Raw genomic sequence first — 56501 nt, 5'->3', positions numbered from 1 at the left:
GTACGCATGGCAGTGCAGACCGGACTGGGCGAACCGCGCGGTCCCTGGTTCATCTCGCCGGAACTCGACCCGGACGGGCGCGGGTGGTGGGACGCGCCCGGTTCGGGCCGGGAACCCGGTGGCCGGCGGCCGGGACGACTGCTCGCCGCGCTCGCCGTGGTGGCGCTCTCCGCCGTCTCGGGGGCCGTGGCCGGTGGCGTGGTGGCCAGCCGGGACGGCGTCCCGGGGGAGGCCGCCGCGTCGGCCGCCCCGGTGCCGGCCGAGCTGGTGACCGCCGCCCAGCGGACCGTGCCCGGGGTGGTGTCGGTGCTGGCCGGCGGGACGAACGGCGGCTCCGCGACCGGCTCCGGGTTCGCCGTGGACGACGAGCAGCACCTGATCACCAACGACCACATCCTGGCCAAGGGTGGCGGCGGACCGGTGACGGTGGAACTCCCCGACGGCCGCCGGTTCGCCGCCGAGGTGGTCGGCCGGGAACCGCGCAGCGACCTGGCGGTGCTGAAGGTGCCGCCGTCGGCCGGGCTGGCCCCGTTGCCGCTGGCGAAGCCGGGCGCGACGCGGGTCGGTGAGCCGGTGCTCGCGGTGGGCTCGCCGCTCGGTCTATCGGGAACGGTCACCGCGGGCATCGTCAGCGCCCTGGACCGGCAGGTGCGGTTGGGCAACAACCGGCACAGCGCCGTGCAGACCGACGCCTCCATCAACCCCGGCAACTCGGGCGGACCGCTGGTCAACGCTCGTGGAGAGGTGGTCGGGGTGAACACCGCGATCGCCACCATCGACGGCAACGGATCCATCGGCATCGGCTTCGCCATTCCGATCGACCAGGTGCAGCAGACCGCCGACACGATCATCGGCAAGGGCGGCTGAGCTGCCCGGACGGCCGGGAGGAGGGCGCTGGGATCACCAGCGGTGTCGGATATCCGGCCCGAGAGCATCGGGCCATGGAAATATCACTCTGTATATGGATACTGGCGGAGGTGGAGCGTCCTCTTCTCACGGTCCTCCTGCTGGTGGGCCTGGTCATCGGATGTGCAGTGGGGTCGGCGTACGCCCGCGCGCGGCGTGGGTGGAGTGACTACCAGACCGTCAAGAAATCGGTGCCGGGTGCCCGCCGTGGCGCCTGGCTCCTGATCCGGGGGGTCGCGACCAAGGCCGGCGTGATCGCGCTGCTTCTGGTCGGTGCGGTGGCGTACGCCGCGGTCGGCTCCGACGACGAGACCGCCGGCCCGGCGCCCAGTCCGTCGGCGACGCAGAGTGAACCGCCGCACCGCTGACCCCCGGAGCGCCGGTGCGGGTTAGCCTCGGGGCGTGGACGACGGACTGCGGGTGACCGACCGGTGGGTCGTCCCTGCCGGAGAGCTGCGGGAGCGTTTCTCCCGCTCGTCCGGGCCGGGTGGGCAGGGCGTCAACACCGCCGACTCCCGGGTGGAACTGAGCTACGACCTCGCCAACTCGCCGGCCGTGCCCGAGTCGGTCCGGTCGCGGGCGCTGGCCCGGCTGGCCAACCGCCTGGTGGACGGGGTGCTGACGATCGCGGCCAGCGAGCATCGGGCGCAGCTGGCCAACCGCGAGGCCGCGCGCGAGCGGATGCTCGCCCTGCTGCGGGAGGCCGCGTCGCCCCCGCCGCCGCCGCGGCGGCCGACCCGCCCCTCGCGGGGCGCCAAGGAGCGCCGGCTGGCCGAGAAGAAGCGTCAGTCGCAGCGCAAGCGCGACCGCCGGGCCGACGGCGAATAAAGAACAGCACCCCTCTTCCGGCGGGCCCTCCGACTATCGACTGACAGAATCTGGCATCTGTCAGCCCAAGGATGTACGCTCAACGGGTCACCCCAGGAGAGGAAGACTCATGGACACCCGCAACCTCGGCACCACCGGCCCCACCGTCTCCGCGCTCGGGCTCGGCCTGATGGGCATGTCCGACCTCTACGGCGCCGCCGACGAGGCCGAGAGCATCGCCACCATCCACGCCGCGCTGGACGCCGGCATCACCTTGCTGGACACCGGCGACTTCTACGGGATGGGCCACAACGAGATGCTGCTGCGCGACGCGCTGCGCGGCCGCAACCGGGACGACGCCGTCATCAGCGTCAAGTTCGGCGCGCTGCGCGACGTCGAGGGCGGTTGGAACGGCATCGACCTCCGACCCGCCGCCATCAAGAACTTCCTGGCGTACACCCTGCGCCGGCTCGGCACCGACCACGTCGACATCTACCGCCCCGCCCGGCTCTCGCCGGACGTGCCGGTGGAGGACGTGGTGGGCACCATCGCCGAGCTGGTCAAGGCCGGCCACGTCCGGCACATCGGCCTGTCCGAGGTGAGCGCCGAGACGCTGCGCCGGGCGCACGCCGTGCACCCGATCACCGACCTCCAGATCGAGTACTCGCTGATCTCCCGCGACCCGGAGGCCGAGATCCTGCCCACGGCCCGTGAGCTGGGCGTCGGGGTCACCGCCTACGGCGTGCTGTCCCGGGGCCTGATCAGCGGCCACTGGACGGCGCAGCGGGAGACCGCCGGCACCGACTTCCGCAGCCACCTGCCCCGGTTCGCCGGCGCCAACCTGGACCGCAACCTGGCCCTGGTGGACGCCCTGCGCGTCATCGCCGAGACGCGGGGCGTCACCGTGGCCCAGATCGCCATCGCCTGGGTGCTCACCCGGGGCGACAACATCGTGCCCCTGATCGGCGCCCGTCGCCGGGAGCGGCTCACCGAGGCGCTCGGCGCCGCGGCGGTCACCCTGACCGAGGCGGACCTGGCCGCGATCGAGGCCGCAGTCCCGGCGGGCGCGGCCGCTGGCGCCCGCTACGACGAGGCGCAGATGGCACACCTGGACAGCGAGCGGGCATGACCGCCCGGCCGTGGCGCGACCGCCGGCCGGGGGCCGCGCCACGGCCGTCCGCGCCGTCAGGGAGGCTGGAGGAATGAGCGACGCCACCGCCCTGACGGCCGACCGCATCCTCGACACCGCCGAGGAGGTGCTGCGCCGGTACGGGCCGGCCAAGGCCACCGTGCTGGACGTCGCCCGCGCGCTGGGCGTCAGCCACGGCAGCGTCTACCGGCACTTCGCCAGCAAGGCGGCGCTGCGCGAGGCGGTCGCCGAACGCTGGCTGGCCCGGGTCTCCACCCCGCTGATCGAGGTGGCCACCGGCCCCGGCCCGGCACCGCAGCGGCTGCGCCGGTGGCTGGCCGAGCTGAGCGGCACCAAGCGCCGGATGGCCCGGGAGGACCCGGAGCTGTTCGACAACTTCCACCAGCTCGCCACGCTCTCCGAGGGCGCGGTCGCCAACCACCTGGAGGTCCTCGCCGGGCAGCTCAGCCTGATCGTCGCCGACGGGGTGGCGGCCGGCGAATTCACCGTGCCCGACCCGGCGGTGGCCGGCCGGGCGCTGTTGCAGGCAACCGCCCGGTTCCACCACCCGGCGCACCGCGCCGAGTGGAGCGAGCCGGGCCTCGACGACGACATGGCGGCGGTCGTCGCGCTGCTCATCGACGGCCTGCGTACCCGCCCCGGGAGCTGACCCGGGCGCCGCCGGTCAGGCCGGGACGGCCGCGAGCAGCCGGTCGCGCAGCACCGCGGCCCGGTCGGCGAACCCGCGCTGCGCGGCGGCGTACTCCGCCCGACCCTCCGGCGTCTCCACCCGCACCGGCGGATGACCGAGCGCCGCCAGGTCGTACGGGCTGGCCCGCATGTCCAGCGTGCGGATCTCCCGGGCCAGCGCGAAAGCGTCGGCCACCAGCTCCGAGCTGACCAGCGGGGAGAGCTTGTACGCCCACTTGTACAGATCCATGTTGGCGTGCAGGCAGCCCGGCTGCTCGTTCGCGTGCTGGGTCTCCCGCGTCGGGGTGAGCAGATTCAACGGCCGGGCCGGTGCCGTGAAGAACCGGAACGCGTCGAAGTGGCTGCACCGTACGCCCCGCTCCTCGACGACCGCCGCGGTCCGCTCCGGGTCCAGCCGCAGCGGCCAGGCGTTGTGGCGCAGCTCCTCGCGGGTCTGCCGGTAGACCATGGCCCACTCGTGCATCCCGAAGCAGCCGAAGTGCGGCGCCCGCCCGGCGGTGGCCGCCAGCAGCGAACGGATCCAGCCGATCGACTCGCCGCGCCGCGCGCGTACCGCCTCGGTGTCGAGGGTGACCCCGGCGTCGGTGGCGCGGTAGTCCCGCCCGAACTCGGCGGGATCCGCACCGCGCAGCTCGACCCCGGCACCCGGGTGCCAGCGACGCAGCTGGGCCGGACGGTGCGAGTAGTAGGTGAACAGGAAATCGGCCACCGGGTGCCGCTCGCCGCGGTGCCGGCGGGCCAGGTGCGGGGCCAGCCAGACGTCCACCCGCTCCTCGTGGGCCTGGCGGCGGGCCTGCCAGTCCGCCACGTCGAGCACGGCGGGGGCGAGGGCGGCGGTCACGCACCCCAGGGTACGACCGCCGCCCGCCCCTCGGTCAGGGCATGTCCACCCGGACGCCGGCGGAGAACACTCCGCTGCGCAATTCCAACTGCTTGGGCGGATCCCGCCCGTCGACGGTGAAGACCAGCGGGAGCACCACCCGACTGCCGGCGGCCACCGGATCGGCGAAGACGTCCCGACCCAGGTTCGCGGCCCTGGTGGCCGACTCGTCGGCGCTGACCCAGCGCCCACCGGGCAGGTAGGCCCGCTGCAGCTGGCCGTGCCACGGCTGGTGGTCGCCCGTGAGATTGCGCACGCCCACCGTGGCCTGGCAGCGTCGGCCTGCGGCCGGAGCCGCACCACCGTCGGCCGGCCGGGCGGCGCCGGCCGCACCGCACGACATCCCGTACACGGTGAACTCGAACGCCGTCTCCCGCAGCGGCACACCCAGCGGACCGGAGACCCCGGTGCCCATCCACGCGCCGCTGGTCGGCTGCTTCTGGGTGTCGATCGCCGCGACCCGCCGGGTCGCCGTCCAGCCCGCCGCGCCGAGCACTCCGGCCAGCACGACCACGGCCGCTCCCACCAGCAACCAGACCGGCGGGGTACGCCGCCGCCCCGCCGGGGTCGGCGCGGCCGGGCGCGGGTAGATCGTTCCGCGTCCACCGTCGGGTCCACGGTCGGCGGCCAGGGCGGCGGCCGTCACCCGACGCCCGCGCCGCCGTCGCCACACCAGGGCCAGACCGGCGACGATCAGCAGCAGGACGGCCACGCCGGCCAGCAGCACCGGGATCCGCCGCCAGGGCGGCGCCTCGGTGACCTCGGCGGCGGGTGTCGCCGCCCCCTGCCAGGTGGCCGTGGCGCAGTCGTACGGCCGGCTGCCGTCACTGGTGAAGGCGCAGGCCGGCGCGGTCAGCGCCTGACCGGGCGCGGTCGCGGTGAGCGCCGTGCCCAGCGTGGTGGTGCTGTGCGCGGGCAGCCTCAACCGCCAGGTCACCTCGGCGGTGGATCCGCCGGCACGGGTGGAACGGCCGCCCGCGGTGATCGAGGTGGCCGACGAGCCGGGTGGCAGCTCCTGGCGCACGGTGGTGTCGACCGGCGAGTTGCCCACGTTGCGCACGTGGATCCGGTATCGCGGCGCGGGGCTGCTCTCCGGGGCGACCGCCACCGTGACCGGCGGCGCGGGCGTCGACGCCGGTGTCCTGGGGGGCGGCGCCACCGCCGGTGGCGCCGAGGGTGGGGTGGGCGGCGTGGTCGCCGAGGGCGCCCGTGCTGCCACCGCCACCGGTTGCGGCGTGGTGACCGCCGGTGGCGGCACGGCCGCCGTCGGTGGCGGCGTGGCCGCTGCCGGTCGGGCCGTGGCCGCTGATGGTTGTGGCGTTACGGCCGGTGGTCGTGGCGCGGCCGCCGCCTCCGGGGCCGCCGCCGGCAGGGCCGGTACGGCGGCGAGGATGCCGAGGCAGTGCACGAACACTGCGAGGGCTCTGTGGTGTCGTGTCGATGCAGGCATACGAACGAACCTCCGGAGCCGACGCTAGGGGTGCCCTCCCTCCGTGCGGGTACGAAGTCGGGAAGCCCGCCCCGGCCGTCGTCGCCTCGGGTAGGGTGGCCCGCCCTGACGGGTTGAGCACACCTGGCAGCCCGTCCTGGCCGGCAGGCCCGCCGACGGGGCTAGATTGACCAGGTGCGTATCGCTCGTTTCGCTCATGCCAAGGGAATGTCGTTCGGGGTCGTCGAGGGCGAGCCGGAGGCCGGGCCGCAGGGCCTGACCATCGCCGAGATCGAGGGCCACCCGTTCGGCCAACTGTCCTTCAGTGGGGCCCGCTGGGCCCTCTCCGACGTCCGACTGCTCTCGCCGATCCTGCCCAGCAAGGTGGTCTGCGTCGGTCGCAACTACGCCGACCACGCCGCCGAGCACGGCAACGAGGTGCCCAAGGAGCCGTTGCTCTTCCTCAAGCCGTCCACCTCGGTGATCGGCCCCCGGGACGCCATCCGGCTGCCGATCTTCTCCAAGCAGGTCGAGCACGAGGCGGAACTCGCGGTGGTGATCGGAGCGCCGGGAGCGCGCCGGGCCGACCGCGCCGCCGCCGAGCGGGCCATCTTCGGCTACACCTGCGCCAACGACGTCACCGCGCGGGACCTCCAGCGCTCGGACGGGCAGTGGACCCGGGCCAAGGGCTTCGACTCGTTCTGCCCGATCGGTCCGTGGATCACCACGGGGCTGGACGTCTCCGACCTGGAGATCCGGTGTGAGGTGGGCCGCAACCCGGAGGAGATGGAGGTACGCCAGCTCGGCCGGACAAAGGACATGGTCTTCGACGTCCCGGGTCTGGTGTCGTACATCTCGCACGTGATGACTCTGCTGCCCGGTGACGTGGTGCTGACCGGCACGCCGGCGGGGGTTAGCCCGCTCGTCGAGGGGGATACCGTCACCGTGCGGATCGAGGGGATCGGCGAGCTCAGCAACACGGTGGTCCCCGTCGCCTGATCCGTTCGATGCCCCTGTTTCCGCAGCTCACAGGCGGTTCGGGGGGATCGGATTTGGCCTGCCGGCACCGGGAGGGTAAAGTTCACTCCCGGCGCCGCAAGGGGCCAATGGGGTATGGGGTAATTGGCAGCCCGACTGATTCTGGTTCAGTTAGTCTAGGTTCGAGTCCTGGTACCCCAGCGCAGCTGGGATTCGCGAGAATCCCGGACGCTGGATTCTGACGGAGTTCGACTCCGCCCCTCCGGGGGCGGAGAGTGGTCTTCGGTAGAGTGCAGCTCCTCCGCCCGCGAGGGTGGGGGAGCAGAACTAGTTCTGGCCCCGTCGTCTAGTGGCCCAGGACGCCGCCCTCTCAAGGCGGTAGCGCCGGTTCGAATCCGGTCGGGGCTACATCTGTGCACAGCCCGTCTCACCTGGTGAGGCGGGCTGTTTCGTGTCCCGCCCCGCCCTCCGGCCCCGCCCCCGGCCACGCACCCCATGCCGACCGCTCAAGACGGTGCCGCTAGACTACAAGCCGCACCGCTCGCGAGAGCGGTGAAGCAGGAAAGTTCTGGCCCCGTCGTCTAGTGGCCCAGGACGCCGCCCTCTCAAGGCGGTAGCGCCGGTTCGAATCCGGTCGGGGCTACAACGAAAGGCTCGTCTCGCTTCGCGAGACGAGCCTTTCCCGTCCCACCCCGGTCCCCGGTCCCCGCCCCCGGCCCCCGCCCCCCTCTCCGTCGATCATGAAGTTATTGCCACCGGCATCGGCGCGTCTTGGCAATAACTTCATGATCAACGGGGGGAAGTTGGCGGGCGGGGGGTCGGGGTGGGGGTGGGGTTAGAGGCCGGAGAGGCGTTGGCCGGCTCGTACGACTGCCATGGCGTGGCGTTCGCCGGGGCGGCGGCCCAGGCGCTCGATCGGGCCGGAGATGCTGACCGAGGCGATCACCCGGCCGGTGCGGTCGCGGATCGGGGCGGAGACGCTCGCCACACCGGCCTCGCGCTCGGCGACGCTCTGCGCCCAGCCACGGCGGCGGACCTCCGCCAGGGTGCGACCGGTGAACTTGCTGCGCGGCAGCAGCGGCATCACCGCCTCCGGCGGCTCCCACGCGAGCAGGATCTGGGCCGCCGAACCGGCGGTCATCGGCAGCACGGAGCCGACCGGCACGGTGTCCCGCAGACCGCTGGCGCGCTCCGCCGCCGCCACGCAGATCCGCTCGTCGGCGCGGCGCAGGTAGAGCTGCGCACTCTCGCCGGTGGCGTCGCGCAGTGCGGACAGCAGCGGCTCGGCGGCGGTCAGCAGGACGTCGGGCGCGGCGTTGGCCAGCTCGCCCAGCCGGGGGCCCGGGCGCCATCGGCCCTGGGTGTCCCGGACCAGCATCCGGTGGATCTCCAGTGCCTGTGCCAGCCGGTGCGCAGTGGCCCGGGGCAGCTTCGTACGGTCAACGAGTTCGGCCAGGCTGGCGCCGTCCACGCAGGCGGCCAGGATGACCACCGCCTTGTCGAGAACGCCGACACCGCTCATACTGTGTCCCACAAGCCGAAACTTACCTCCCAGAATTTAGGATGTCCAGATGGTGGGAGTCACTCCTGAGCCGAGGACCCTGGCCGAGAAGGTCTGGGACGCGCACGTCGTACGGTCCGCCGCTGGTGAGCCGGACCTGCTCTTCATCGACCTGCACCTGCTGCACGAGGTGACCAGCCCGCAGGCGTTCGACGGGCTGCGGCTCGCCGGGCGCCGGGTGCGCCGTACCGACCTGACCCTCGCGACCGAGGACCACAACACACCGACCGGGTACGCCGATCCGGCGTTCCGGCTCCGCCGCGGTGACCTGCTCACCATCGCGGACCCGACGTCGCGGACCCAGATCGAGACGCTGCGCCGCAACTGCGCCGAGTTCGGGGTGCGGCTGCACCCGCTCGGCGACGACAACCAGGGCATCGTGCACGTGATCGGCCCGCAGCTCGGGCTCACCCAGCCGGGCATGACGATCGTCTGCGGCGACTCGCACACCGCCACGCACGGCGCGTTCGGGGCGCTCGCCTTCGGCATCGGCACCAGCGAGGTGGAGCACGTGCTGGCCACCCAGACGCTGCCGCAGAGCCGCCCGAAGACCATGGCCGTGAACGTCACCGGTCAGCTCGCCCCCGGAGTCACCGCCAAGGACCTGGTGCTCGCGCTGATCGCCCAGGTCGGCACCGGCGGCGGTCGCGGGCACATCGTCGAGTACCGCGGCGAGGCCATCCGCTCCCTCTCCATGGAGGGTCGGATGACGATCGCCAACATGTCCATCGAGTGGGGTGCCAAGGCCGGCATGATCGCGCCGGACGAGACCACCTTCGCGTACCTCAAGGGTCGCCCGAACGCGCCGCGGGGCGCGGACTGGGACGCGGCCGTGGCGTGGTGGCGGACGCTGCCCACCGACGAGGGCGCGCGCTTCGACGCCGAGGTGACCCTGGACGCCAGCCGGATCACCCCGTTCGTCACCTGGGGCACCAACCCGGGGCAGGGGGCGCCGCTGAGCGCGCCGGTGCCGGACCCGGAGGAGTTCGCCACCGACTCGGAGCGCGCAGCGGCCCGCCGCGCTCTGGAGTACATGGACCTGCGCGCCGGCACCCCGTTGCGCGAGCTGCCCATCGACGTGGTCTTCGTGGGTTCCTGCACCAACGGCCGCCTGGAGGACCTCCGGGCCGCCGCCGACGTGCTGCGCGGCCACAAGGTCGCCGACGGGGTCCGGATGCTCGTGGTGCCCGGCTCCGCCGCAGTTCGGGAGGCGGCCGAGGCCGAAGGGCTGGACAAGGTCTTCGCCGACGCCGGTGCCGAGTGGCGGTTCGCCGGCTGCTCCATGTGCCTGGGGATGAACCCGGACACGCTGAAGCCGGGCGAGCGCTCCGCCTCCACGTCCAACCGCAACTTCGAGGGCCGTCAGGGCCGGGGTGGGCGTACCCACCTGGTTTCCCCGCCGGTCGCCGCCGCCACCGCCGTGGTCGGCCGGTTGGCCGCCCCCGCCGACCTGTAGAAGGGACTGAGGAGATGGAGTCGTTCACCACCCACACCGGGACGGCCGTGCCGCTGCGGCGTTCCAATGTGGACACTGATCAGATCATTCCCGCCGTGTACCTCAAGCGGGTGACCCGGACCGGTTTCGCCGACGGGCTGTTCAGCGCCTGGCGCGAAGATCCGGCATTCGTGCTCAACGATCAATCGTATTCCGGGGCGTCGATCCTCATCGCCGGCCCGGAGTTCGGCACCGGCTCCTCCCGCGAGCACGCCGTCTGGGCCTTGCGGGACTGGGGCTTCCGGGTGGTCGTGGCCCCGCGCTTCGGCGACATCTTCCGCGGCAACGCACTCAAGGAGGGCCTGCTGCCGGTCGAGTTGGAATTGAAAGCCGTCGAAGAATTGTGGGACCTGGTCGAGGCCGATCCGCGCACCCCGATCACCGTCGACCTGACCGCCCGCCAGCTGCGGGCCGGGGACGCCACCTGGTCGTTCCCACTGGACGACTTCAGCAGGTGGCGGTTGCTGGAGGGCCTGGACGACATTGGACTCACCCTTCGGCACGCCGCCGACATCGACGCGTACGAGAAGAGCCGGCTGCCGTTCCTGCCGTCGGTGGCATAGCCGTACGCCCGATCGCACACCGGATTCCACCCCCATCGGTCCAACCGGTGGGGGTGAATCCGTTACGACACAAGGGCTTTTTTCCACCGAATGTTTGTGTCCCGGCAGCACAGGGCATACCGTGCGCGCAGAATGGCTCGCGACGAGTCAGTTGCACAATCGGGAGGAAGTCGTGAACAAGGCCGAGCTCATCGAGGCGCTCGCCGTTCGCCTGGGGGACCGGAAGACGGCGACGAACGCCCTCGAGGCGGTCCTCACCGAGGTCCAGGCGGCGGTCACCAAGGGCGAGAAGGTGGCGATCACCGGATTCGGAGCATTCGAAAAGCGTGTGCGTGGTGCGCGAACAGCGCGCAACCCGCGTACCGGCGAGGCGGTGAAGGTCAAGAAGACGTCCGTGCCGACCTTCCGCGCTGGCGCCGGGTTCAAGGAGATGGTGGCCAGCGGCAAGGTGCCGAAGGCCGCGGCACCGACGAAGAAGACCGCCACCGCGGCGGCCAAGACCACCGGCGCAAAGGCGGCGGGCACCAAGGCTGCCGGGACCAAGGCGGCGGGCGCCAAGGCGGCGGGCACCAAGGCCACCGCCACCAAGGCGGCCAGCAAGAAGACCGCCCCGGCCAAGGCGAGCAAGACCACCACGGCGACCAAGACGGCCGCCAGCAAGAAGACCGCCCCGGCCAAGGCGAGCAAGACCACCACGGCGACCAAGACGGCCGCCAGCAAGAAGACCGCCCCGGCGAAGAAGACCGCCGCGGCGACCAGGTCGACCGCGGCGAAGAAGACCACCGCGACGGCGAGCAAGAGCGCGGCGGCCAAGAAGGCGCCGGCGAAGAAGGCACCGGCCAAGAAGGCGGCCAGCAAGCGCTGATAGACCCGCAGGAAAGGGCGTCCACCCGTAGGGTGGGCGCCCTTTCGGCGCTACCACACCGTTGACCGGGCCGATGGGCACGCGCAGAATCGCCGTGCCGGCCCCCTCCGCCGGTCCGCCGACGGGAAGAGGGCGCCGGTGCGCTACCGCCACCTCACCACCGGATCGCTCGCGCTGGGCGTCATCCTGCTCATCGACGTGCTGCGGGTCTGGCTGCCCGGCATCATCACCATCTTCGGTCAGGCCGCGTCCACTCCGGCCGAGTTGATGGGCGCGTTCGCCCTCGGCTGGTTCCTGCTCGCGCTGGCCGCACCGGCGCTGGTCCGGCGGGTGGGCGCCCGCCCGGTCACCGTCGTCGCGGCCGTCGTGCTGGCTGCCGCCCGGCTCGCGCTCACCGCCACCCCCGGCGGACGTCCGCAGCTCTGGTTGGCCACCGCCGGGCTGCTCGCCGGTCTGGTCTGGCTCGTCGGCGTCGCCGCCCGCACCGATGCGCCGGTGCCGGGGCTGGCGCTGGGGTTGGCGGCCAACGCGGCCGTACACGCGCTGCTGGACACCCATGACCTGGTCTGGCGGGGCGACTGGGTGGGCTGGCTGCTCAGCGTCGTCGCGGTTGCCCTGTTCCTGCTCGGGACGGCGCTGCCCAGCGAGCCGGCCGGTTCCGGCGGTGCGAGGGCCTGGCTGCTGGCCGGGCCGGCGCTGCTGCTCGCCGGGATGGTGGCACTCGCCCCGGCGCTGGCCCGGACCGGAACCTCGTACCTGGTCGCGGGCGACGGCGTGGCCCGCTCTCCGCTGTTCGGGCTGGCCCCGGTGCCGGTGGCGGTCGCCGGATTCCTGCTGGCGGCGCTGACCGGCCCGCGCCGGAGATGGGTCCGGCCGCTGGGACCGGCGGCGTTGCTCACCGGCGCACTGTTGTTCGCTCTCGACCGGGGCGACCTGCTCGTCCCGGCCATCCTGCTGGCCGCTGTGGGCCTGGGAGCCTGCCTGGCCCTCACCGACACGACCACCAGCGCCGACACGGCCACCAGCGCCGACACGGCCGCTGTGAGCGCCGACACCGCCGGCGGTGCCGGGCCGGCCGGCGGCGCGGCGGGGGACGTGCGGTGGCCCGGCCGTCGGGGGTACGCGGTCGCGTCCGGCATGGTCGTCTTCGCGCTGGGAGCCGTCGGGTACTACTCCGCCTACGATCTCGGCTATCCCAACGGCGCCGTGCCGGTGGCGGTCGCCGCGCTGGTCGCCGTCGTGGCCCTCGCCGCGCGTTCCGCCGCGCGCCCGACCCCGGCCCCGTTACCGCCACTGCGGACCACGGCCGCGGTCACCGTGCTGGCCCTGCTGGCGCCGCTGCTCGCCGACGACGTGCCCGTTGCCGGCAACCGGGACGGTCCGCCCGACCGGCTGACCGTGGTGGCGTACAACATCCGGATGGGATTCGGGCTGGACGGCCGTCTCGACGCGGACGGACTTGCCGACGTCGTCGAGCGGCAGCGGCCGGACGTGGTGCTGCTCAGCGAGGTCGACCGGGGTTGGCTACTCAACGGCGGCCACGACACGCTGGACCTGCTGGCCGACCGGCTCGACATGCCGTACGTCTTCGCGCCGGCCGCCGATCCCGTCTGGGGTGACGCCGTGCTCAGCCGCTGGCCGGTGACCGATCCACAAACTCTGCCGCTGCCCGCCGTCGGGGCGCCCACCGGCGCGCAGGCCCTCGCCGTCACCCTGGACCTCGGCGACGGTGTCCGAACCGCCGTGGTCAGCACCCACCTGCAACCACCGCCCGACCGGGGACCGGTGGTCCAGGCCCGCGCCGTCGCCGACTTCGCCACGGGGTACGCGGCCGGCCGGCCGCTGGTGGTGGCCGGTGACCTGAACACGGAGCCGGGCGACGAGGCGTTCGGACAGTTCACCGACGCCGGTCTCGTCGACGCGTTGGCGGCCGCGCGACCGCTGGCGACCAGCCCCGCCGACGATCCGCGCCAGCAGATCGACCACGTCCTCGTCTCGCCCGGCCTGACTGCCACCGGCCCGGTCGCGCCGCGCGGCACGGCCAGCGACCACCTGCCGGTGGCGGTCACCCTCGCGCTCCCGTCCCGCTGAGCCCTGTGGCGATCTCGACTGGATCACGAGGGCGGCGGCCGCACGGAGGCGGTCGCTACAGGCGGTCGGCGGCGAGCAGCCGGTCGGCGGTGAAGGCGAGCAGCCAGCCGCCGCCCTTCGGTGTGGTGAAGTCCTCGTCGTCGCGGCCGGTCAACCGCTCCAACGCGCCCGGCAGCACCTTGCCCTGGCTGCACACCGCCGCCCGCCCGCCGGTGGCGGCCAGTTCCATCAGCCGGGCGGCGGTGGCGAGGATCTGCTCGTCGTGCTGCTGGCCCGGCTGCGGCTCGTCCAGGTCGCCGCAGATCTCGATGGGCAGGTCGAGCAGCGCGGCGGCCGGGTCCAGGGTCTGCACGCAGCGGCGCGGCGATGCCGAGACCAGCCGGGCCGGTCGGACCAGCGCCACCAGCCCGGCCAGCGCGTACGCCTGGGCCCACCCCTCGGCGTCCAGCGGCCGGCCGGTGTCCGGGCCGGTCCAGGTGGCCCGCTTGCCGGCGTGCCCGTGCCGGACCAACGCGATCGTCGACGTCACCGGCGGAAGCGCGGCGAACGCGGCCAGCACCTCGGCGTCGTGCGGGTAGCTGACCAACCGGATCGCGTCGTCCACGGCGAGCCAGCGGGTGTCGTCCACCTCGGTGCCGGGCTGGAAACCACCGGTGGCCACCGCGAGCATCGACCAGTAGTCGACGAGTTTCGGCTGACCCTCGCTGCGGTAGCGCACCGACGGCAGCCGCACCTGCGGCACACCCTGGACGTCGGACTCCTCGGCCACCTCGCGGACCGCCGCGGCCAGCGGATGCTCGCCCGGCTCCAGCTTGCCCTTCGGCAGCGTCCAGTCCCCGTAGCGCGGGCGGTGCACCACACAGACCTGCACGCCGTCGGCGGACGGCCGCCAGGCCACCCCGCCGGCCGCCCGGATGCCGGTCACGGCAGCCAACGGGTTCGCCGTCGCCGCGTGGCCCGGTGCCAGGCGGCCGGGAAACGGCCCCGCATCCGGCGTACGGTGTCGCGTTCCCGTTCGGCCAGCCGACCGGCGGTGACGGCCAGGTCGTGGTCGTCCGGTCGTTCGGCGGCGACGGCCAGCCAGGTGTCCGCGGCCACGGCGGCGTCCTGGTGCTCGCCGAGGACGTCCTGCACCCCGGCGAGCGCGCGGGCCAGTCGGCGCGCCGCCATGTTGAGCGCCGGGGCCACGGCGTTGACGGCGTACCGGGCCTGCTTGCCCTCCTTGCGTACGGCGTGCCAGCGTTCGTCGGGTGCCAGCGGGTCGAGCGCGTCGACGCCGTCCGGCCCGGTCAACCGCCGCCAGGGGCGGGCCACCAGCCCGGGCAGGGCCTGCCGTGCGGGGGTGGCGGCCCGGCGGGTGAGCCGGGGGGCGCTGGCGGCCAGCACCAGGGTGTCCATCAGGGCCAGGTAGCGAGCGGAGCGGAGCGCCTCGTCGACGGCGGTGAGCGCCTGCCGTTGCCGCTCGGCGAGTGCCCCGTCCAGCCGGTCCACCGCTGCCGGGTCGAGCGGGCTGAGTGGATCGGCGGTCGCCGTGCGTCGCAGGCGGTCGCGCAGCACCTCGACGTCGCGGGCCGTGCCGAGCACCCCGGCCAGCCAGCGCAGTTCGGCGCGCAGCGGGCGGGCCCAGGTCTTACGGACCAGTGGCGCGAACGTGCGCAGGTCGCTGCGGAGCCGCCGGGAGGCCACCCGCATCTGGTGGACGGCGCTCCTGCCGCTGCCACTGGGGGCACGCAGCCGGACCAGCGGGTCGTGCGCCAGCAGCCGGCGTACCTCCTTGCGGACCGCCTCGGTCACCACGTCGCCGGCGCTGGGGTCGGTCGTCAGCCCGGCCGGTGCGACCAGGTCCGGCTCAGCGTGTGCCGCCGGGCCCAACGCCCGTACGTGCTTGGGGGTGAACGATCCGCCGCGAGCGCCGGCCTCCCGCAGCACCGCGCCGACGTGGTCCAGCAGCTTCGCCTCGCCGGCCTTCAGCTCCACCTCCACCTCCCGGAAGGCCCCGGTGGTGGCGCCGGAGTCGTCGAGCACCGTCACGTGGTCGTCCACCACCTCGGCGAGCACCGTGCCGCCCCTGTCGCACACCTCCCAGGCGTGCCGGACGGTCCGGACCACCGTCACGGGCACCAGCGGTGCGCCCCGGTGCAGCACGGTGACCAGCTCCACCAGCTCCGGCGGCGGCTGCCCGACCGGCCCCGGCCGGGAGATCTCGTGCCGGACGCCGGGCGTCGACGTGGGCAGCTTCACCGTCCAGGGCAGCTCGTCGCCCCGGCGGTGCCGCAGCGAGGCGCCGGCCCGGGCCAGCCGCAGGTCGACCGTGTCGAGGTAACGGGCGACCAGCGTCACCGGCGGCAGTGCCCGGACCTGGCCGCCGGCGGGAGCTGTGGCGGACAGGTCCGGCAGCACGTAGGCGTCGTCCACCTCGTACTTCTGCTCCTGTTCCACCATCAGCTCAGCCTATGCCGCGACCGGTCAGCCGGCGGTGCCACCGACGCGGCGCAGCAGCAGTTCCTGGAGATGGAGGTGGGCGGCCTCGTCGCCGCCGGTACGCCGGGTCCAGGTGCCGTCGCCGGCCAGCTCGAACGCGTCCACGTCGGGGCTCATCGCCAGGGTCAGCACGTGGTCCAGTTCGGCGCGGGCGACCGGGTCGCTCACCTGCACCAGCGCCTCCACCCGCCGGTCCAGGTTGCGGTGCATCAGGTCCGCCGAGCCCATCCAGAACTCGGCCTCGCCGTTGTTGCCGAACCGGAAGACCCGGGAGTGCTCCAGGAACCTGCCGAGGATCGAACGGACCCGGATGTTCTCCGACAGGCCCGGCACCCCCGGCCGCAACGTGCACATGCCCCGGATGAGCAGGTCGACGTGCACGCCGGCCTGGGAGGCCCGGTACAGCGCGTCGGTCACTCCCTCGTCGACCAGCGAGTTGACCTTGAACTGGACCAGGCCGGGCATGCCCAGCCGGACGTGCGAGATCTCCCGCTCGATCCGCTCGATCAGGCCGCTGCGGATGCCCTGCGGTGCGACCAGCAGCCTCCGGTACCCGGTCTGCCGGCTGTAGCCGGTGAGCACGTTGAACAGGTCGGTGAGGTCGGCGCCGATCTCCGGGTCGGCGGTGAGCATGCCGAAATCCTCGTACAGCCGGGCGGTCTTCGGGTGGTAGTTGCCGGTGCCGATGTGGCAGTACCGGCGGATCTGGTTGCCCTCCTGCCGGACCACCAGCGCGGTCTTGCAGTGCGTCTTCAGGCCGACCAGCCCGTACACCACGTGGCATCCGGCGCGTTCCAGCGTGCGGGCCCAGCCGATGTTGGCGACCTCGTCGAAGCGGGCCTTCACCTCCACCAGCACCACCACCTGCTTGCCGGCGGCGGCAGCGTCGACCAGCGCGTCGACGATGGGGGAGTCGCCGCTGGTCCGGTAGAGGGTCTGCTTGATGGCCAGCACGTTCGGATCGGCGGCGGCCTGCTCGATGAAGCGCTGCACACTCGTGGCGAACGAGTGGTACGGGTGGTGCACCAGGATGTCCCCGTCGCGCAGGGTGGAGAAGACGCTGCGCGGCACCTCGCCCTCGGTGAGCCGGGGATGGGTGGCCGGCACGAACGGCTTGTCCTTGAGATCCGGCCGGTCGGCCTCGCCGTAGACCTGCCACAGCGCCGAGAGGTCGAGCAGCCCGGGCACCCGCAGCACGTCCTGGTCGTCCATGTCCAACTCCCGGACGAGCAGCTCCAACATGTGGTCGGAGATCGACGCGGCCGCCTCCAGCCGGACCGGCGGGCCGAACCGGCGGCGGGCCAGCTCCCGTTCCAGGGCCTGCAACAGGTCCTCGTCGCGGTCCTCGTCGACCTCCACCTCGGCGTTGCGGGTGACCCGGAACAGGTGGCACTCGACGACCTGCATGCCGCTGAACAGCTGCCCCAGGTGCACCGAGATCAGGTCCTCCACCGGCAGCATCCGCACGCCGGGTTGCTCCCGGTCCACGCGTACGAAGCGGGGAACGTTGTTGGGCACCTTCACCCGGGCGAACAGCTCCGAACCGCCGTCCGGGTCGCGGACGGCCACCGCGAGGTTCAGCGACCGCCCGGAGATGTACGGGAACGGGTGCGCCGGGTCCACGGCCAGCGGTGTCAGCACCGGGAAGATGTGCTCGCGGAAGTAGGTGCGCAGCCGCTCCCGCTCGGCGTCGCCCAGCTCGCTCCAGCGCAGGATCCGGATGCCCTCGTCGGCCAGCTTGGGCAGCACGTCGTCGACAAAGCAGGCGGCGTGCCGGGCGACCAGCTCGGCGGTCCGCTCCGAGATCATTTCCAGCTGGGTCCGCAGGGGCAGGCGGTCCCCGCCGCGAACCGGCAGGCCGGCGGAGAGCCGCCGCTTCAGACCGGCGATCCGCACCATGTAGAACTCGTCCAGGTTGCTGGCGAAGATGGCCAGGAACTTGGCCCGCTCCAGCAGCGGCGTGCGCTGGTCCTCGGCCAGCGCGAGCACGCGGGCGTTGAAGTCGAGCCAGGACAGCTCCCGGTTGAGGAACCGGTCGTCCGGCAGTGGCGTGGGTGTCGGGGGCTCGTCGTCCGGATCGGTGCCGCCGGCCTGCGGTGCGGCCGCCCGCACCCCGCCGGCAGAAGGGCCGTCCGATTCGGTGGTCGGGACGGCGGGGTCGAGGACCTCGTCCAGGCCCGAGGACGACACGGCCGGGTCGGTGTCGAGCGCGTCGGCGCGGGCGGCGCCGGCGCCCTCCGCCCGGGTCGGGCGGAAACGGCCGTCGGCACCGCGCGTGCGGGTGCCGTTGAGGGGGTCGGTGGCGGGCGGGCTGGCCGGGTGCTCGCGAGGGGTGCTCACCCGCTCATAATCACCCGATTCCGGTTAACGCAAAATGAACTTGGCCTCGCCGGCTCAGTTCATCGTCGGCAATGTCACCCGCACGACCTCGCCGTCGGGATCGGTGTCGATGCTGACCCGCTGGCCGAGCCGGAGCAGCCGCAGCCCGGAGGCGTCGAAGGCCCGGGCGGGGAAGCGCATCTCGGTGCCGTCGTCGAGCAGCAGGACACCGCTGCGCGTCGCCGCGTCGTAGCTGGCCACCGTGCCTTGCATGCTGGCACCGTACACCGGGGGCGGTTCAGCCCGCGGAGCGCGCCGGGGAGCCCACGGCCGCCAGCGCGGCGGTGCGCGGCCCCAGCCCGAGGAGCGCGGCGGCGGCCAGGTCCGCGGCGGTGTCGACGTCCCGGCGCAGGCTCGGCCAGTCGCCGGTCAGCGGGAGCGCTCCGCTCGCCGCGTGCGCCGCCGCCGAGCCCACCCCGAACCGCGGGTCGAGGGGGACGCCCGGCGGCGCGGTCAGCAGCACCGTGCCGGTGCCCGGGGCGTCGGGCACGAACCGGCGTACCCCGGACCGCCCGGACCGGGCCGCGAGCAGCGCGCCGGTCAGCTCGGCCGGCCGCAGCGCCGGCAGGTCGGCGGTGAGCCCCGCCACCCATCCGGCGGTCGCGCCCGCCGCGCCGTGCCGGAACGCCGCGTTCAGGCCGGCGTCGGGCTCGTCGGCCAGGACGCGCGCGCCGGCGGCCCGTGCCGCCGCCGCCACCCGGGCGTCGTCGGTCACGACGAGGGCCTCGGCGACCGCCGGGCAGGCCAGCACCGCGCGGACCGTGTCGGCCGCCAGGGCCAGCGCCAGCTCCTCGTGCGGTACGCCGGGCAGCGCGCCCCGCAGCCGGCTCTTGGCCGCGGCCAGACGCTTCACCGGCACCACCACGGCCCACCTCGGCTGACTCACACCCGCAATCCTGCCAGCCGGACGCTGGGACCCTCGCTGGCCGTACCGGGGGCGAGCAGGCATGATTTCCGCTGCGGGTCTCGGGGACGGGGTCGGCGGTGGGTCGGGGCGCGACGAGGAGGCACAGTGGCACGGCGGAGGCTGGGGTTCTGGCAACAGTTCGCCGTGGGGCTGGTGAAGCCGGTGATGACCGTCTGGACCCGGCGTACCTGGCGCGGCCAGGAGCACCTCGGCCGCGACGGTGGCGTGATCATCGTGGCGAACCACATCTCGCACGCCGACCCGCTGGTCTCCGCGCACTTCATCTACGACTCCGGACGGTGGCCGCAGTACCTGGGCAAGGCCAGCGTGTTCCGGGTGCCGGTGATCGGATGGATCCTGCATCGGTGCCGGCAGATCCCGGTCGAGCGGGGCAGCGTGGACGCGGTCCGCTCGCTGGACGCCTCGATCGCCGCCCTCGACGAGGGCGGCGCGGTGGTGATCTACCCGGAGGGCACCACCACCCGGCAGCCGGAGCTGTGGCCGATGAAGGCCAAGACCGGCGCCGCCCGGCTGGCGCTGGCCACGGGCGCGCCGGTGGTGCCGCTGGTGATGTGGGGGCCGGAGCGGATCTTCGACCCGCGGACCACCCGGCTCAACCCGCGCCCGCGGATACCGGTGACCGTGGTCGCCGGCGAACCGATCGACCTGAGCCGCTGGGCGGGCGCTCCGCCGACGCGGGCCATCCTCGAGGAGATGACGGACGCCATCATGGTGCGGCTGCGGGACATGCTCGCCGAGATCCGCGGCGGTACCCCGCCGCCGCTGTGGGAACGACCGGCCCGGCCCTCCGCCGAGCATCAGCAGCAGGGTGGTGCCGCGTGAACGAGCGAACCGTCGGGCAGGCCGCCGCGCGGCGAAGCGGAGCGGTGGCGTGAACGGCCACGTCGCGGTGCTCGGCGCCGGCTCCTGGGGCACCGCGTTCGCCAAGATCCTCGGTGATGCGGGGCGCGACGTGACGGTGTGGGCCCGCCGCGCGCCGGTGGCCGACAGCATCCGTGACGAGCGCCGCAACCCCGAGTACCTGCCGGACCTGCTGCTGCCGGCCGGGGTCACCGCCACCGCCGACGCCGCCGAGGCGATCACCGGCGCCGAGGTGGTGGTGCTGGCCGTGCCGTCGCAGACCCTGCGCGGCAACCTCGCCGAGTGGACCCGCTACCTGCACCCCGACGCCACGCTGGTGTCGCTGATGAAGGGCATCGAGCTCGGCACCACCAAGCGGATGAGCGAGGTCATCGTGGAGACCGCCGGGGTGGCCGCGGACCGCGTGGTGGTGGTCTCCGGCCCGAACCTCGCCCCGGAGATCGCCGCCGAGCAGCCGGCCGCCACCGTGGTCGCCGGCACGAACAGCCACCGCACCGCGCTCGTGCAGGCGTCGATACGGACGCCGTACCTGCGCCCGTACACCAACGACGACGTGATCGGCTGCGAGCTGGGCGGCGCGGTCAAGAACGTGATCGCCCTGTCGTACGGCATCGCCACCGCGATGGGTTTCGGTGACAACACCCGGGCCATGCTGATGACGCGTGGGCTGGCCGAGACCGCCCGCCTGGGCGTGGCGCTCGGTGCCGACCCGATCACCTTCGCCGGCCTGGCGGGCATGGGCGACCTGGTGGCGTCCTGCTCGTCGCCGCTGGCCCGCAACCGCACCTTCGGCGAGCACCTGGGCCGGGGCGAGACGTTGGAGCAGGCCCAGACCGCCACGCGGCAGACCGCCGAGGGCGTGAAGAGCTGCCTGGCGATCCGCGACCTGGCCCGGGCACACGGGGTGGAGATGCCCATCACCGAGCAGGTCGAGCGGATCTGCCACGAGGGGATGGACCCCCGGCTCGCCGTGGAGACCCTGATGAGCCGCACCGCCAAACCCGAGTCGTACGAGTGAGGATCCGATGACCGATCTGGGGGACGGCACCCGCTGCGTACGCGCCGGGCTGCCCGAGCCGGCACCGGGGGACCCGTTCCTGCCCGGGCCGGTCTTCGCCGCGCCGTACCACCTCGACCCGTGGGAGGGTCCGGCCGGCTCGCCGAACGGCTACGGCCGGCCCGACAACCCGACGCGGCGGCTGCTGGAGGCGGCCGTGGGTGAGCTGGAGGGCGGTGACTGCCGGGTCTTCGCCACCGGCCAGGCCGCCATCACGGGGATGCTCCTCGCCCTGCTGCGCCCGGGCGACACCGTGGTGCTGCCCGCCGACGGATACTTCCCGGTCCGGGCGTTCGCCACCGGCGTGCTGGAGACGATCGGTGTGCGGGTGGTCTTCGTCCCGACCGTCGGGCCGTACCCGTCGCTGGAGGGCGTCCGGCTGGTGCTGGTGGAGACCCCGGCCAACCCGGGCCTGGACGTGGTCGACGTGGCCACCCTGGCCGAGCGGGCGCACGCCGCCGGCGCGCTGCTCGCGGTGGACAACACCACGGCCACGCCGCTCGGCCAGCGCCCGCTGGACCTCGGCGCCGACCTGGTGGTCGCCTCCGGCACCAAGGCGCTCACCGGCCACTCCGATCTGCTGCTGGGTTACCTGGCCAGCCGGTCAATCGAGCTGATCGAGGCGGTGACGGTCTGGCGCACCACCACCGGCGCGGTGCCCGGCGCCTTCGACGCCTGGTTGGCCCACCGGTCGCTGGCCACCCTCGACCTGCGGCTGGCCCGCCAGAGCGCCAACGCGGCGGCGGTCGCCGACCTGCTCGCCGGCCGGTCGGACGTGACCGGCGTGCGCTGGCCGGGGCGGCCGGAGGACCCGGCGTACCCGGTGGCCTCGGCGCAGATGCGCCGGATGCCCGGGGTGCTCTCGTTCGACCTCGGTGACGCCGACCGGGTGAGTCGCTTCATCGACGCCGCCCGGCTGGTGGCGGCGGCCACCTCCTTCGGTGGCCTGCACACCACGGCGGACCGGCGGGCGCAGTGGGGTGACGACACCGCCCCCGGCTTCGTCCGGCTCTCCTGCGGCGCCGAGGACACGGCCGACCTGGTGGCCGACATCGCCAAGGCCCTGGACGCCGCGGGGACGGTCTGAGTTATCGTGTCGGCGGCCCGCACCGGTGGGCCCCGACCGGAGGAGGTGAGTCCGATCCGTCAGCCGACAGGACCGGCACGTCCTCCCGTGTCCCCGCCGCGATAGCGGCCACGGGAGCGCCGGTGAGCGCTTCCCGGAGGTTTCCCATGGCACCACCGTTCTCCACCGACCGACCCGCCCTCGTGCTCCGGCTGCGCACCGCCGGTTGCGTCTACGCCGAGGACGAGGCCGACCTGCTGCTGGCCGCCGCCGACACCCCGGCGGCGCTGGCCGAGCTGACCGACCGCAGGGTGGCCGGCGAACCGCTGGAGCACCTGCTCGGTTGGGCGGAGTTCTGCGGCCTGCGGATCGCCGTCGCCGCTGGCGTCTTCGTGCCGCGCGGCCGCACCGCCCTCCTGGTCGAGGCGGCCGCCGCCGTGACCGGCCCGGCGCCGGCCGTGGTCGACCTCTGCTGCGGCTCCGGGGCCACCACGGTCGCCCTGGCGCGCCGGCTCGCGCCCCGCTGGCTGGCCGCCGCCGACATCGACCCGGCGGCCGTGGCGTGCGCCCGTCGCAACCTCGCCGGGCTGCCCGCCGAGGTGTACGAGGGCGACCTGTTCGCGCCGTTGCCAGCGCACTGGCAGGGCCGGTTGGACCTGGTGGTCGCCAACGCCCCGTACGTGCCCACGGCCGAGGTGGAGCTGATGCCGGCCGAGGCGCGGCTGCACGAGGCTCCGGTGGCGCTCGACGGCGGCCCGGACGGGCTGACCGTGCTCCGTCGCGTGGCCGACGGCGCGACCCGGTGGTTGGCGCCCGGCGGACACCTCGCGGTGGAGGTCAGCGCCGGGCAGGCCGACGCGCTCTGCACGGCGCTCGATGCCCTCGGGCTGATGCCGGCCGTGCGGCAGGACGAGGACCTGGACGCCACCGCGGTGATCGCCCGCCGCCCCGGCTGAGCCGCGACCGGCGGCCATGGGCTGGCCGCACCACGTGGTCGTCCTCTGCTCTGCTTCAACGGGGGCAACGAAGAGACGCCGTCAGCGTCGCGCCGGTTGAAGCAGAGCAAAGGACGCACGACGGCAGTTGGGGGCCGGGACAGCACAGGGGTAGGCCCTCCCCGCCCGGGCGGGGAGGGCGGACGTGGCGGGGGAGCGGTGTACGCACTAGCCTCGGCTCACACTCACGACGGCGGGAGGCGGTTTCGGTGGGCAGCGCAGGGGTGCCGGTGGTCGTCGGGTTGGACAACGGCGGCACCAGCAACAACGCCACCGTGCTGACGGTGGACGGCCGGTTCCTGGTGGACGGGCTGTTGGAGATCCCCAGCGAGGTACGGGCCGGGCCGGACGCGGCGATCGAGGCGTTGGCCCGGGCGCTGGACGGCGCCCTGGCGCACACCGGCGTACCGCGCGAGCTGGTCCGGGCGGTGGGGCTCGACACCCCCGGCCCGGCCAGCGCCGCCGGTGTCATCTCGTCGCGGGGCTCCACCAACTTCTCGCAGCCGGCCTGGCGCGGCTTCGACGTGCGGGGCGCGCTGGAGCGACGGCTCGGCCTGCCGGTGGTCTACCACAACGACGGCAACGCGGCGGCGCTCTACGCCCACCACGTGTACTTCGGCGCCGAGGCGATGAACCGGTCGTCGGTCTCCGCGATCGTCGGCACCGGCCTCGGCGGCGGGGTGGTCGAGGGTGGCCGGGTGATCGCCGGCGCGGCCGGGATGGCCGGGGAGCTCGGCCACGTGCACATCCCGCTGAACGGGCTGCTCGGCCCGGGGCAGCCGGAGCCGACCTGCGCCTGCGGCTTCACCGGGGACGTCGAGAGCGTCGCCTCGCTGACCGGCATCGAGCGCAACCTGCTGCCGTACTGGCTGACCCGCCACCCCGACCACCCGCTCGCCGCGGAGCCGGTCGCGCGGGCGGCGAAGCTGGTCCGGGGCTACGGCGAGCGGGGGGACGCGCTGGCCCGGGACCTCTTCACCCAGCAGGCGATGGCGCTGGGCCGGCTGTTCACCGTGGCGACCAACTTCACCGACCCGCACGCGTACTTCGTCGGCGGCGGGGTGGTGGAGGCTGCGCCGGAGTTCCGTGACTGGTTCCTGGCGACGGTGCGCGAGCACACCGTCCTCCGGGAGGAGCAGGCGGCGGTGGCCACCTTCGCCCTGGTGCCGGAGCGGGACATGGCCGGTGCCCGCGGGGTGGCGATCGCCGCGCTGGAGGCGCTGCGCGCCGTACCGGAGGCCAGCCCGCTGGTGGCCTGAGCACGCCCCGGCCGCCCCGCCCGGTCAGTGGCGGGGCGGGGCCTGGGCGAAGGCGGCCCAGGCGGCCGGCGGGAACAGCAGGGCCGGGCCGGCCGGGTCCTTGGAGTCGCGGACGGCCACCAGCCGCGGGATCGCGGCCACCTCCACGCAGGCGCCCTGGTCGCCGCTGCGGCTGCTCTTGCGCCACGCCGCCGTGGCCAGTGCCGCTGTGATCGTCGGGGTCATCGGATCTACCGTCCCTTCAGGAGTGACAGGAGCTGGTCGCGGCTGTCCGCCGGGCTGAGCGCCACGCTCCGCAGATGCTCCATGATCTTGGTGCAGGTACGCGTCTCGCCAGCGCGGTCGAGGATCATCTGGCCGGCGACGGTCTCCACCGAGGCGATGATCGGGTCCTCCGGGTCGGCGAACTCCAGGATGTGCAGCGAGCCCCGGGTGCCCCGGTGGTAGCCGGCGGAGAGTGGGATCACCTGGACGGTGATGTTCGGTAGTTCGGCCATCTTGACCAGGTGGCGCAGCTGCCCGTCCATCACCGACCGGTCGCCGACCGGGCGCAGCAACGCGCCCTCGTCGATGATCGCGTCGAGGATGGGCGGGTCGTCACCGCTGAGCCGCTGCTGCCGGTCGAGGCGGATCCTGACCCGCTGCTCCACCAGTTCGTCGCCGAGGGTGTGCGGCCCGCCGCGCATCACGCCCCGGATGTAGTCCGCGGTCTGCAGCAGGCCGGGCACCACCGAGGGCTCGAAGTTGGCGATGGCGGTGGCCTCGGCCTCCAGGGCGATGAAGTCGATGGTGCGGGGATCGAGCAGGTAGGAGTACGACACCCACCAGCCCGGCTTGCGGGCGTCCTTGGCGAGCTGCACCGCCGCGGCCACCTCGTCGGCGCCCACCCCGTACGAGGTGAGCAGGGCACGCACGGTGGCGGGGCTGATCAGCGTCTGCGCGTTCTCGTAGCGGGAGAGGGTGCTGCGGGTGCTGTTGATTTCATCCGCGGCGGTCTCCAGCGTCAGCCCGGCGGCTTCCCGGTGGTGGCGGAGGGCGATGCCGAGCCGGCGGGCGCGGGCGGTCTTCGGGGCCATGCATCGATGGTCGCATACTTCTGTGGGAACGTCTGCATGAGAGAACGTCGATGAGAGTTGCATTCATTGCTGTACACGTGTCAATCTGTCATCGCGTCCTCACCGCCGGTTGTCGTGGCGACGGTGGTGGTGAGCGACCGGAGGGGATGGGGCACGCGGCGATCGGGTTTCTCCCCCGTACCCGATCGCCGCGTGCCGCAGCCATCCCGGCCTGCCGGAAGGAGACGACGTGCGTACCGGTCCGGAGCCACTCGCCGTTGATGCGGACAGCCGGCGATGACCCGCTTCCTGGTGGTGCTCACCGACGTGCGTCCCGTCGAGGGCATCGACCGCAACGAGCGGACCGCCCCCGAGCGACGCCGGCAGGTCGTCGGTGCCAGCAGCCGGGAGGCCGCCGACCGGATCGCCGGCGCGTTCATGGCGCTGGGCATGGTGCGGGCCGGCCGGCAGCGGGTCAAGGTGATCGCGGTCGGCCGCCGGCACTCCCGCGACTGACCCACCCCGCCCCCGGCCAGCGCCGCCGCGCGCCGCCGGACATCCCGTCACGCACCGTATATCCTCTGTTGACCGAATGCCGTGTCGTGCCGTGGCTCACCGGGTATCGCCTCGCCCCATCGCCACGCACAGTAAGGTCAACCGGGTGAGCGCCACCGGCGAGCACGACCAGCCGCAGTCGCGTACGAAGAGGTGACCGGAGTGACCACCCCAGGCAAGACCCGCGTGGCGATCGTCTTCGGCGGCCGCAGCCCGGAGCACGGCATCTCCTGCGTCAGCGCCGGCAGCGTGTTCGGCGCCCTCGACCCGGACGAGTACGAGGTGGTGCCCGTGGGCATCACCCGGGCAGGTCAGTGGGTGTTGACCGACGGCGACCCCGCACAGCTCGCCATCAACGCCCGCCAGCTTCCGGAGATCACCGCCGAGTCCGGCGAGGACATCGTGCTGCGCGCCGACCCCACCGGCAACGGGCTGATGGTGCTCGACCCGACCGAGGGCCCCCGGGCGCTGGCCGACGTGGACGTGGTCTTCCCGGTGCTGCACGGCACGTACGGCGAGGACGGCACCATCCAGGGAATGCTGGAGATGGCCGGCATCCCCTACGTCGGTGCGAACGTGTTCGCCTCCGCCGCCGCGATGGACAAGGAGTTCACCAAGAAGCTCTGCGCGATCGAGGGCATCCCCGTCGGCTCGTACGCGGTGCTGCGCAACGGCATGACGCTCAGCGAGCAGGACAAGGAGCGGCTCGGCCTGCCGGTCTTCGTCAAGCCGTCCCGGGCCGGCTCGTCGTTCGGCATCACCCGGGTCACCGACTGGGCGCAGCTCGACGAGGCGGTCGCCACCGCCCGGCAGTTCGACCCGAAGGTCATCATCGAGGCCGCGATCATCGGCCGCGAGGTCGAGTGCGGGGTGCTGGAGGGCGAGGCCGGCGGCGCGCCCGAGGCGTCCGTGCTGGCCGAGGTGCGGGTCGTCGCCGACCACGACTTCTACGACTTCGAGGCGAAGTACCTCGACGACTCCTGCGAGTACGACATCCCGGCCGGCCTGCCGGAGAGGGTGACCCGCCAGGTGCAGGAGTACGCCGTCCGCGCGTTCACCGCGCTGGACTGCGCCGGCCTGGCCCGCGCGGACTTCTTCGTCACCCCGGAGCTGGACATCTACCTCAACGAGATCAACACGATGCCGGGGTTCACCCCGACGTCGATGTTCCCGCGGATGTGGGCGGCCTCCGGCCTGGAGTACCCGAAGCTGGTCAACCGGCTGATCCGCACCGCCCAGCGACGCGGCGTCGGCCTGCACTGAGCGGCCATCACGACGACGAGCCCGGCCCGCTTCTCCGGGCCGGGCGCCGGTCGGATCAGCCCCGGCAGCCGGCGGGCGGGGCGCCACCGGAGGGCACCGACGCCACGACCGCGTCGGAGACCGGCGACACCCACTGCAACGGCTGCTCGTACGAGCGCGGGACGCGCACCGTGACCGGCGTCTCCCGGTCGACCGTGGTGAGCACGGTCGCGTCGTCCTGCACGACCGAGTGCCAGCAGACCGCGTTCACCCTCCAGACCTCGTCGGTGGCCGGGACGGTCGGCTGCTGGCCGCCGCAGGCCACGGTGAGCGCCGGGTCGCCGTACGCGGCGTTCTGCTCCGGACCGGCGGTGACCGGGCGCTGGTTCAGGTCGCGGATGCTCTGCGGCAGCTGGGAGAGCAGCGCCCGGCAGACCGTGGCCGGGCGGGCGGCCAGCGCCGGGGCGGCCATCTCGACCGGGGCGGTGGACTGCGCCCGTGCGGTGGTCGCCGAAGGGCTCGGCGTGGCGTCCGGCTCGGCCGGGGAGAGCTTGCCGAAGGCCAGCACGGCCACCAGCAGCGTGACCGGCAGGGCGATCAACGTGGCCAGCAGGGCGGCACCGCGCATGGTCCGGTCCCGCCCGGCCGGCGCGTCGGCGGCCGGCTCGCGGGGACCGTCAGCCGGCCCGGTACCGTCGGCCACGTCGCGCGTCGCGCCGGGCCCGTCGTCGAGAGTCGCGGAGGAGGAGGTCTCGGTCTCGTCCACTTACAGCCGCACCACCGAACACGTGAGGGTGCGGGTGATGCCGGGCACCATCTGCACCTTGCTGACGATGAGTTTTCCGAGCTCGTCGACGGTGTTCGCCTCGGTGAGGACGACCACGTCGTACGGCCCGGTGACGGCGTCGACGCGTACCACGCCGGCAAGGTCCGCGATGAGACCGGCCACGTCACGTGCCCGGCCGACCTCGGTCTGGATGAGGATGTACGCCTGTACCACGACTCGACCTCCGTCCGTCGCCGCCCAGGGGCGGCCCGAAGGGTGAAACTACCTTACGGACCAGGTCTGATCCCTATCGGTGGTCAAGGAGCAGCGGTGAGCGAGCGCGGCGGAGCCGGGCAGAACGGGCAGAGCGCCGGCGGTGGTGCCAGCGTGGCTGCGATCGGCGAGTTCGGGTTGATCGGGCGGATCACCGCCCGGCTGCCGACCGGGCCGTCGACCCTGCTCGGCCCAGGGGACGACGCCGCCGTGGTGGCCGCCCCGGACGGCCGGGTGGCGGCCTCCACCGACGTGCTGGTCGACGGGCGGCACTTCCGGCGGGACTGGTGCTCGGCCCGGGACGTCGGGCACCGCGCCGCCGCGGCCAACCTGGCCGACATCGCCGCGATGGGTGCCACCCCGACCGCCCTGCTGGTCGCCCTCTGCATGCCGGCGGACCTGGACACCGGTTGGGCCGAGGAACTGGCCGACGGACTGGGCGCCGAGGCGGCCACGGTCGGCGCGAGCGTGGTCGGCGGAGACATGTCGTCCAGTCCCACCCTGACCATCGCGGTCACCGCTCTGGGCGACCTCGGCGGCCGCCCACCCGTGGTGCGCTCCGGTGCCCGCCCCGGCGACGTGCTGGCCCTGGCCGGCCGCACCGGGTACGCGGCGGCCGGACTGACCGTGCTCACCCGTGGCTTCCGTACGCCCCGGCTGCTGGTCGAGGCGTACCGGCGGCCGCAGGTCCCGTACCCGGCCGGGCCGCAGGCCGCCCGGCTCGGCGCCACCTCCATGATCGACGTGTCGGACGGGCTGCTCGCCGACCTCGGGCACGTGGCGACGGCCAGCGGGGTGGCGATCGACGTACGCCGGGACGCCTTCGAGGTGCCCCGGCAGATGGCCGACGCCGCACAGGCGCTCGGCGTCGACCCGTACACCTGGATCCTGGCCGGTGGCGAGGACCACGCGTTGGCCGCGACCTTTCCCCCGGCGGTGGCGTTGCCGCCGGACTGGCGGCAGATCGGCCTGGTCACGGCCGGTGCCGGGGTCACCGTCGACGGTGCCTCGTACGACGGCCCGCGGGGCTGGGACCACTTCCGGTGAGGGCCCACGCCCGCCGTACCCTGGAAACCGTGAGTGAGATCGAGATCCGGGTGGTGCGGTTCGACGCGCCGGTGGCGCAGCAGCTGATCACTGCCGCACTGGCCGACCTCGGTGCCCGCTACGGCGGCACCGGCGACGACACCCCCGTGGACGCGGCCGAGTTCGAGCCGCCGGACGGCGCCTTCCTCGTCGCCTACCTGGCCGGCGAACCGGTCGGCTGCGGTGGCTGGCGCAGCCACGGCGCGGACACCGCGGAGCTGAAGCGGATGTACACCGCCCCGACGGCCCGTGGGCGGGGTGTGGCGCGCGCGGTGCTGGCCGCCGTCGAGCGCTCGGCTCGCGAGCAGGGCCGCAAGCGGCTGGTCCTGGAGTGCGGGGACAAGCAGCCCGAGGCGATCGCCATGTACACGTCCGCCGGCTACGAGCAGATCCCGAACTTCGGCTTCTACAAGGACGCGGAGGGCTGCGTCTCCTTCGGCCGCACCCTCTGATCCGGCCGGTCCAGCCCGCCGGTCGGCTGTCAGCCGGTGGTGATCCGGATCTCTCCCACCGCCCGGGTGACGGCGTCGGTCGCCTCCGCCGGGTCGGCGCCCCAGGCCAGGACCTGGCCGCTGCGCCGGGTCGACGAGGTGACCTCCTGCACCTGGTCGCCGACGGTCACGCCCACCGTGACGTCCAGCACGCCGGACACCCGGCGGGCCGCGCGCACCCCGTCCACGGCGGTGACCGTGCCGGGCGCCGGGAGCAGGTACTCCACCGCCGCCGCGCCGGTCGGCCGTGCCGGCAGGGCGGGCCGTTCGCCGCGCAGCGTCCGCAGGTACGCCCCGACGAACCCGCACTCGTAGGAGACCGAGACCAGTGAGCTGATCAGGTCACCGGGCAGCCGGGCGGCGCACTCCACCAACGCGGGGCCGTCGGCGGTGCGGATCCACTCGCTGTGCAGCACGCCGGTGCGGAAACCGGCGGCGCCGGCCAGTCGGGTGGCGACGTCGAGCAACTCCCGCCGGGCATCCTCGGGTAGCGCGGACGGCACCGTGTGCCCGGTCTCCACCGGTCTCGCGCCGGCCAGCACCCGCTTGTCGGTGACGTTGCCGAAGCGCACCTCGCCGTCGGCCACCAGCAGCTCGACGCTGTGCTCGGTGCCGATCAGCACCTGCTCGGCGAGGACGGCCGTGGGCAGGCCCCGGGCGGTGGTGTCGGGGGACACCTCCGGGTCGGCGCTGGCAGCCCAGGCGGCGGCGATCAGCCCCGGATGGGTGACGATCTGTACGCCGAGGCTGCCGGCCCGCCGGGTCGGTTTCAGCACGCACCGCCCACCCTGCCGCTGGGCGAACGCGGCCGCCTCGGCAGCGGTGCCCACCAGCGCGAACGCCGGGTTGGTCAGGCCGGCGGCCGAGGCGAGCATCCGCATCCGGTGCTTGTCGGTGAAGATCTCGGCGGCCTTGACGCCCGCACCGGGCAGGCCGAGCGCGTCGGCCAACCGAGCCGCCGCGACCACCGCGTACTCCTGGCCGGGCACCACCAAACGCGCGGCGGCCAGCCCCGGCTCCCGGGCGAGCAGCGCCGCCGGGTCCAGGCCGGACTGGTACTCGGCCGCCACCACCCGCGAGACGAACGGCAGCGCGGCGCAGTGCCGCTCCAGGTCACGGCTGCGGATCAGGTCGGGTTCCTCGATCAGCACCACACTGTCGGCGGGCAGCAGGTCGCCGAGCCCTCGCAGCAGGTCCAGCGCGGAGCCCACCATGACCATCTCGTCCCGGCCCAGGTCCAGCTGCACCGTCACCCCTTCCGTCCGCGCCGGACCGGACGCCCGACGCAGCGCGACCCTAACCGGGCGCCGGCCCGGGCCGGCCCGCCGCGTCGCCTAGTCGTCAGCGACCTGGCCCGGACACGACAGAGCCGGCGGACCACAGGGTCCGCCGGCTGAGCCGAACGAGAAGGTGGGTGCTACCGCGTCAGGCGCGGGTGACCTTGCCGGCCTTGATGCACGAGGTGCAGACCTGCAACTTCTTGGTGTTGCCGCCACCGGCCGGGGTACGCACCGACTGGATGTTCGGGTTCCAGCGGCGGTTGGTCCGCCGGTGCGAGTGGGACACGTTGTGGCCGAAGCCCGGTCCCTTGCCACAGACGTCGCACACGCTAGCCACGGGATACTCCTGGGATTGAAACGTTCATGAGGTCGCCGGCAGGTGCTGCCCGGGCAACCTGGTCAGGTTACCCGATGACCTGCCGACACGGCCAACCGGCCCGGTGGGGCAACCGCCCGCGCCGCAGCCCGCCGGTGGTGCTGGTCACTTCTGCGGTCTGGCGGGCCGGTCCGGCCGCAACGCTACCCGACGCTCACCCCGACCACCGGCGGCCGGATCACCGCCCGCGGTGGAGGCGGGCCGGACACGCCGACGAGTCCGACGCGTGTCGGTGCGCGCCAGTAGGCTTCTGGCCGTGCTGGACACCCTCGACGCCGCCGCGGTCCGCCGCTGGTGCGCGAGCGGGCTGGCCGCGCTGAAGCGCCACCAGGGTGAGATCGACCAGCTCAACGTCTATCCGGTGCCCGACGGCGACACGGGCACCAACCTGGTGCTCACCCTCACCTCGGCCCAGCAGGCCCTGGCGATGGACCTGGACACCCTCCCCGACAGCGGGCCGACCGCGCACGGGCACGCGTTGCGGCTGATGGCCCAGGGCGCGCTGCTCGGCGCGCGCGGCAACTCCGGGGTGATCCTCTCGCAGATCCTGCGCGGCTTCGCCGACGCGGTCGCCGCCGCGCCGGCGGTGCGTGGCCGGGAGCTGGCCGCCGCGTTGCGGGCCGGCACCGCCGCGGCGTACACGGCGGTCGCCCGGCCGGTGGAGGGCACCCTGCTCACCGTGGTCGGCGCGGCCGCCCTCGCGGCGGAGCACGCCGACAGCGACGACCTGCCGGCGGTGGCCCGGGCGGCGGCGCGGGCGTCGGCCGAGGCGCTCGCCCGGACCCCGGAGCAGCTGCCGGCCCTGGCCCACGCCGGCGTGGTCGACGCGGGCGGCCGAGGGCTCTGCGTGCTGCTGGACGCCCTGGTCGAGGTGCTCACCGGGGAGGTCACCGGCCGGCTCGCGCCGGGGCCGCGCACCGCCCGGCCGGCGGCCACCGTCGCCCGGGAGACCGGCTCCGACGAGTACGCCTACGAGGTGCAGTTCCTCCTCGACGCCGGAGCGGAGGCGGTGGCCGGGATGCGCCGGGCGCTGGACGCGCTGGGCGACTCCCTGGTGGTCGTCGGCGACGGGCGCGAGCCGGAAGCCACCTGGAACGTGCACGTGCACGTCAACGACGTGGGTGCGGCCGTCGAGGCCGGGGTCGTCGCCGGTCGCCCGTACCGCATCTCGGTGACCCGCTTCGCCGACCAGCCGGAGCCGTTCGCCGGCCCGGCGACGGACGGCCGGGCCGCCGTGGTGGTGGCCACCGGCGTCGGCATCGCCGGGCTCTTCGCCGCGGAGGGCGCCACCGTCGTGCCGGGCAACCCGTCCACCGGCGAGCTGCTGGACGCGGTGCGCAGCACCGGCGCGGCCCGGGTGGTGGTGCTGCCCAACGACCCCAACACCGAGGCGGTGGCGAGCGCGGCGGCCCGCGAGGCACACGCGTACGGCATCAAGGTGAGCGTGGTGCCGACCCGCTCGCCGGTGCAGGCGCTGGCCGCCCTCGCGGTCCGCGACGGCGGCCGCCGCTTCGAGGACGACGTGATCGCGATGGCCGAGGCGGCCGGGGCCTGCCGCTACGCCGAGGTCTGCCACGCCAGCCGGGAGGCGCTGACCGTCGCCGGCCCGTGCCGCCCCGGCGACGTGCTGGCGCTGGTCGAGGGGGAGGTGCACCTCATCGGCACCGACCTGACCGACACCTGCGCGGCCGTGGTCGACCGCATGCTCGGCGGTGGCGGGGAGCTGGTCACCCTGCTGGCCGGGGTGGATGCCCCCGCCGGGCTCACCGATGCCGTCCGCGCGCACGTCGCGCGGCGCTGGCCGTTCGTCGAGGTGCAGGCGTACCCGGGCGGCCAGCCGTACTATCCGCTCCTGGTGGGGGTCGAATGAGCGAGCCGTCCACGGTGGACACTCCGCTGAAGAAGCTGGTCGGGGACAAGACGGCCAAGGCGCTCGCCTCCCATCTCGACCTGCACACCGCGGGTGACCTGGTCTACCACTTCCCGCGTCGCTACGACGAGCGCGGCGAGCACACCGACATCCGCTCGCTCGACGTGGGCGAGCAGGTCACCGTGCTGGCCCAGGTACAGCGCACCGCCGTGCGCCCGATGCGCCAGCGCCGGGGCAACCTGCTGGAGGTGACCGTCGGCGACAACTCCGGCGGGCTGCTGACGCTGACCTTCTTCGGCAACCAGGCGTGGCGCGAGCGGGAGCTGCGTCCGGGCCGGTGGGGGCTGTTCGCCGGCAAGGTCACCGAGTTCCGCGGCAAGCGCCAGCTCAACGGCCCGGAGTACGTCCTGCTCGGCGAGGGCGGCGAGGGCGAGGCGGCGGTCAGCGACGAGATCGAGGAGTTCGCCGGCGCGCTGATCCCGGTCTACCCGGCCGCCGCGGCGGTGCCGACCTGGGTGATCGCCCGCTGCGTGCGGGTCGTGCTGGACACCTTCACCCCGCCGGAGGACCCGGTGCCGGCCAGCGTGCGGGCCAGCCGCAAGCTGGTGGAGCTGGGCAGCGCCCTGCGGGAGATCCACCGGCCGTCCAGCAAGGAGGAGCTCTATCGGGCGCGGCACCGGCTCAAGTGGGACGAGGCGTTCGCCGTGCAGTTGACCCTGGTGCAGCGCAAGCACCGGGCCGTCGACTGGCCGGCCCGGCCCCGCCCCGCGCGTGCCGGAGGGCTGCTGGACGCCTTCGACGCCCGCCTGCCGTACGAGCTGACCGCCGGTCAACGCGAGGTCGGCGTGGAGATCGCGGCCGACCTGGCCGTTCCGCACCCGATGCACCGGCTGTTGCAGGGCGAGGTGGGCTCGGGCAAGACCGTCGTGGCGTTGCGGGCGATGCTCCAGGTGGTCGACGCCGGCGGCCAGGCGGCGCTGCTGGCGCCGACCGAGGTGCTGGCCGCGCAACACCACCGGGGCATGCTCGACCTGCTCGGGCCGCTCGGCCGTGCCGGCGAGCTGGATTCCGCCGAGCACGCCACCCGCGTCGAGCTGGTCACCGGCTCGTTGGGCGCGGCGGCCCGCCGTCGCGCGCTCGGCGAGGTGGCCAGCGGCGCCGCCGGCATCGTGCTGGGCACCCACGCGCTGCTGTACGAGGGGGTCGACTTCGCCGACCTCGGCCTGGTGGTCGTCGACGAGCAGCACCGCTTCGGGGTGGAGCAGCGCGACGCGCTGCGGGCCAAGGCCGACCAGCCGCCGCACGTGCTGGTGATGACCGCCACCCCGATCCCGCGCACCGTGGCGATGACCGTCTACGGCGACCTGGAGGTCTCTACCCTCTCCCAGCTGCCCCGTGGCCGCTCGCCCATCGCCTCGCACGTGGTGCCGGCCGCCGAGAGACCGGCCTTCCTGGACCGGGCGTGGCGCCGGCTGCGCGAGGAGGTGGCCGCCGGGCACCAGGCGTACGTGGTGTGCCCGCGGATCGGGGACGGTCCTGCCTCCGAGGAGGAGCCGCCTCCGGTGGACGACAACGGGCGACGGCCGCCGCTCGCGGTGACCGAGGTGGCCCCGCTGCTGGCCGAGGGGCCGCTGAACGGGCTGCGGATCGGGGTGCTGCACGGCCGCCTGCCGGCCGACGAGAAGGACGCGGTGATGCGCTCCTTCGCCGCCGGCGACCTGGACGTGCTGGTGGCGACGACCGTGATCGAGGTCGGCGTGGACGTACCCAACGCGACCGTGATGATCGTGCTGGACGCCGACCGGTTCGGTGTCTCCCAGCTGCACCAGCTGCGTGGCCGGGTCGGCCGGGGTGCGGCCGCCGGGCTCTGCCTGCTGGTCAGCGAGGCGGCCGAGGGATCGTCGGCCCGGGAACGGCTGGACGCGGTCGCCTCGACCAGCGACGGCTTCAAGCTCGCCGAGCTGGATCTGGAGCAGCGCCGCGAGGGCGACGTGCTGGGCGCAACCCAGTCCGGCCGGCGCTCGCACCTGCGGCTGCTGTCCCTGCTGCGCGACGCCGACCTGATTCGCGACGCCCGGGCCGAGGCGATCGCCCTGGTCGAGGAGGATCCGGAGCTGACCCGCAACCCGGCGCTGGCCGCGTCGGTCGCGGCCCTGGTCGACGAGGACCGCGCGGAGTACCTGGAGAAGGGCTGACGATCGGCCCGACCGTCGGGGTCTTTCGAGGTGTCGTGCAATCGAGCTATGGCCGGCGCGACGGGCGGGGAAACGCCGAGGGCGCGCCGACCGGATGGTCGACGCGCCCTCGGGTTCAGCGCAGTTCAGGTCAGGCGGTGAAGGTCACCCGACGACGCCGTGCGATGACGAAGAGCACCGCGCCCGCGATCAGCAGGGCGATGGCACCGGCGGCGATGCCGCCCGCCGCCGCACCGGTGACCGGGAGGCCCGGCTCCTCGCCGCCGGCGCCCCCGCCGCCGCAGTTCTCCTCCGGCGAGTAGGCCGCCTGCAGCTCGAGGTCCAGGTCAGGCAGGGCGACCAGAGCGGTCTCGGCCTTGCCGGCCTTGAAGGTCACCGTCTCCGACGAGTCCGCCGCGACCGTACGGGTCTCGGTCTTGTCGCCGTAGGTGAAGGTGGCCTTCACCGGGAGACCGCCCTTGGGGTTGGTCACGGTGAGAGCGAAGTTCTTGCAGTCGGCCTTGGTGGTCACGGCCGGCAGCGGGCAGTCCTCGGGGCGCTGCCACGAGTACGTGCCGTTCTCGATCACCTTGCCGTCGACCAGCACCTCGATCTTGCCGGCGTCGGCGGCCGGAACCACGATGCTGGTGTCGGCCTTGCCGGCCGCGACGGAGACCTTCTTGGAGAAGCCGTTCTCACCCTTGACCTCGAACTCGACCGCGTACTTGCTGATCTTGCCGTCGTTGGTCAGCGAGACCGCCACCGAACCGTCGCAGGCGGACGCGAAGGTCGAGGCCGGGGTGGTGCAGCTCTTGTCGCCGCCGTTGTACCAGCCCTGCGGGCCGGAGGAACGGTTACCCGGCGCGCCCGGCGAACCCAGCTTCTTGTTGTCGTACCGCTTGCCGCCCTCGACCAACGGGTCGATGACCTGCTCCGCGTCACCCCAGATCAGGTCGACCTGGGTGTGGCAGTCCGGGATCTCGACGTTCAGCTTGATCTCGGTCTGGGTGCCGCTGATGAAGTCGCTGTCCGGCGTGCCGTACACGTACTGCGGGGTGGCGAACTGCGGCCGCGGCGCGAAGTACGACACGAGCGTGAACCACTGCTTGCCCTCGCCGCAGAGCGGCAGGTCACCGTCGAGCTTGACGGTGGCGGTCCCCTTCGGACCGTCGAACGTGTGACTGAACTTCGCCTTGTCGACGTCGATGCACTTCGGCGCCGGCGTGCAGGAGCTGTCGGCGGCGAGGTTGATGCTGCCGTCGTTGGTGTTCTTCTCGGTCTTCTGGCCCTCCTTGAACCACTTGCCGTGCACCGTGAGCTTGGCGCTGGTGGTGTTGCCGGGCACGCGCTGGGTGGCCTCCACGGAGGAGCCCTCGGGGATGACCCAGCCCTCCAGCGGGACCGTCTTCCCGCCCTCCATGGCCACGGTCACGGGGGTGTTCGGCTCGGCGATCACCTTGTGGAGCGTCGCGCCCTTGTTGACCTCGCTGTTCACCACCTTCCAGGTGATCACGCGCTCACCGGTGAGCCGGTCACAGCCGGCGGTGGCACTGATCGTGGTGTGGTGGGCGCTGGCTGGGGCGGCCACCGCGACGGCCCCGGTGAGGCCGATGAGGGCGGCTCCCAGGACGGCCAGCGGTCGCCGGAGCGACAGCTTGGGACGGATCACGGGTACTCCTGGAGTGCTGAAGCGTCGGGGTGTGTGGCACGGGAGCGCAGTGGACGGACGGTAGCTGCACGTCCGACTGTTGGGTGCTCTCCCGAGCCGTGAGCCGGCGGGTGGCCGCCGACACCCGGCCGACCCTAGCGAGATCGTCGCGGGTGATACAGCCCTCAGGATTCGCTAAGACTGATGTTATGAATGTGAGATCATTGATATACGAATAGTGATCATGTGCTCGCCCAGGTGATACCGACGGTGTTGGTCGGTGCCTCCGTCGGCTCGCGTAGCGTCGGTGTCATGAGCAGGAGGAGACGGTGACCCGGATCGTGGCCGGGACGCTCGGCGGCCGGCGGATCGCCGCGCCGCCCGGCGCCGGCACCCGACCCACCTCCGACCGGGTCCGGGAGGCGCTGTTCAGTGCCGTCCAGGCCGAGGTCGACCTCGACGGCGCCCGCTTCGCCGACCTGTACGCCGGTTCCGGCGCCGTCGGGCTGGAGGCGCTCTCCCGGGGTGCCCGGCACGTCCTGCTGGTCGAGTCCGACTCTCGGGCGGCCCGGGTGATCCGGGAGAACGTGGCGGCCCTGCGGGCGGGCGCCGCCGTCCGCCTGGTGACCGGCAAGGTGGCGACGGTGCTGGCCGCCGGCCCGGACGATGGGCCGTACGACGTGGTCTTCGCCGACCCGCCGTACGCCGTGCCGGACGCGGAGATCACCGCGCTGCAGACGACGCTGGTCGACGGTGGCTGGCTGGCGCCCGACGCGCTGGTGGTGGTGGAGCGGTCCAGCCGCACCGGGCCGGTCGACTGGGTGGACGGGATCACTGCCGAGCGCAGTCGCCGTTACGGCGAGACCACCCTTTGGTACGGTCGCCGATCATGAGACGTGCGGTGTGTCCCGGCTCGTTCGATCCGGTCACGAACGGACACCTCGACATCATCGGCAGGGCCAGCCGGCTCTTCGACGAGGTGATCGTCGGCGTGCTGGTGAACCAGTCGAAGAGCGGCCTGTTCACCGTCGAGGAGCGCATCGACATGCTCCGCGAGGTGACGGCCTCGTACGGCAACGTGCGGGTCGAGTCGTTCCGGGGGCTGCTGGTCGACTTCTGCCGGGCCCAGCAGGCGAGCGTGCTGATCAAGGGCCTGCGGGCGGTCAGCGACTTCGACTACGAGTTGCAGATGGCCCAGATGAACATCGGGCTGGCCGGCGTCGAGACGTTGTTCATGCCGACCAACCCGCTCTACTCCTTCCTCTCCTCCAGCCTCGTCAAGGACGTGGCCAAGTGGGGCGGCGACATCTCCGCCCACGTTCCCGACCCGGTCCGGGAAGCCCTCCAGTCCCGCCTCGGCCCCCGCCCGTAACCCCTCCCTGGCTCCTCCGCGTCCCGCCGATCGTGCGCCTGCGGTCGATGGATCGTGCGCCTCTGCGGCATTTGCCCCACCAGAGGGTGCGCAATCGACGAGGGTCTGGTTCGCTGCGGTCGCGCAACGCGATGGTGTCGCGACGCGCCGGGTTGGGGTGGATGGGGCAGGTGTGGGGCGAGCACGCCATGATTGGTAGAGCGGGGAACCGGCCGTAGCCCGCATCATGGAGGTCGGCCGACGAACGACAGGGAGTGAGGACCGGTGGACCCGCTCGATCGCATCGACGAACTGATCACCATGGTGGAGCAGGCCCGCTCCGTCCCCATGTCGCGCAACAACTGCATGGTCGACCGGGGTGAGATGATCGCTGCCCTCGACGAGATGCGCGCCGACCTCCCCGCCGACCTGCGTCGCGCCGCCGCGCTGCTGGAGGAGCGCGACAAGATCATGGAAGCCGGCAAGCGCGAGGCCGACCGGATCATCAGCGAGGGTGAGGCGGAACACGCCCGCCTGGTCTCGGTGAACGAGATCACTGTGTCGGCCGAGCACGAGGGCGCCCGGATCATCGCCGAGGCGCGGGCCGAGGCGCAGCGCCTGCGGGAGGAGGTCGACGACTACGTCGACACCGCCCTGGCCAACTTCGAGCAGTTCCTCACCCGGGCGCTCGCGTCGATAGAGCGCGGCCGGGACAAGATGCACGCGCTGCGGGAGATCGGCACCTTCGCTGGGGATGAGGCGGAACGCCCGCTACCCTTCTGAGCGGCACTTCACCAGCCGACATGCTTAGGCGGCGTCGCCCCCGGTTCGACTGTCGGGCGGTCGTCCAGGTAACCTTTTTTGTCGGCCTCACACCGGCCGGAGTCTAACTATGCCCAAGCACTCGCCATCGACACTCGACCCCAGGTCGCCGCTGGTCCTCGACACGAGGGACCTGCCGCGCCGCCCTGGCGCGTTGCGTGAGGTCCAGCGGGTCGTGCCGGCACCGGCGGACCTCGGCGTGGAGTTGATCGGCGTGCCGGAGGGCGCGGACCTCGACCTCAACCTGAGGTTGCAGTCGGTGTCCGAGGGCGTGCTCGTCTCCGGGACCATCACCGGTCCCGTCCGGGGCGAGTGCGGCCGTTGCCTGCGCGAGATCAACGACTCGATGGCCGTGACGATCCAGGAGCTGTACGCGTACGAGAACAGCACCACGGACGTCACGACCGACGAGGACGAGGTGGGCCGGATGCAGGGCGATCTGATCGACCTGGAGCCGGCGCTGCGGGACGCGTTGGTGCTCACACTGCCGACCAACCCGCTCTGCCGGGAGGACTGCCCAGGACTGTGCCCCGACTGCGGGGCGCACTGGGACGATCTGCCGGCCGACCACAGTCACCAGCAGATCGACCCGCGTTGGGTAGGCCTGTCGCAACTGACCCGTACAGAGGAGTAAGAACCGTGGCCGTCCCGAAGCGCAAGATGTCGCGCAGCAACACCCGGTCCCGCCGGGCGAACTGGAAGGCGACCGTGGTCGCGACCATCGCGTGCCCGCAGTGCAAGTCCCCGAAGCTGCCGCACGCCGCCTGCTCCGTCTGCGGCACCTACAACGGCCGCCAGGTTCTCGAGGTCTGACCTGGACGCCGAGTGACGCCCCCGACCCCAGGTCGGGCGGCGCGCGCACCCTGGCATTCGCCCGGTGCCCCGGCTCCCACCGACGCCGGCCGGCCCAACCCGGTCGACGTCCCGGTGGAGCCGGGCACCGCGCGGATCGCCGTTGACCTCCTCGGCGGGGACGACGCTCCCGCCGTCGTGGTTGACGGCGCTCTGCGGGCTGTGCGCGCCGACCCCGACCTGCATCTGCTGCTCGTCGGCCCGAGTGAGGTGGCCGACGGGCTGATCGCTGCCCTGGATCCGGCCCAACGCGCCCGGATCACGGTGCGGCCCGTCCGCGACGCCGTCGGCATGGCCGACCATCCCAGCGCCGCCCGCGCGGAGAGCACCGTGCGCGCCGCTGTCACCGCCGTCCGCGACGGAACCGCCGACGCCCTGGTCTCCGCCGGCTCCACCGGCGCCACCGTCACCGCCGCGGTGCTCGGCCTCGGCCGCTGGCCGGAGATCCGCCAACCCGCCCTGGTCGCCACCCTGCCCGCCGTCGCCGGGCCGGTCGTCCTGCTCGACGTGGGTGGCTCGCTGGAGCCCCGCCCGGCCACCCTCGCCCGACACGCCGTGCTCGGCGCCGCGTACGCCGCGGTGGCGCACTCGGTCGTCGAACCCCGGGTCGGGCTGCTGTCGGTCGGCACCGAGGCCGGCAAGGGCGACCGGGTCCGCCGTGCCACCGACCCTCTGCTCACCGTCGAGCCGCTGCCCGGAGGGGCGCGCTACGTCGGCCTGGTCGAGGGGTACGACGTGGCGCTCGGCGCGCGCGCCGATGTGGTGGTCACCGACGGCTTCACCGGTAACGTGCTGCTCAAGGCGATCGAGGGCGCGTACGCGATGGCCGGCGGCCCGCCCGTCGGTGGTGGCGCACCCCGCGCCGCCGCCCTGCTCGGCGTGGCCGGAACGGTGGTCATCTGCCACGGCGCCGCACGGGCCGACGACGTCGCCTCCGGCATCGCCCTCGCCGCCCACCTGTGGCGGCGCCGCGCCACCGACCTGATCTCCGCGTTGCTCGACGGCGACGCCGCGACGGACCGCACAGACCGTTCCACCGACACCGAGGTACGCACATCATGAGCAACGACAAGCGGCGGCAGGCGTCCGTCGGTCACCTGGAAGCCGCCTTCGGCGTGAGCCTGGAACCCGACCTGCTGCAACGCGCGCTGACCCACCGCTCGTACGCGTACGAGAACGGCGGCCTGCCGACCAACGAGCGGCTGGAGTTCCTCGGCGACTCGGTGCTCGGCGTGGTGATCACCACGGCGCTCTTCCACAACCACCCGGACCTGCCCGAGGGGCAGTTGGCCAAGCTTCGTGCGAGCGTGGTCAACATGCGCGCGCTCGCCGACGTGGCCCGTGGTCTGGGCCCGGACGGCCTCGGCGCGTACCTGCTGCTCGGTAAGGGCGAGGAGACGACGGGCGGCCGGGACAAGGCGAGCATCCTCGCCGACACCCTGGAGGCGCTGCTCGGTGCGATCTACCTCCAGTACGGGCTGGATACCGCGGGGCTCGTCATCCACCGGCTCTTCGACCCGCTGATGGCCGAGTCGGCCGGTCGGGGCGCCGCCCTGGACTGGAAGACCAGCCTCCAGGAGTTGACCGCGGCGCTCGGGCTCGGCGTGCCCGAGTACCGGATCGAGGGCACCGGCCCGGACCACCTCAAGACGTTCACCGCCTGGGTGGTGGTGGCCGGCAACCGGTACGGCGGCGCCGACGGGCGCAGTAAGAAGGAGGCCGAGCAGCGGGCCGCCGAGGCGGCGTGGCGGATGCTCGCCGACCAGGACGGCCAGGACGGCGCGCCCGCTCCGGAGGAGTCGGTGGGGCCGTTGGAGCAGGCCGAGCGGGCGGCCCGCACCGAGCAGGCCGACCACGCGGCGCAGGTCATGCCGGCCGACGTGGCGGCGGAGCAGCCCAACGGTTCCGGCCCCAGCAGCAACGGCGCGGGCCCGACCGCCGACAGCGGTGGCCGGCCCGCCGACGACCGTCAGGCGGGGCACCGCCGTGCCTGAGCTGCCCGAGGTGGAGACCGTCCGGCAGGGGCTGGCCCAGTGGGTCACCGGTCGCCGGATCGCCTCGGTGGAGGTTCGACACCCGCGCGCCGTCCGCCGGCACGTCCCCGGCGGCGCGCACTTCGCCGACGTGCTCGCCGGCCGGACCGTGCTGGACGTCCGACGGCGCGGCAAGTACCTGTGGTTGCCCCTGGACAGCGGCGACGCGGTGATCGGGCACCTCGGCATGTCCGGTCAGCTGCTGCTCCAGCCGCCCGGCACCCCGGACGAGACCCACCTGCGGGTGCGGTTCCGGTTCGCCGACGACGGGCCGGAGCTGCGCTTCGTCGACCAGCGCACGTTCGGCGGGCTCTCGGTCAGCGAGGGTGGTGCCGAGCTGCCCGCGGAGATCGCGCACATCGCCCGCGACCCGATGGACCCGGAGTTCTCCGACGCGGCCTTCGTCGCGGCGCTGCGTCGCCGGCGGACCGAGGTGAAGCGCGCACTGCTCGACCAGACCCTGATCTCCGGCGTGGGCAACATCTACGCCGACGAGGCGCTCTGGCGGGCGGGGCTGCACGGCGCCCGCCCCACCGACGCGTTGACCGGCCCGGCCGCGCAGCGTCTGCTCGGCCACGTCCGCGACGTGCTCGGTGAGGCCATCAAGGAGGGCGGGACCAGCTTCGACGCCCTCTACGTCAACGTCAACGGCGAGAGCGGCTACTTCGACCGTGCGCTGAACGTCTACGGCCGGGAGGGTGAGCCGTGCCGGCGGTGCGGCGCCCCGGTCCGCCGCGAGGCGTTCATGAACCGCTCCTCGTACAGCTGCCCGCGGTGCCAGCCCCGCCCCCGGGGTTCCCTTCGGGGATGACCCGGAGTCGGTTCCGGGTCCCCGTCGGCGGGTCGCGGCCGACCGTTCCGGGCTGGACCCTGGCGCTTGTCCGAATCGCGGGCTGATGCCCGCCCCGCGGCCCGAGCGGTCCCGTCGACGGGGTGGACCTTTCTCCGGGGACGGCCGGGGCCGATCCCCGATGTGACCGCCTCGTCACGCTCCTAACGTCAGCACCGTTGACAGGGGGTTGACGTGACAGGGGGACCCGAGATGCGGACAAGACCGGTGACGGTGCGGATGGCGCGGTGGAGCGCCGAGCACCCGTGGCGGGCGATCGCGCTGTGGGCCGTGTTCGTGGCGGTGTGCTTCGTCGGTGGCAACGCCGCCGGTCTCAACGAGGCCACCAGCGGCGACCAGGCGATCGGCGAGACGGGCCGGGCCGGGCTGATCGTGGACTCCGGCGACTTCGCCGACCCGGCCGTGGAGAACGTCCTGATCACCTCCCGGGGCGGCGCGCTGGACCCGGCGGCGGCGAAGGCGGCGGCGGACGACGCGGCGGCCCGGCTGCGTACGGTCACCGGGGTCGCCGAGGTCGGCCAGCCGGTCACCGCCCGGGACGGCTCGGCGCTCCTGCTGCCGATCACCATGTCCGGTGACCCCGGTACCGCGTCGGACCGGGTGCAGCCGTTGCGCGACGCCACCTCCACCGTCCAGGACGCGCACCCGCGGTTGCGCGTCGAGCAGGTCGGCGGGCCGTCGATCAACCAGGCCCTCGACGACACGCTGGGCAAGGACTTCAAGCGTGCCGAGCTGCTCAGCCTCCCGGTCACCCTGGCCATCCTGATCATCGCGTTCGGTGCGCTGATCGCGGCCAGCGTGCCGGTGCTGCTGGCGCTCTCCTCGGTCGCCGCCGCGATGGGTCTGTCCACCCTCGCCTCGCACCTGGTGCCCGCCACCGACACCACGGCACCCGTGATCCTGCTGATCGGCATGGCGGTCGGGGTCGACTACTCGCTGTTCTACGTCCGCCGGGAACGGGAGGAACGCGCCAAGGGCCGCTCCGGCCTGGACGCGGTGGAGATCGCCGCGGAGACCTCCGGGCACGCCGTGGTGGTCTCCGGCTTCGCCGTGATCATCTCGATGGCGGGGCTGCTGCTCGCCGGCGACGTGGTCTTCTCGTCCCTGGCCGTCGGCTCGATCCTGGTGGTCGCGGTCGCGGTGGTCGGCTCGCTGACGGTGCTGCCAGCCCTGCTGGCCAAGCTCGGCCGCTGGGTCGACCGGCCCCGGGTTCCGCTGCTCTGGCGGTTGACCGCGCCACGCACGGGCCGGCACGGCGAGCCCCGCTCGCCCCGACTCTGGCCAGCGGTGCTCCGCCCCGCGCTGCGCGCCCCGGTGCCGACGCTGGTCGTCTCCGTCGGGCTGCTGCTCGCGCTGGCCGCCCCGGCACTCGGTATGAAGCTGAAGTTCCCCGGCATGGAGGACCTGCCGCGCACCACCCCGGCCATGCAGGCGTACGACCGGCTCACCGCCGCCTTCCCGAGCACCGGCACCAACCACGTGGTGGCTGTCCGGGCACCGGCCGAGCAGGCCGACCGGGTCCACGCCGCGCTCACCGACCTGGCCGCCAGGGCCGCCGGTGACCCGCTGTTCGCTCCGACCGAGACCGACGGCCCGAAGATCGAGGTGTCCGCCGACCGGCGGGTGTCGGTGCTGGACGTCGCCACCCCGTACGCCAGCCGCGACGACCGCTCCGTGCAGTCGCTGGAGAAGCTGCGTGCCGACCTGGTCCCGGCCGAGCTGCGGGGCATCCCCGGCATCGAGTACGCGGTCGGCGGCAGTGTGGCCGACAGCGAGGACTACGCACAGCACGTCCGGGACAAGCTGCCGCTGGTGATGGGCTTCGTGCTGGTGCTCACGTTCCTGGTCATGATGTTCACGTTCCGGTCGGTGGTGGTGGCGGCCAGCTCGATCGTGCTGAACCTGCTCTCCGCCGGCGCCGCGTACGGGCTGCTGGTGCTGGTCTTCCAGGGCGACTGGGCGGCGGGGCCACTCGGCTTCACGTCGATGGGCGCGATCGTGTCCTGGCTACCGCTGTTCCTCTTCGTGGTGCTCTTCGGCCTCTCGATGGACTACCACGTCTTCGTGGTCAGCCGGATCCGCGAGGGCATCCGGGCCGGCATGTCCAACCGGGACGCCGTGGCGTACGGGATCACCTCGTCGGCCGGCGTGGTGACCAGCGCGGCGGTCGTGATGGTCGGGGTGTTCTCGATCTTCGCCACGTTGAGCACGATCGACATGAAGCAGCTCGGCATCGGCCTGGCGGCGGCGATCCTGCTGGACGCCACGATCATCCGGGGCGTGGTGCTGCCGGCGTTGATGACGATGCTCGGCGACGCCAACTGGTGGACCCCGCGGTTCCTGCGCCCGCGCACGGCGCCCGCCCCCGCCGATCCGCCGGCCCCCGCCCCGGAGCTGGTGCCGGTGCCCTGACCCGCGCCGCCCGCACGCTCCGCGTCGATCCAGGGGGAATCCCTGGATCGACGCGCGCGGCAGGGCAGGAGAGGTCAGGGCAGCGGGCAGGGTTCGCGCCAGGCGTCGAGCGTCCGTTCCTTGCGGATCGAGGCGAAGCCGTAGCCGACGGTGGTGACGCAGAAGTCGTCCGTCGAGCCGGTGTACTCGACGTGGAAGACCGGCTTGCCGGCGTCGGCGAACGGCAGCAACTTGGCGCACTGGCCCAGCCGGACGCACTCCTCGTTGACCGCGAAGTCGAAGTCCGGGGCCAGCGCGGCGAGCTGCGGCACGTCGTTGACCAGCCCGGGGGAGAGGTCCAGCGACCGGGCCAGTTGGGCCAGCCGGCGGTTGAACAGCAACTGGTCGTCGAAGTCGAGCGGGAAGCCGGTGCGGGACGCGTACCCGTCGGCGTCGGCCAGCGCCACCGCGCCGAAGCCCTTGCCCCGGCAGAGCCGGAACCGGTCGGCGAGCGCCGGCTCCAGCGCGTCCCACCCTCGGACGTCCAGCCACCGGCTGCCCGGCCGGCGACCGGGCGAGCCCTGCACGGCGGCCGGGAACCGGCTGGCGTCCGGGTCGACCGAGCGGACCGAGCCGACGTGCACCTGGCAGACCAGGCGACGGTCCCGAGAGCGCAGCTCGGCGGTCTGGGCGGCCGTGGCGGCCACCGGGTCGAGCAGGAAGACCTCGGCGTCGACCGCCGGGTCGAGTGGCCCGGTGACCTGCCACTGCCACTGCCAGTGGCGGGCCTGGGCGGCCGGCCACGTGGTGGGCGCGCCGGGCGGAGTGTCCAGCTCGATCCGGCAGCCGTACGCCGGCACCACCAGGGCGAGCACGACGCCGGCCGACAGGATCCGGCGCAGCGGGCATTCGGCGGCGCGTCGCCGCGGCCGGATCCGCATCGGCAGCTCCCGGGTCGCGGGCGGCCCGTCGCCGCCCTCACCGGTACGCCGCCGCCCCCACGCTCCGGCCCGGCGTACCTCACCGGGTCAAACGAGCGCGGGGGCGCCGACGACGCGCGGTCAGCGCGGTGCCGCGAAGACCTGCGTCCAGTACGGCCCGTTGCTGCTGGCGATACCGACGCCGATCTCGGTGAACGCGCAGTTCAGGATGTTGGCCCGGTGGCCCGAGCTGTTCATCCAGGCGTCCATGACGGCGGCCGGCGTCTTCTGGTTCCACGCCACGTTCTCGCCGTAGGTGCGCCAGGAGTAGCCGACGCGGTCCAGCCGGACGCCGGCGTTGCTGCCGTCGCTGCCCGTGTGCGACATGTCCTGGTGGTCGGCCTGGTCCTGGCTGTGCCGCTGTGCGGCGGTCATCAGCTTGTCGTCGACGCTGAGCGCCTTGCAGCCGGCCTTGGCCCGCTCGGCGTTGACCAGGTTCACCACCTCCTGGGCCTGGGCGCTGACGGTGCCGCTGGAGCCCGAGCCGGTGGTGGTGCTCGGCGCGCTGCTGCGCTGGGCGCTGCGCCGCGACGCGGCGGTGGTCCGCGACGACTCCGGGGTGGGCTTGACGACCCTGGTCGGCGACGGGCTCGGCTTCGCCGGGCTGGGCGAGCTGGTCGGGGAGGGTGCGACCAGGCTGTCGACCGTCGGCTGCTCGGTCGGCACCGCCGGGGCGGCGGCGATGGTGTCGTCGACGGCGGTCGGCTCGCTGTCCGCGCCGTCTCCGCCGGGCAGGGCGAGCGCGCCGACGCCGAAGCTCACCACGAGGGTGGCCGCAGCGGCGGCCCCGCCGATCATCAACGGGCGACGCCAGCGCCGCGGGGAGCGGTGCCGCCCCTCGCTCGGACGGCCGACATCGGTCGCGTCGGTCCGCCAGCCGCTGGTGTCGTCGCCGGCGCCGGTGCTCCAGCCGCCGGTGGTCTCCTCGGCCGGGCTGTTCGCACGCCAGTCGCCGGTCGGCTCGTCGTCCGGCCGGTAGGCGGGCTCGTACGCCACCCAGGCGGTGGTTCGCTCGTCGGCCGGCCCGGAGGGGGCGGGCTCCGGTTCCTGCTGCCAGCGAGCGGTGGGCTGCGCACGGTGCCACTCGTCACCGGGTTGGTCGGGGTCGTCTCCGAACAGGTAGGACGAGCGGGGCTCCGGGCGGTCCCTCAGCCAGTCCGGCTCGTCGGTCGGCCGCTCGGCGCGCCGGGGGGCGCCGTTCGGGTCCATCGGGTCGGTCCAGCCGTACACGGCACTGCCTCCACGGGGTCGGTTGCGGGCCGGGGTGACGCTACGACTCGCCCACGACCTGCGGCAACGTGGCTAAGGAAGAGTTAAGGGGAAGTCGGACGCCAAGGTGCGGACTTCCGGGAATCCGGGCGTACAGTAAAGGTGTCCGGACAGAGCGTGTCCGTGCCGTGAGGCAGCCCCCCGACAAGTGGACAGGTCGACGTAGAGATGATCTACGGCCTGCGAGAACTTGACGAAGGAGGGGTTTGCGGCTCAATATATAGGTGTCGCCAGTCGCGCCCGGTCATGCCCAGATACACCTGGAATGACAGCCGCGTACAAATGGGCGCGCGTTGGCCGGCCTTTCCGGCAGCGCATATCAAGGAGTCAGCATGGCGAAGGCCCTCTACGGCCACGTAGGTGCAGCGCCCGACCGGCGTCTGCTCGACGAGGTCACCCGACTGCGTGCCAGGGTTCAGGCACTGGAGTTCGAGATCACGCGTCTGCGCGCCGACAACGATCGGCTCGCGGCGGCTGCGGCGGAGGCGGACGACCTGCTCCGTCTGGCCGAGCCGGCGCTGACCTGATCTTCGGGGTCGGAAAACTGAATCGCACCACCGCAAAAATGCGCGCCGACACCCCAGTGCCGGCGCGCAACGCTGTCCGGCTCCTATCGCCGCCGACAATTTATGATCTTGTCGTTTGACGGGTGGGCGAACGGCGCCGACTGTTTCCGAAAGGCGTCGGTCGGCCGGCCGATCATGAACGGTGTTTGTCTTTCTCGCTGCCGCCGCGACAACAGCGCGATCGGCTTCCGATCGCGTCCCGCGCCCTCGATGGGCGTGACCCGGGGCGGGTCGCGTGCCCGGCCGCTCGCGCCACCGGGTTAGTCTGCGGGTTCACCCAGGTCCGCGCTGCCGGCGACGGTACGGCGGCCACCGGACGAGGATCGAGAAGGTGTATCTCAAGAGCCTGACGGTCAAGGGCTTCAAGTCCTTCGCCTCCGCCACGACGTTGAAGCTGGAGCCCGGGATCACCTGCGTGGTGGGCCCGAACGGCTCCGGCAAGTCCAACGTCGTCGACGCCATCGCCTGGGTGCTCGGCGAGCAGGGCGCCAAGGCGCTGCGTGGCGGCAAGATGGAGGACGTGATCTTCGCCGGCACCGCCGGCCGGGCGCCGCTGGGTCGCGCCGAGGTCACCCTCACCATCGACAACACCGACGGCGCGCTGCCGATCGAGTACACCGAGGTCTCCATCACCCGCCGGATGTTCCGCTCCGGCGAGAGCGAGTACGAGATCAACGGCAACTCCTGCCGGCTGCTGGACATCCAGGAGCTGCTGTCCGACTCGGGTATCGGCCGGGAGATGCACATCATCGTCGGCCAGGGCCGGCTCGACGGCATGCTGCACGCCAAGCCGGAGGACCGCCGGGCGTTCATCGAGGAGGCGGCCGGCGTCCTCAAGCACCGCAAGCGCAAGGAAAAGGCGCTGCGCAAGCTCGACGCGATGCAGGTGAACCTCAACCGCCTGACCGACCTGACGGCCGAGCTGCGCCGCCAGCTCAAGCCGCTGGGCCGGCAGGCGGAGGTGGCCCGCCGCGCCGCCGCCATCCAGGCCAACCTGCGCGACGCCCGGCTGCGGCTGCTCGCCGACGACCTGGCGACCCTGCGCACCACTCTCGATCGGGAGATCGCCGACGAGACCGCGGTGCGGGAGCGGCGCGAGCAGGTCGAGGCCGAGCACGCCGAGGTGCAGGGCCGGCTCGGCGAGCTGGAGGCCGCGCTGGCGGAGGACGCGCCGCTGCTCGCCGCCGCCCAGGACACCTGGTACAAGCTCTCCGCGCTGCAGGAGCGCTTCCGCTCGATCGAACAGTTGGCCCGGGAGCGGCTGCGACGCCTGAGCACCACCGGCGACGACGAGCGGACCGGCCGCGACCCGGACCAGCTGGAGGCCGAGGCCGAGCGCGTCCGCGAGCAGGAGGAGGAGCTGCGCGCGGCGCTCACCGACGACCAGATCCGGCTGGCCGAGGCGGTGGAGCACCGCCAGGAGCTGGAACGGCAGCTCGCCGCCGCCGAGCGGGAACTGGTCGCCGCCGCCAAGGCCATCGCCGACCGGCGGGAGGGGATGGCCCGGCTCACCGGCCAGGTCAACTCGGCCCGGGCGCGGACCACCAGCGCCGCCGAGGAGATCGAACGACTCGCCGTGGCGCACGCCGACGCCCTGGGCCGCGCCGAGCAGGCGCAGGCCGAGCTGGACGCGGTGGCCGCGCAGTCCACCGAGGCGGACCGGGACAACGCCGACCTCGACGCCCGGCACGCCGAGGCGGTCGCCGCGCAGGACCGGGCGCAGGCCACCGTCCGGTCGCTTGCCGACGCCGAGCGCGCGGCGGAGAAGGACGCGGCCACCTGGAAGGCCCGGGAGGAGGCGCTGGCCCTGGGCCTGCGGCGCAAGGACGGCGCGGGCGCTCTGCTCGCCCGCGCCGGCGACGTGCCCGGCCTGCTCGGCAGCCTCGCCGGTCTGCTCACCGTCGCGCCGGGCAACGAGGCCGCGCTGGCCGCCGCGCTCGGCGGCCTCGCCGACGCGGTCGCGGTCAGCGGGGTGGACGAGGCCGTCGAGGCCATGCGGCTGCTGAAGATCTCCGACGCCGGCCGGGCCGGCCTGCTGATCGGCAGCCCTGCCGGGCCCGGCATGACCGGCTCGGCGGACGCGCTGCGCCCGAAGCTGCCCGACGGCGCCCGATGGGCACCCGACCTGGTGGAGTGCAACGCCGAGTTGCGCCCCGCCGTGCACCGGGCGCTGCGCGACGTGGCGCTGGTCGACGACCTGGCCGCCGCCGCCGAGCTGGTCGCCGGCAACCCCGAACTGCGCGCCGTCACCCCCGACGGGGACGTGGTCGGGGCGTACGCGGCGGCCGGCGGGTCGGCCAAGGCGCCCAGCTACATCGAGGTGCAGGCCGCTGTCGAGGAGGCGCGTACCAACCGGCTCGCCGCCGAGCGCACCGGCGCGGAGCTGCGCGACCAGCTCGTCGAGGCGCGCGCCGAGGTGGCCGCCGCCAAGGAGGCCGTGCAGCACGCGGCCGCGGAGAAGCGCGAGGCGGAGAGCCACCGCAACGCGGCCGCCCGCCGGCTGGCCGAGCTGGGTGCGGCGGCCCGCTCGGCGAAGGCGGAGACCGACCGGCTCGGCGAGTCCCGGGCCCGCGCCGAGGCAGCCCGGCAACGGGACCTCGCCGCGCTCGACGAGCTGGAGGAGCGGCTGCGGCTGGCCGAGGAGACCCCGGTCGACGCCGAGCCGTCCAGCGAGGAACGGGACCAGCTCGCCGCGATGGTGCCGCAGGCCCGGCAGAACGAGATGGAGGTCCGGCTCGCGGTGCGTACCGCCGAGGAGCGTGTCTCCTCGATCGCCGGCCGGGCCGACTCGCTGGCCCGGCAGGCCACCGCGGAGCGGGCCGCCCGGGAACGCGCCGCCGCCCGGCGTGCCGCGCGCACCCGGGGCGCGGGCATCGCCCGGGCCGTGGCCGGCGGCGCCCGGGAGGCGCTCACCCGACTCACCACCTCGATCGCCGCGGCCGAGGAGCACCGCGACGCGGTCGCGCGCGAACGGGCCGCCCGCGAGGCGGAACTCCAGGAGGTACGCGGGGCCGCCAAGCGGTTCGGCGCGGAGCTGGAGCGGCTGACCAGCCAGGTGCACCGGGACGAGGTGGCCCGCGCCGAGCAGCGGCTGCGCATCGAGCAGTTGGAGGCGAAGGCGGCCGAGGACTTCGGGCTGGACGTGGAGACCCTGGTCGCCGAGTACGGCCCCGCCCAGCCCGTCCCGCCCACCCAGGCCGACGTGGCGGCAGCCGAACGCGACGGGCTGCCGGTGCCCGAGCCGGTCCGCTACGAGCGACCGGTGCAGGAGAAGCGGGCCGCCAAGGCCGAACGCGAGCTGGCCCTGCTCGGCAAGGTCAACCCGCTCGCGCTGGAGGAGTTCGCCGCGCTGGAGGAGCGCTACAAGTTCCTCTCGGAGCAACTGGAGGACCTCAAGGCCACCCGGCGGGACCTGCTCACCGTGGTCAAGGACGTGGACGAGCGGATCCTGGAGGTGTTCGCCAGCGCGTTCTCCGACACCGCGCGGGAGTTCGAGCAGGTGTTCACGGTGCTCTTCCCCGGCGGCGAGGGCCGGCTGATCCTCACCGACCCGGAGGACCTGCTCACCACCGGCGTCGAGGTGGAGGCCCGCCCACCCGGCAAGAAGATCAAGCGGCTGTCGCTGCTCTCCGGTGGCGAGCGGTCGCTGACCGCCGTGGCCATGCTGGTGGCGATCTTCCGCGCCCGGCCCAGCCCGTTCTACATCATGGACGAGGTGGAGGCGGCCCTGGATGACGTGAACCTGGGCCGGCTGATCACGTTGCTGGCACAGTTGCGGGAGAAGAGTCAGCTGATCGTCATCACCCACCAGAAGCGGACGATGGAGATCGCGGACGCCCTCTACGGCGTCACCATGCGCAGCGGCGTCACCCAGGTGATCAGCCAACGGCTCAACCGGACCGACGAGGACGACCAGCGGCACAGCCGCGGCGAGGAGAACGGGTAGTGGCTCGGGAACGCGCGACGGCGCTCCTGCTGGATCTGGACGGCGTGCTGCGCCGGTTCGACCCGGCGGTGGCCGCCGGGGTGGAGCGGGAGTTCGGCCTCGGCGAGGGGGTGCTCACCGAGATCGCCATGCAGTGGGGCCGGCTCCAGCCGGTGCTCACCGGCCAGGTCAGCCACGCCGCCTGGGTGACCAGCGTGGCCGAAGCACTGGCCGAGCCGGCCGGCGGTGTGGACCGGGCCCGGGCGGCGGTCGAGCAGTGGCAGCGCTACCGGGGCGAGGTGGACGCCGAGGTGCTCGACCTCGTCCGGGAGGTACGCGCCGCCGGGATCACGGTCGGCCTGGCCACCAACGCCACCGACCTGCTCGACGCCGACCTGGCCGCGCTCGGCCTCGCCGACGAGGTGGACGTGGTGGTGAACTCCTCGACGCTCGGGGTGCACAAGCCGGCCCCGGAGTACTTCCAGGCCGCCTGCGAAGCACTGGCCACCCGGCCGGCCCGCGTCCTCTTCGTCGACGACGAGGACTGGGCCGTGCGGGGCGCCCGCGCCGCCGGGCTGTCGGCGCACCGCTGGGGCGGTCACGCCGACCTGCGCTATCTGCGGGCGGCCCTGGACTACTGAGCGGCGGTCAGTCGCCGGTGACGCCGTCGATGCGTTCCCGGATCAGGTCGGCGTGGCCGTTGTGCCGGGCGTACTCCTCGATCATGTGCACGTAGGCCCAGCGGACGCTCATCTCGTCGGCGCTGCCGTCGCGGCGGCGTCGCAGGAAGGTGTCCTCCAGGGACAGCTTGGCCGTCGCGGCCCGGACCGCCGTGAGTTCCGCGGCGTACGTGGCGAAGTCGGTCTCGGCGTCGGCGTCGGCGATGTCGTCCAGGTCGCCGTCGGGGCTCGCCTCGGTGTTGTAGAGGTCGTCCAGGTGCTCGCCGGCGGCGCGGATGCGGAACCACCAGCGCTCCACCTCGGTCATGTGCCGTACGAGGCCGAGCAGGGTGAGCCCCGAGGGCTGCACGCTCGGCGTCTTCAACTGCTCGGCGGTGAGCCCGCCGCACTTGAGCAGCAGCGTCTGGCGGTGGTAGTCGAGCCAGCCCTCGAGCATGGTGCGCTCGTCGCCGACGTACGGTTCTTGGGTCCGGGTGATCTCCGGCGCAGTCCAGGTCATGCCGCGCATCCTGCCCGGCACGGCGGACACTTCGCGACGGGTTATCAGGGCACGACGACGACGGGCCAGCGCCCGGTGCGCACCAGACGGGTGGCGACCGAGCCGACCAGTCGGTGACCGGCCTGCTCGGAGGCCCCCACCACGACCATGTCGGCCTGGAACTCGTCGGCCGCCGCGCACAGCTCCCCGTACGCGTCGCCGCGGCGGCACAGGAAGGTCAGCGGCACGCCCAGCTCCTCGGCCCCGCGCCGGCACTCCCGACGCAGCTCGTCGGCCAGCTCGTCGTGGGTCCGCTGCACCGCGCCGGCGTCCATCCCGGGCACCAGGGCGGTCAGGCCGCTCGCCGAGCTGACGAAGACCACCACCAGCGCGGCGCCCTGCCGGCGGGCCAGGCCGGCGGCGTACCAGCCGGCCCGCTCGGAGGTGCGGGTGCCGTCCACGCCGACCAGGACCACCCGGGGCCCGTCCGTGCCGCGTTCGAAGGGCAGTGGACGGGTCCGGGGGCCGTACTCCTCGCGGTCCGGTGCTCCCACGCTCATGGCTGGCTACCTCACCTCTGCTCGCCGGCACGGACCACGGAGGCACCAGCTCCGGCCGCGATGGTTGATTCTTGCTCGACCTCGGCGCCGATCGGAGAGCTGTTGTGCTGCCGCAGCGGCACCTCCTTGATGAAGCTCACAGCGATCAGCGCGATCAGCGCGAAGGGGGCGGCCGCCAGGAAGATGTCGCCGGCACCGTGGCCGTACGCGCTCTCCACGACCGTCCGCAGCGGGCCGGGCAGGGAGTGCACGTCGGGCAGGACGCCGCCGCCGCCCGAGCTGGACGCCGGGACACCGAGCTGGGCCAGGCCCTCGGCGGTGTAGTCCTTGACCTTGTGGGCGAGTACCGCGCCGAGCGCGGAGACGCCGATCGCGCCGCCCAGGCTGCGGAAGAACGCCACCACCGAGCTGGCCGCGCCGAGCTCGTGCGGGCCGACGGTGTTCTGCACGGCGAGGACCAGGTTCTGCATGGTCATGCCGAGGCCGATGCCGATCACCGCCATGTAGCAGCTGAGCAGGGTGAAGTTGGTGTCCGCGCGGAGCGTGCCCATCAGCGCGAAGCCGACGGTCAGCAGCGCCGAGCCCAGCACCAGGAACCGCTTCCAGCGGCCGGTGCGGGTGATGATCCGTCCGCTGAGCGTGGAGGAGACCAGCAGGCCGAGGATCATCGGCAGGGTCATCAGGCCGGACATGGTCGGGCTCTGACCGCGGCTGATCTGGAAGTACTGGCCGAGGAAGACCGAGGCGCCGAACATGCCGACGCCGACGGCGATGCTGGCGACGACCGCCAGGGTGATGGTGCGGTTGCGGAACAGCCGTGGCGGGATCATCGGTTCGGCGGCCCGGGTCTCCACCCGGATCGCCAGCGCGCCGAGCACCAGGGCGCCGACCACCATGACGGCGGACTCCCAGGAGGCCCAGGCGAACTGGTCGCCGGCGAGCGAGACCCAGATCAGCAGCACGGAGACCGCCGCGGTGATCAGCGTGGCGCCCCACCAGTCGATCTGTGCCTTCCGCTTCACGACCGGCAGGTGCAGGGTCTTCTGGAGCACGACCAGCGCGGCGATGGCGAACGGCACGCCGACGTAGAAGCACCAGCGCCAGCCGAGCCAGGAGGTGTCGACGATGACGCCGCCGATCAGCGGGCCGCCGATGGTGCCGACGGCCATCACGGCGCCGAGGTAGCCGCTGTAGCGACCTCGCTCGCGCGGCGCGATCATGGTGGCCATGATCACCTGAGCCAGCGCGGTGAGGCCGCCGGCGCCGATGCCCTGGAGCACCCGGCAGGCGATCAGCTCGCCGGTGCCCTGCGCGGCGCCGGCCAGCACCGAGCCCAGCACGTAGATCCCGAGGGAGAGCTGGACCAGGAGCTTCTTGCTGGTCAGGTCGGCGAGCTTGCCCCAGATGGGGGTGGTCGCGGTGGTGGCGAGCAGGGCCGAGGTGACCACCCAGGTGTACGCGGACTGGCCGCCGTGCAGCTCGGTGATGATCCGCGGCAGCGCGTTCGAGACGACCGTGGAGGAGAGGATCGCGACGAACATGCCCAGCAGCAGGCCGGAGAGGGCCTCCAGGATCTGTCGGTGGGTCATGTCGACGCCGGTCGCCCCGCTGGGCGCTGTCGCCTGGCTCATCGTTGCCTGCCTCCGGGTGGCCGCCTGAGAGTTGCCTGAGGCAACCGTATGCTTTGGTTGCCTCAAGCAACAACTTGTGGGACCGCTGGGTCATTCCCCGTCGGCGGGGCTCACTTCCAGGAGTCGTTGAACCGGCCGAGCAAGCGGGCGAACTCCTCGACGTCCCGGGCGGGCCAGTCGTCCAGGGCGCGCAGAAACTCCCCCAACCGGGCGGACCGGGCGAGGTCGAACCGGCGCTGGCCCTCCTCGGTGAGGCTGATCTGGGCGGCCCGCCGATCACTCGGATCCGGGTCGCGGTTGACCAGGCCGAGCGCCTCCAGGCCGTTGATCTGTCGGCTCAACGTCCCCTTGCCCACCCCGAGCCGTGCCGCCAGCTCCGTCAGGCGGATCGACCCGCTCCGGCGCAGCCACAGCAGCAGCCCGTACGTGTTGGGTTCGAGGTTCGGGTGCACCTCCCGGGCGATCTCCCAGGAAACCGCCCGACCACGGCGAAGCAGGGCGGTCAGTTCGTGCTCGACCGCCCGGATCGGCTCCGGCAGGTGCTCGTCCACGGGCTAGAGACTACGGCCGGGGCCGGATCAGCCGTCGCCGGCGAGCCGGCGGGACATCACCGGACGAAGTCGGCCGTCGCTCGTGGTGCCCTCGATGGTCACCTCGGCCCCACGGCCCCGATGGGTCAGGGTGGCCACGGCGTTGCCGAAGTAGGGGCCGGCCAGCTTGCGCCAGCGCACCCCGGGGCGGCGGACACCGGACGAGCGGGCCAGCGCCCGGGTGGCCCCGGCCGGGCCCGACGACCAGCCCAGCCGCATCAGCGGCCGGATGCCGGCCGGCACCTGGTTGTGGATCGGCGAACAGG

At 73.4% G+C, this 56501-nt stretch carries 55 protein-coding genes and 3 tRNA genes (1 of these 58 only partly in view); 36 read left to right on the top strand and 22 right to left on the bottom strand.

Going from position 1 to position 56501, the window contains the following annotated elements:
- The first annotated feature begins 6 nt into the window (after positions 1–6).
- The 5 genes from ACTWLT_RS15775 (at position 7) to ACTWLT_RS15755 (ending at position 3512) form a co-directional block, all read left to right on the top strand.
- The gene (locus tag ACTWLT_RS15775) at positions 7–867 is read left to right on the top strand and encodes a S1C family serine protease (protein WP_252419895.1); all 861 of its coding nucleotides are present in this window, start codon (positions 7–9) and stop codon (positions 865–867) included.
- A gap of 110 nt (positions 868–977) precedes the next feature.
- On the top strand, positions 978–1274 hold the full coding sequence (locus ACTWLT_RS15770) for a hypothetical protein (RefSeq protein ID WP_445319026.1): 297 nt from the start codon (positions 978–980) through the stop codon (positions 1272–1274).
- A 34-nt stretch (positions 1275–1308) separates the two neighbouring features.
- Entirely contained in the window at positions 1309–1734 is a 426-nt protein-coding gene (gene arfB / locus ACTWLT_RS15765) for an alternative ribosome rescue aminoacyl-tRNA hydrolase ArfB (protein ID WP_252419897.1), read from the top strand.
- 109 nt (positions 1735–1843) lie between these two features.
- On the top strand, positions 1844–2842 hold the full coding sequence (locus ACTWLT_RS15760; RefSeq protein ID WP_445319025.1) for an aldo/keto reductase: 999 nt from the start codon (positions 1844–1846) through the stop codon (positions 2840–2842).
- 73 nt (positions 2843–2915) lie between these two features.
- Positions 2916–3512 (top strand): TetR/AcrR family transcriptional regulator, encoded by a 597-nt coding sequence (locus tag ACTWLT_RS15755; protein ID WP_252419899.1) that lies wholly within the window; start codon positions 2916–2918, stop codon positions 3510–3512.
- Positions 3513–3527: 15 nt separating this feature from the next.
- Here ACTWLT_RS15755 and ACTWLT_RS15750 read toward each other — a convergent pair whose 3' ends face one another.
- Both ACTWLT_RS15750 and ACTWLT_RS15745 read right to left on the bottom strand, forming a co-directional pair.
- The gene (locus ACTWLT_RS15750; protein ID WP_445319024.1) at positions 3528–4394 is read right to left on the bottom strand and encodes a 3-methyladenine DNA glycosylase; all 867 of its coding nucleotides are present in this window, start codon (positions 4392–4394) and stop codon (positions 3528–3530) included.
- A 34-nt stretch (positions 4395–4428) separates the two neighbouring features.
- The gene (locus ACTWLT_RS15745; RefSeq protein WP_445319023.1) at positions 4429–5883 is read right to left on the bottom strand and encodes a hypothetical protein; all 1455 of its coding nucleotides are present in this window, start codon (positions 5881–5883) and stop codon (positions 4429–4431) included.
- A gap of 174 nt (positions 5884–6057) precedes the next feature.
- On the opposite strand from ACTWLT_RS15745, the gene ACTWLT_RS15740 reads away from it, so the two are divergent.
- The 4 genes from ACTWLT_RS15740 to ACTWLT_RS15725 all read left to right on the top strand — a co-directional run bounded on the left by ACTWLT_RS15740 (position 6058) and on the right by ACTWLT_RS15725 (position 7483).
- On the top strand, positions 6058–6861 hold the full coding sequence (locus tag ACTWLT_RS15740; protein WP_252419902.1) for a fumarylacetoacetate hydrolase family protein: 804 nt from the start codon (positions 6058–6060) through the stop codon (positions 6859–6861).
- Positions 6862–6969: 108 nt separating this feature from the next.
- Positions 6970–7041, top strand: a tRNA-Gln gene (locus ACTWLT_RS15735).
- 134 nt (positions 7042–7175) lie between these two features.
- Positions 7176–7248, top strand: a tRNA-Glu gene (locus ACTWLT_RS15730).
- A gap of 162 nt (positions 7249–7410) precedes the next feature.
- Positions 7411–7483: transfer RNA gene (locus ACTWLT_RS15725), tRNA-Glu, on the top strand.
- Positions 7484–7675: 192 nt separating this feature from the next.
- Here the strand turns inward: ACTWLT_RS15725 and ACTWLT_RS15720 are convergent.
- Positions 7676–8362, bottom strand: coding sequence for an IclR family transcriptional regulator (locus ACTWLT_RS15720; RefSeq protein WP_445319022.1), 687 nt, complete (start codon positions 8360–8362; stop codon positions 7676–7678).
- A gap of 49 nt (positions 8363–8411) precedes the next feature.
- On the opposite strand from ACTWLT_RS15720, the gene leuC reads away from it, so the two are divergent.
- The 4 genes from leuC to ACTWLT_RS15700 all read left to right on the top strand — a co-directional run bounded on the left by leuC (position 8412) and on the right by ACTWLT_RS15700 (position 13415).
- The gene (leuC, locus tag ACTWLT_RS15715) at positions 8412–9857 is read left to right on the top strand and encodes a 3-isopropylmalate dehydratase large subunit (RefSeq protein ID WP_445319021.1); all 1446 of its coding nucleotides are present in this window, start codon (positions 8412–8414) and stop codon (positions 9855–9857) included.
- Positions 9858–9871: 14 nt separating this feature from the next.
- Positions 9872–10459, top strand: coding sequence for a 3-isopropylmalate dehydratase small subunit (gene leuD / locus ACTWLT_RS15710; RefSeq protein ID WP_445319020.1), 588 nt, complete (start codon positions 9872–9874; stop codon positions 10457–10459).
- 172 nt (positions 10460–10631) lie between these two features.
- Positions 10632–11324 (top strand): HU family DNA-binding protein, encoded by a 693-nt coding sequence (locus ACTWLT_RS15705; protein WP_445319019.1) that lies wholly within the window; start codon positions 10632–10634, stop codon positions 11322–11324.
- Positions 11325–11462: 138 nt separating this feature from the next.
- On the top strand, positions 11463–13415 hold the full coding sequence (locus ACTWLT_RS15700; protein WP_445319018.1) for an endonuclease/exonuclease/phosphatase family protein: 1953 nt from the start codon (positions 11463–11465) through the stop codon (positions 13413–13415).
- A 55-nt stretch (positions 13416–13470) separates the two neighbouring features.
- Here ACTWLT_RS15700 and ACTWLT_RS15695 read toward each other — a convergent pair whose 3' ends face one another.
- From ACTWLT_RS15695 to cofC, 5 genes are read right to left on the bottom strand one after another with little or no spacing between them, the layout of a single operon-like run.
- Complete coding sequence (locus ACTWLT_RS15695) at positions 13471–14349, bottom strand: NUDIX hydrolase (RefSeq protein WP_445319017.1); 879 nt, start codon at positions 14347–14349, stop codon at positions 13471–13473.
- Entirely contained in the window at positions 14337–15857 is a 1521-nt protein-coding gene (locus ACTWLT_RS15690; RefSeq protein ID WP_445319016.1) for a CYTH and CHAD domain-containing protein, read from the bottom strand. The genes ACTWLT_RS15695 and ACTWLT_RS15690 overlap by 13 nt, the downstream gene beginning before the upstream one ends.
- A gap of 24 nt (positions 15858–15881) precedes the next feature.
- Positions 15882–18236 (bottom strand): RNA degradosome polyphosphate kinase, encoded by a 2355-nt coding sequence (locus ACTWLT_RS15685; protein ID WP_445319015.1) that lies wholly within the window; start codon positions 18234–18236, stop codon positions 15882–15884.
- 54 nt (positions 18237–18290) lie between these two features.
- A complete protein-coding gene (locus ACTWLT_RS15680) occupies positions 18291–18488 on the bottom strand; it encodes a cold-shock protein (RefSeq protein WP_252416756.1) in 198 nt (65 codons plus the stop codon).
- 25 nt (positions 18489–18513) lie between these two features.
- Complete coding sequence (cofC, locus tag ACTWLT_RS15675; RefSeq protein WP_445319014.1) at positions 18514–19161, bottom strand: 2-phospho-L-lactate guanylyltransferase; 648 nt, start codon at positions 19159–19161, stop codon at positions 18514–18516.
- A 126-nt stretch (positions 19162–19287) separates the two neighbouring features.
- On the opposite strand from cofC, the gene ACTWLT_RS15670 reads away from it, so the two are divergent.
- The 5 genes from ACTWLT_RS15670 (at position 19288) to ACTWLT_RS15650 (ending at position 24441) form a co-directional block, all read left to right on the top strand.
- On the top strand, positions 19288–20025 hold the full coding sequence (locus ACTWLT_RS15670) for a lysophospholipid acyltransferase family protein (RefSeq protein WP_445319013.1): 738 nt from the start codon (positions 19288–19290) through the stop codon (positions 20023–20025).
- A gap of 49 nt (positions 20026–20074) precedes the next feature.
- Positions 20075–21082 (top strand): NAD(P)H-dependent glycerol-3-phosphate dehydrogenase, encoded by a 1008-nt coding sequence (locus ACTWLT_RS15665; RefSeq protein ID WP_445319012.1) that lies wholly within the window; start codon positions 20075–20077, stop codon positions 21080–21082.
- 7 nt (positions 21083–21089) lie between these two features.
- Positions 21090–22208, top strand: coding sequence for a cystathionine gamma-lyase (locus ACTWLT_RS15660; RefSeq protein WP_445319011.1), 1119 nt, complete (start codon positions 21090–21092; stop codon positions 22206–22208).
- A gap of 146 nt (positions 22209–22354) precedes the next feature.
- Positions 22355–23143 carry a putative protein N(5)-glutamine methyltransferase gene (locus ACTWLT_RS15655; RefSeq protein ID WP_445319010.1) on the top strand — a complete coding sequence of 263 codons (789 nt, stop codon included), beginning with the start codon at positions 22355–22357 and terminating at the stop codon, positions 23141–23143.
- Positions 23144–23391: 248 nt separating this feature from the next.
- Positions 23392–24441, top strand: coding sequence for an ROK family protein (locus ACTWLT_RS15650; protein ID WP_445319009.1), 1050 nt, complete (start codon positions 23392–23394; stop codon positions 24439–24441).
- Positions 24442–24465: 24 nt separating this feature from the next.
- Here ACTWLT_RS15650 and ACTWLT_RS15645 read toward each other — a convergent pair whose 3' ends face one another.
- Entirely contained in the window at positions 24466–24666 is a 201-nt protein-coding gene (locus ACTWLT_RS15645; RefSeq protein WP_252416749.1) for a DUF397 domain-containing protein, read from the bottom strand.
- A 5-nt stretch (positions 24667–24671) separates the two neighbouring features.
- Positions 24672–25517: a helix-turn-helix domain-containing protein gene (locus ACTWLT_RS15640; RefSeq protein WP_252416748.1), complete on the bottom strand. Its 846-nt coding sequence runs from the start codon at positions 25515–25517 to the stop codon at positions 24672–24674.
- Between the two features lie 276 nt (positions 25518–25793).
- On the opposite strand from ACTWLT_RS15640, the gene ACTWLT_RS15635 reads away from it, so the two are divergent.
- A complete protein-coding gene (locus tag ACTWLT_RS15635) occupies positions 25794–26012 on the top strand; it encodes a hypothetical protein (RefSeq protein ID WP_252416747.1) in 219 nt (72 codons plus the stop codon).
- Between the two features lie 201 nt (positions 26013–26213).
- On the top strand, positions 26214–27314 hold the full coding sequence (locus ACTWLT_RS15630; RefSeq protein ID WP_252416746.1) for a D-alanine--D-alanine ligase family protein: 1101 nt from the start codon (positions 26214–26216) through the stop codon (positions 27312–27314).
- Between the two features lie 55 nt (positions 27315–27369).
- On the opposite strand, the gene ACTWLT_RS15625 is transcribed toward ACTWLT_RS15630, so the two are convergent.
- Together ACTWLT_RS15625 and ACTWLT_RS15620 are read right to left on the bottom strand one after the other, a co-directional pair.
- Complete coding sequence (locus ACTWLT_RS15625; protein ID WP_445319008.1) at positions 27370–28059, bottom strand: DUF3515 family protein; 690 nt, start codon at positions 28057–28059, stop codon at positions 27370–27372.
- Complete coding sequence (locus tag ACTWLT_RS15620; protein WP_013284547.1) at positions 28060–28293, bottom strand: Lrp/AsnC ligand binding domain-containing protein; 234 nt, start codon at positions 28291–28293, stop codon at positions 28060–28062.
- A 153-nt stretch (positions 28294–28446) separates the two neighbouring features.
- Here ACTWLT_RS15620 and ACTWLT_RS15615 point away from each other — a divergent pair, with 153 nt between their 5' ends.
- Together ACTWLT_RS15615 and ACTWLT_RS15610 are read left to right on the top strand one after the other, a co-directional pair.
- Complete coding sequence (locus ACTWLT_RS15615) at positions 28447–29379, top strand: thiamine-phosphate kinase (protein ID WP_445319096.1); 933 nt, start codon at positions 28447–28449, stop codon at positions 29377–29379.
- A gap of 29 nt (positions 29380–29408) precedes the next feature.
- Positions 29409–29870 carry a GNAT family N-acetyltransferase gene (locus ACTWLT_RS15610; protein WP_252416744.1) on the top strand — a complete coding sequence of 154 codons (462 nt, stop codon included), beginning with the start codon at positions 29409–29411 and terminating at the stop codon, positions 29868–29870.
- Between the two features lie 29 nt (positions 29871–29899).
- Here ACTWLT_RS15610 and ACTWLT_RS15605 read toward each other — a convergent pair whose 3' ends face one another.
- On the bottom strand, positions 29900–31156 hold the full coding sequence (locus ACTWLT_RS15605) for an ATP-grasp domain-containing protein (RefSeq protein ID WP_445319007.1): 1257 nt from the start codon (positions 31154–31156) through the stop codon (positions 29900–29902).
- A gap of 178 nt (positions 31157–31334) precedes the next feature.
- Positions 31335–31526 carry a 50S ribosomal protein L28 gene (gene rpmB / locus ACTWLT_RS15600; RefSeq protein ID WP_007456456.1) on the bottom strand — a complete coding sequence of 64 codons (192 nt, stop codon included), beginning with the start codon at positions 31524–31526 and terminating at the stop codon, positions 31335–31337.
- Between the two features lie 295 nt (positions 31527–31821).
- Between rpmB and fakA the strand changes: the two genes are divergently transcribed.
- A complete protein-coding gene (gene fakA, locus ACTWLT_RS15595; RefSeq protein WP_445319006.1) occupies positions 31822–33435 on the top strand; it encodes a fatty acid kinase ATP-binding subunit FakA in 1614 nt (537 codons plus the stop codon).
- Positions 33432–35630, top strand: a complete 2199-nt coding sequence (recG, locus tag ACTWLT_RS15590; RefSeq protein ID WP_445319005.1) for an ATP-dependent DNA helicase RecG — start codon at positions 33432–33434, stop codon at positions 35628–35630. The genes fakA and recG overlap by 4 nt, the downstream gene beginning before the upstream one ends.
- A gap of 130 nt (positions 35631–35760) precedes the next feature.
- Here recG and ACTWLT_RS15585 read toward each other — a convergent pair whose 3' ends face one another.
- Complete coding sequence (locus tag ACTWLT_RS15585) at positions 35761–37278, bottom strand: cell wall anchor protein (RefSeq protein WP_445319004.1); 1518 nt, start codon at positions 37276–37278, stop codon at positions 35761–35763.
- Between the two features lie 308 nt (positions 37279–37586).
- Here ACTWLT_RS15585 and rsmD point away from each other — a divergent pair, with 308 nt between their 5' ends.
- The 9 genes from rsmD to ACTWLT_RS15540 all read left to right on the top strand — a co-directional run bounded on the left by rsmD (position 37587) and on the right by ACTWLT_RS15540 (position 45577).
- Positions 37587–38150 (top strand): 16S rRNA (guanine(966)-N(2))-methyltransferase RsmD, encoded by a 564-nt coding sequence (gene rsmD / locus ACTWLT_RS15580; protein ID WP_445319003.1) that lies wholly within the window; start codon positions 37587–37589, stop codon positions 38148–38150.
- On the top strand, positions 38147–38629 hold the full coding sequence (gene coaD, locus ACTWLT_RS15575; RefSeq protein ID WP_252416738.1) for a pantetheine-phosphate adenylyltransferase: 483 nt from the start codon (positions 38147–38149) through the stop codon (positions 38627–38629). The genes rsmD and coaD overlap by 4 nt, the downstream gene beginning before the upstream one ends.
- 264 nt (positions 38630–38893) lie before the next feature.
- Entirely contained in the window at positions 38894–39391 is a 498-nt protein-coding gene (locus ACTWLT_RS15570) for an SPFH domain-containing protein (RefSeq protein ID WP_252416737.1), read from the top strand.
- A gap of 109 nt (positions 39392–39500) precedes the next feature.
- Complete coding sequence (locus ACTWLT_RS15565) at positions 39501–40064, top strand: YceD family protein (RefSeq protein ID WP_252416736.1); 564 nt, start codon at positions 39501–39503, stop codon at positions 40062–40064.
- 5 nt (positions 40065–40069) lie between these two features.
- Positions 40070–40243 carry a 50S ribosomal protein L32 gene (rpmF, locus tag ACTWLT_RS15560; RefSeq protein WP_252416735.1) on the top strand — a complete coding sequence of 58 codons (174 nt, stop codon included), beginning with the start codon at positions 40070–40072 and terminating at the stop codon, positions 40241–40243.
- Between the two features lie 114 nt (positions 40244–40357).
- Entirely contained in the window at positions 40358–41344 is a 987-nt protein-coding gene (locus ACTWLT_RS15555; protein WP_252416792.1) for a phosphate acyltransferase PlsX, read from the top strand.
- A complete protein-coding gene (gene rnc / locus ACTWLT_RS15550; protein ID WP_445319002.1) occupies positions 41341–42276 on the top strand; it encodes a ribonuclease III in 936 nt (311 codons plus the stop codon). Before ACTWLT_RS15555 ends, rnc begins: the two co-directional genes overlap by 4 nt.
- Positions 42269–43126, top strand: coding sequence for a bifunctional DNA-formamidopyrimidine glycosylase/DNA-(apurinic or apyrimidinic site) lyase (mutM, locus tag ACTWLT_RS15545; protein ID WP_445319001.1), 858 nt, complete (start codon positions 42269–42271; stop codon positions 43124–43126). The genes rnc and mutM overlap by 8 nt, the downstream gene beginning before the upstream one ends.
- A gap of 231 nt (positions 43127–43357) precedes the next feature.
- Positions 43358–45577 carry an MMPL family transporter gene (locus ACTWLT_RS15540; RefSeq protein ID WP_445319000.1) on the top strand — a complete coding sequence of 740 codons (2220 nt, stop codon included), beginning with the start codon at positions 43358–43360 and terminating at the stop codon, positions 45575–45577.
- A gap of 74 nt (positions 45578–45651) precedes the next feature.
- On the opposite strand, the gene ACTWLT_RS15535 is transcribed toward ACTWLT_RS15540, so the two are convergent.
- On the bottom strand, positions 45652–46497 hold the full coding sequence (locus ACTWLT_RS15535) for an endo alpha-1,4 polygalactosaminidase (protein ID WP_445318999.1): 846 nt from the start codon (positions 46495–46497) through the stop codon (positions 45652–45654).
- Positions 46498–46617: 120 nt separating this feature from the next.
- Positions 46618–47766: a CAP domain-containing protein gene (locus ACTWLT_RS15530; protein ID WP_445318998.1), complete on the bottom strand. Its 1149-nt coding sequence runs from the start codon at positions 47764–47766 to the stop codon at positions 46618–46620.
- 371 nt (positions 47767–48137) lie between these two features.
- Here ACTWLT_RS15530 and ACTWLT_RS15525 point away from each other — a divergent pair, with 371 nt between their 5' ends.
- The 3 genes from ACTWLT_RS15525 to ACTWLT_RS15515 all read left to right on the top strand — a co-directional run bounded on the left by ACTWLT_RS15525 (position 48138) and on the right by ACTWLT_RS15515 (position 52937).
- Positions 48138–48332 carry a hypothetical protein gene (locus tag ACTWLT_RS15525; RefSeq protein WP_007456482.1) on the top strand — a complete coding sequence of 65 codons (195 nt, stop codon included), beginning with the start codon at positions 48138–48140 and terminating at the stop codon, positions 48330–48332.
- 370 nt (positions 48333–48702) lie between these two features.
- Positions 48703–52317 carry a chromosome segregation protein SMC gene (smc, locus tag ACTWLT_RS15520; protein WP_445318997.1) on the top strand — a complete coding sequence of 1205 codons (3615 nt, stop codon included), beginning with the start codon at positions 48703–48705 and terminating at the stop codon, positions 52315–52317.
- Entirely contained in the window at positions 52317–52937 is a 621-nt protein-coding gene (locus ACTWLT_RS15515) for an HAD-IA family hydrolase (protein ID WP_445318996.1), read from the top strand. Before smc ends, ACTWLT_RS15515 begins: the two co-directional genes overlap by 1 nt.
- A gap of 7 nt (positions 52938–52944) precedes the next feature.
- Here ACTWLT_RS15515 and ACTWLT_RS15510 read toward each other — a convergent pair whose 3' ends face one another.
- From ACTWLT_RS15510 to ACTWLT_RS15490, 5 genes are all read right to left on the bottom strand, one after another.
- Positions 52945–53475 (bottom strand): DinB family protein, encoded by a 531-nt coding sequence (locus tag ACTWLT_RS15510; protein ID WP_445318995.1) that lies wholly within the window; start codon positions 53473–53475, stop codon positions 52945–52947.
- Positions 53476–53519: 44 nt separating this feature from the next.
- Positions 53520–54014 (bottom strand): universal stress protein, encoded by a 495-nt coding sequence (locus ACTWLT_RS15505; RefSeq protein WP_252416726.1) that lies wholly within the window; start codon positions 54012–54014, stop codon positions 53520–53522.
- Positions 54015–54025: 11 nt separating this feature from the next.
- On the bottom strand, positions 54026–55645 hold the full coding sequence (locus tag ACTWLT_RS15500; RefSeq protein ID WP_445318994.1) for an MDR family MFS transporter: 1620 nt from the start codon (positions 55643–55645) through the stop codon (positions 54026–54028).
- 110 nt (positions 55646–55755) lie between these two features.
- A complete protein-coding gene (locus ACTWLT_RS15495; RefSeq protein ID WP_252416724.1) occupies positions 55756–56196 on the bottom strand; it encodes a MarR family winged helix-turn-helix transcriptional regulator in 441 nt (146 codons plus the stop codon).
- A gap of 27 nt (positions 56197–56223) precedes the next feature.
- Positions 56224–56501 carry the 3' portion of an alkaline phosphatase D family protein gene (locus ACTWLT_RS15490; protein ID WP_445318993.1) on the bottom strand. The gene runs 1432 nt beyond the window's last position, so only the last 278 of its 1710 coding nucleotides appear in the window; its start codon lies off the right edge, out of view; the stop codon is at positions 56224–56226.

Source organism: Micromonospora yongxingensis (assembly GCF_052601155.1).
Note: the sequence above shows the minus strand (reverse complement) of the source record. Positions and strands in the feature narration are given on the sequence as shown.

Excerpts from the sequence above, each read along its gene's own strand:
- ACTWLT_RS15535 (WP_445318999.1), bottom strand. The coding sequence starts at position 46,497 with ATGCGGATCCGGCCGCGGCGACGCGCCGCCGAATGCCCGCTGCGCCGG.
- ACTWLT_RS15775 (WP_252419895.1), top strand. The coding sequence starts at position 7 with ATGGCAGTGCAGACCGGACTGGGCGAACCGCGCGGTCCCTGGTTCATC.
- ACTWLT_RS15645 (WP_252416749.1), bottom strand. The coding sequence starts at position 24,666 with ATGACCCCGACGATCACAGCGGCACTGGCCACGGCGGCGTGGCGCAAG.
- ACTWLT_RS15565 (WP_252416736.1), top strand. The coding sequence starts at position 39,501 with ATGCCCAAGCACTCGCCATCGACACTCGACCCCAGGTCGCCGCTGGTC.
- coaD (WP_252416738.1), top strand. The coding sequence starts at position 38,147 with ATGAGACGTGCGGTGTGTCCCGGCTCGTTCGATCCGGTCACGAACGGA.
- leuC (WP_445319021.1), top strand. The coding sequence starts at position 8,412 with ATGGTGGGAGTCACTCCTGAGCCGAGGACCCTGGCCGAGAAGGTCTGG.
- ACTWLT_RS15500 (WP_445318994.1), bottom strand. The coding sequence starts at position 55,645 with ATGAGCCAGGCGACAGCGCCCAGCGGGGCGACCGGCGTCGACATGACC.
- ACTWLT_RS15635 (WP_252416747.1), top strand. The coding sequence starts at position 25,794 with ATGACCCGCTTCCTGGTGGTGCTCACCGACGTGCGTCCCGTCGAGGGC.
- ACTWLT_RS15745 (WP_445319023.1), bottom strand. The coding sequence starts at position 5,883 with ATGCCTGCATCGACACGACACCACAGAGCCCTCGCAGTGTTCGTGCAC.
- recG (WP_445319005.1), top strand. The coding sequence starts at position 33,432 with ATGAGCGAGCCGTCCACGGTGGACACTCCGCTGAAGAAGCTGGTCGGG.
- ACTWLT_RS15505 (WP_252416726.1), bottom strand. The coding sequence starts at position 54,014 with ATGAGCGTGGGAGCACCGGACCGCGAGGAGTACGGCCCCCGGACCCGT.
- leuD (WP_445319020.1), top strand. The coding sequence starts at position 9,872 with ATGGAGTCGTTCACCACCCACACCGGGACGGCCGTGCCGCTGCGGCGT.
- ACTWLT_RS15660 (WP_445319011.1), top strand. The coding sequence starts at position 21,090 with ATGACCGATCTGGGGGACGGCACCCGCTGCGTACGCGCCGGGCTGCCC.
- ACTWLT_RS15640 (WP_252416748.1), bottom strand. The coding sequence starts at position 25,517 with ATGGCCCCGAAGACCGCCCGCGCCCGCCGGCTCGGCATCGCCCTCCGC.
- rnc (WP_445319002.1), top strand. The coding sequence starts at position 41,341 with ATGAGCAACGACAAGCGGCGGCAGGCGTCCGTCGGTCACCTGGAAGCC.
- ACTWLT_RS15510 (WP_445318995.1), bottom strand. The coding sequence starts at position 53,475 with ATGACCTGGACTGCGCCGGAGATCACCCGGACCCAAGAACCGTACGTC.
- ACTWLT_RS15680 (WP_252416756.1), bottom strand. The coding sequence starts at position 18,488 with ATGCAAGGCACGGTGGCCAGCTACGACGCGGCGACGCGCAGCGGTGTC.
- ACTWLT_RS15760 (WP_445319025.1), top strand. The coding sequence starts at position 1,844 with ATGGACACCCGCAACCTCGGCACCACCGGCCCCACCGTCTCCGCGCTC.
- ACTWLT_RS15720 (WP_445319022.1), bottom strand. The coding sequence starts at position 8,362 with ATGAGCGGTGTCGGCGTTCTCGACAAGGCGGTGGTCATCCTGGCCGCC.
- ACTWLT_RS15540 (WP_445319000.1), top strand. The coding sequence starts at position 43,358 with ATGCGGACAAGACCGGTGACGGTGCGGATGGCGCGGTGGAGCGCCGAG.
- ACTWLT_RS15525 (WP_007456482.1), top strand. The coding sequence starts at position 48,138 with ATGGCGAAGGCCCTCTACGGCCACGTAGGTGCAGCGCCCGACCGGCGT.
- ACTWLT_RS15655 (WP_445319010.1), top strand. The coding sequence starts at position 22,355 with ATGGCACCACCGTTCTCCACCGACCGACCCGCCCTCGTGCTCCGGCTG.
- ACTWLT_RS15755 (WP_252419899.1), top strand. The coding sequence starts at position 2,916 with ATGAGCGACGCCACCGCCCTGACGGCCGACCGCATCCTCGACACCGCC.
- ACTWLT_RS15690 (WP_445319016.1), bottom strand. The coding sequence starts at position 15,857 with ATGGTGGAACAGGAGCAGAAGTACGAGGTGGACGACGCCTACGTGCTG.